General features: G+C 71.8%; 51 protein-coding genes and 1 pseudogene (1 of these 52 running past the window's edge). 29 read left to right on the top strand and 23 right to left on the bottom strand.

The window, feature by feature from the left end; all coding sequences use genetic code 11:
• Window positions 1-1,443, bottom strand: the 5' portion of a protein-coding gene (locus JXZ78_RS18810; RefSeq protein ID WP_030024151.1) for an FAD-dependent monooxygenase. The gene continues 75 nt to the left of window position 1, outside the view; only the first 1,443 of its 1,518 coding nucleotides appear in the window; it begins with the start codon at window positions 1,441-1,443; its stop codon lies off the left edge, out of view.
• Window positions 1,444-1,511: 68 nt separating this feature from the next.
• On the opposite strand from JXZ78_RS18810, the gene JXZ78_RS18805 reads away from it, so the two are divergent.
• Complete coding sequence (locus tag JXZ78_RS18805; RefSeq protein ID WP_030024152.1) at window positions 1,512-2,174, top strand: TetR/AcrR family transcriptional regulator C-terminal domain-containing protein; 663 nt, start codon at window positions 1,512-1,514, stop codon at window positions 2,172-2,174.
• Between the two features lie 39 nt (window positions 2,175-2,213).
• Here the strand turns inward: JXZ78_RS18805 and JXZ78_RS18800 are convergent, their stop codons facing one another.
• The 3 genes from JXZ78_RS18800 to JXZ78_RS18790 are packed head-to-tail and all read right to left on the bottom strand — an operon-like array spanning window position 2,214 to window position 5,802.
• Complete coding sequence (locus JXZ78_RS18800) at window positions 2,214-3,446, bottom strand: acyltransferase family protein (protein WP_030024153.1); 1,233 nt, start codon at window positions 3,444-3,446, stop codon at window positions 2,214-2,216.
• Entirely contained in the window at window positions 3,443-4,825 is a 1,383-nt protein-coding gene (locus JXZ78_RS18795; RefSeq protein ID WP_030024154.1) for an alpha-2,8-polysialyltransferase family protein, read from the bottom strand. Before JXZ78_RS18795 ends, JXZ78_RS18800 begins: the two co-directional genes overlap by 4 nt.
• The gene (locus tag JXZ78_RS18790; RefSeq protein ID WP_030024156.1) at window positions 4,825-5,802 is read right to left on the bottom strand and encodes a glycosyltransferase family 2 protein; all 978 of its coding nucleotides are present in this window, start codon (window positions 5,800-5,802) and stop codon (window positions 4,825-4,827) included. The genes JXZ78_RS18795 and JXZ78_RS18790 overlap by 1 nt, the downstream gene beginning before the upstream one ends.
• A gap of 187 nt (window positions 5,803-5,989) precedes the next feature.
• Between JXZ78_RS18790 and JXZ78_RS18785 the strand changes: the two genes are divergently transcribed.
• The 16 genes from JXZ78_RS18785 (at window position 5,990) to JXZ78_RS18710 (ending at window position 27,084) form a co-directional block, all read left to right on the top strand.
• On the top strand, window positions 5,990-7,315 hold the full coding sequence (locus JXZ78_RS18785) for a DUF6716 putative glycosyltransferase (RefSeq protein WP_033039750.1): 1,326 nt from the start codon (window positions 5,990-5,992) through the stop codon (window positions 7,313-7,315).
• Between the two features lie 52 nt (window positions 7,316-7,367).
• Window positions 7,368-8,603, top strand: a complete 1,236-nt coding sequence (locus JXZ78_RS18780; protein ID WP_030024160.1) for an acylneuraminate cytidylyltransferase — start codon at window positions 7,368-7,370, stop codon at window positions 8,601-8,603.
• A gap of 21 nt (window positions 8,604-8,624) precedes the next feature.
• On the top strand, window positions 8,625-9,557 hold the full coding sequence (locus JXZ78_RS18775; protein WP_030024161.1) for an N-acetylneuraminate synthase family protein: 933 nt from the start codon (window positions 8,625-8,627) through the stop codon (window positions 9,555-9,557).
• A 94-nt stretch (window positions 9,558-9,651) separates the two neighbouring features.
• Window positions 9,652-10,956, top strand: coding sequence for a hypothetical protein (locus JXZ78_RS18770; protein ID WP_372498430.1), 1,305 nt, complete (start codon window positions 9,652-9,654; stop codon window positions 10,954-10,956).
• A 127-nt stretch (window positions 10,957-11,083) separates the two neighbouring features.
• The gene (locus JXZ78_RS18765; RefSeq protein WP_030024163.1) at window positions 11,084-12,307 is read left to right on the top strand and encodes an amidohydrolase; all 1,224 of its coding nucleotides are present in this window, start codon (window positions 11,084-11,086) and stop codon (window positions 12,305-12,307) included.
• Window positions 12,308-13,020: 713 nt separating this feature from the next.
• Entirely contained in the window at window positions 13,021-14,052 is a 1,032-nt protein-coding gene (locus tag JXZ78_RS18760) for a BMP family lipoprotein (protein WP_030017512.1), read from the top strand.
• 189 nt (window positions 14,053-14,241) lie between these two features.
• A complete protein-coding gene (locus tag JXZ78_RS18755; protein ID WP_033037010.1) occupies window positions 14,242-15,879 on the top strand; it encodes an ABC transporter ATP-binding protein in 1,638 nt (545 codons plus the stop codon).
• The gene (locus tag JXZ78_RS18750; RefSeq protein WP_050502000.1) at window positions 15,876-17,006 is read left to right on the top strand and encodes an ABC transporter permease; all 1,131 of its coding nucleotides are present in this window, start codon (window positions 15,876-15,878) and stop codon (window positions 17,004-17,006) included. Before JXZ78_RS18755 ends, JXZ78_RS18750 begins: the two co-directional genes overlap by 4 nt.
• Window positions 17,003-18,286: an ABC transporter permease gene (locus tag JXZ78_RS18745; RefSeq protein WP_030017509.1), complete on the top strand. Its 1,284-nt coding sequence runs from the start codon at window positions 17,003-17,005 to the stop codon at window positions 18,284-18,286. The genes JXZ78_RS18750 and JXZ78_RS18745 overlap by 4 nt, the downstream gene beginning before the upstream one ends.
• Before the next feature lie 14 nt (window positions 18,287-18,300).
• Window positions 18,301-18,723 (top strand): cytidine deaminase, encoded by a 423-nt coding sequence (locus tag JXZ78_RS18740; RefSeq protein WP_030017508.1) that lies wholly within the window; start codon window positions 18,301-18,303, stop codon window positions 18,721-18,723.
• Window positions 18,724-18,869: 146 nt separating this feature from the next.
• Window positions 18,870-20,147 (top strand): thymidine phosphorylase, encoded by a 1,278-nt coding sequence (locus JXZ78_RS18735; RefSeq protein WP_030017507.1) that lies wholly within the window; start codon window positions 18,870-18,872, stop codon window positions 20,145-20,147.
• Between the two features lie 109 nt (window positions 20,148-20,256).
• The gene (locus JXZ78_RS18730; protein WP_030017506.1) at window positions 20,257-20,481 is read left to right on the top strand and encodes a hypervirulence associated TUDOR domain-containing protein; all 225 of its coding nucleotides are present in this window, start codon (window positions 20,257-20,259) and stop codon (window positions 20,479-20,481) included.
• A gap of 4 nt (window positions 20,482-20,485) precedes the next feature.
• Entirely contained in the window at window positions 20,486-20,827 is a 342-nt protein-coding gene (locus tag JXZ78_RS18725) for a DUF3140 domain-containing protein (RefSeq protein WP_030017505.1), read from the top strand.
• 217 nt (window positions 20,828-21,044) lie between these two features.
• The gene (locus tag JXZ78_RS18720) at window positions 21,045-25,643 is read left to right on the top strand and encodes a DUF6531 domain-containing protein (RefSeq protein WP_443735640.1); all 4,599 of its coding nucleotides are present in this window, start codon (window positions 21,045-21,047) and stop codon (window positions 25,641-25,643) included.
• 58 nt (window positions 25,644-25,701) lie between these two features.
• Entirely contained in the window at window positions 25,702-26,289 is a 588-nt protein-coding gene (locus JXZ78_RS18715) for a hypothetical protein (RefSeq protein ID WP_030017503.1), read from the top strand.
• A 201-nt stretch (window positions 26,290-26,490) separates the two neighbouring features.
• Window positions 26,491-27,084, top strand: a complete 594-nt coding sequence (locus tag JXZ78_RS18710; RefSeq protein ID WP_030017502.1) for a Uma2 family endonuclease — start codon at window positions 26,491-26,493, stop codon at window positions 27,082-27,084.
• A 72-nt stretch (window positions 27,085-27,156) separates the two neighbouring features.
• Here the strand turns inward: JXZ78_RS18710 and JXZ78_RS18705 are convergent, their stop codons facing one another.
• Window positions 27,157-28,491: an MFS transporter gene (locus tag JXZ78_RS18705; RefSeq protein WP_030017501.1), complete on the bottom strand. Its 1,335-nt coding sequence runs from the start codon at window positions 28,489-28,491 to the stop codon at window positions 27,157-27,159.
• Between the two features lie 62 nt (window positions 28,492-28,553).
• On the opposite strand from JXZ78_RS18705, the gene JXZ78_RS18700 reads away from it, so the two are divergent.
• Window positions 28,554-29,561 (top strand): LysR family transcriptional regulator, encoded by a 1,008-nt coding sequence (locus JXZ78_RS18700; protein WP_106968661.1) that lies wholly within the window; start codon window positions 28,554-28,556, stop codon window positions 29,559-29,561.
• A gap of 21 nt (window positions 29,562-29,582) precedes the next feature.
• Here the strand turns inward: JXZ78_RS18700 and JXZ78_RS18695 are convergent, their stop codons facing one another.
• Window positions 29,583-29,993 (bottom strand): VOC family protein, encoded by a 411-nt coding sequence (locus tag JXZ78_RS18695; RefSeq protein WP_030017499.1) that lies wholly within the window; start codon window positions 29,991-29,993, stop codon window positions 29,583-29,585.
• A gap of 94 nt (window positions 29,994-30,087) precedes the next feature.
• Window positions 30,088-30,855: an alpha/beta hydrolase gene (locus tag JXZ78_RS18690; protein ID WP_030017498.1), complete on the bottom strand. Its 768-nt coding sequence runs from the start codon at window positions 30,853-30,855 to the stop codon at window positions 30,088-30,090.
• 103 nt (window positions 30,856-30,958) lie between these two features.
• On the opposite strand from JXZ78_RS18690, the gene JXZ78_RS18685 reads away from it, so the two are divergent.
• Window positions 30,959-32,119 carry an adenosine deaminase gene (locus tag JXZ78_RS18685; protein ID WP_033037008.1) on the top strand — a complete coding sequence of 387 codons (1,161 nt, stop codon included), beginning with the start codon at window positions 30,959-30,961 and terminating at the stop codon, window positions 32,117-32,119.
• Window positions 32,120-32,257: 138 nt separating this feature from the next.
• Window positions 32,258-32,527 (top strand): hypothetical protein, encoded by a 270-nt coding sequence (locus JXZ78_RS18680; protein WP_030017496.1) that lies wholly within the window; start codon window positions 32,258-32,260, stop codon window positions 32,525-32,527.
• A 149-nt stretch (window positions 32,528-32,676) separates the two neighbouring features.
• On the opposite strand, the gene JXZ78_RS18675 is transcribed toward JXZ78_RS18680, so the two are convergent.
• From JXZ78_RS18675 to afsQ1, 5 genes are all read right to left on the bottom strand, one after another.
• A complete protein-coding gene (locus tag JXZ78_RS18675) occupies window positions 32,677-32,883 on the bottom strand; it encodes a PspC domain-containing protein (RefSeq protein WP_030017495.1) in 207 nt (68 codons plus the stop codon).
• Window positions 32,884-32,932: 49 nt separating this feature from the next.
• Window positions 32,933-33,445 carry a VanZ family protein gene (locus JXZ78_RS18670; protein ID WP_208870093.1) on the bottom strand — a complete coding sequence of 171 codons (513 nt, stop codon included), beginning with the start codon at window positions 33,443-33,445 and terminating at the stop codon, window positions 32,933-32,935.
• A gap of 173 nt (window positions 33,446-33,618) precedes the next feature.
• A complete protein-coding gene (locus JXZ78_RS18665) occupies window positions 33,619-34,302 on the bottom strand; it encodes a hypothetical protein (RefSeq protein WP_078623928.1) in 684 nt (227 codons plus the stop codon).
• Window positions 34,299-35,960, bottom strand: coding sequence for an ATP-binding protein (locus JXZ78_RS18660; protein ID WP_050502001.1), 1,662 nt, complete (start codon window positions 35,958-35,960; stop codon window positions 34,299-34,301). The genes JXZ78_RS18665 and JXZ78_RS18660 overlap by 4 nt, the downstream gene beginning before the upstream one ends.
• A 107-nt stretch (window positions 35,961-36,067) precedes the next feature.
• Window positions 36,068-36,745 (bottom strand): two-component system response regulator AfsQ1, encoded by a 678-nt coding sequence (gene afsQ1, locus JXZ78_RS18655; RefSeq protein WP_004571966.1) that lies wholly within the window; start codon window positions 36,743-36,745, stop codon window positions 36,068-36,070.
• A gap of 219 nt (window positions 36,746-36,964) precedes the next feature.
• Here afsQ1 and JXZ78_RS18650 point away from each other — a divergent pair, with 219 nt between their 5' ends.
• Complete coding sequence (locus tag JXZ78_RS18650; protein WP_030017490.1) at window positions 36,965-37,765, top strand: SigE family RNA polymerase sigma factor; 801 nt, start codon at window positions 36,965-36,967, stop codon at window positions 37,763-37,765.
• A gap of 193 nt (window positions 37,766-37,958) precedes the next feature.
• Here JXZ78_RS18650 and JXZ78_RS18645 read toward each other — a convergent pair whose 3' ends face one another.
• Complete coding sequence (locus tag JXZ78_RS18645) at window positions 37,959-38,699, bottom strand: uridine kinase family protein (RefSeq protein WP_238783212.1); 741 nt, start codon at window positions 38,697-38,699, stop codon at window positions 37,959-37,961.
• A gap of 137 nt (window positions 38,700-38,836) precedes the next feature.
• Between JXZ78_RS18645 and JXZ78_RS18640 the strand changes: the two genes are divergently transcribed.
• Window positions 38,837-39,244 (top strand): hypothetical protein, encoded by a 408-nt coding sequence (locus JXZ78_RS18640; RefSeq protein WP_030017488.1) that lies wholly within the window; start codon window positions 38,837-38,839, stop codon window positions 39,242-39,244.
• 76 nt (window positions 39,245-39,320) lie between these two features.
• Here JXZ78_RS18640 and JXZ78_RS18635 read toward each other — a convergent pair whose 3' ends face one another.
• From JXZ78_RS18635 to deoC, 3 genes are read right to left on the bottom strand one after another with little or no spacing between them, the layout of a single operon-like run.
• A complete protein-coding gene (locus tag JXZ78_RS18635) occupies window positions 39,321-40,202 on the bottom strand; it encodes an aldehyde dehydrogenase family protein (protein ID WP_030017487.1) in 882 nt (293 codons plus the stop codon).
• A complete protein-coding gene (locus JXZ78_RS18630; RefSeq protein WP_030017486.1) occupies window positions 40,195-41,631 on the bottom strand; it encodes an aldehyde dehydrogenase family protein in 1,437 nt (478 codons plus the stop codon). The genes JXZ78_RS18635 and JXZ78_RS18630 overlap by 8 nt, the downstream gene beginning before the upstream one ends.
• A 4-nt stretch (window positions 41,632-41,635) precedes the next feature.
• Window positions 41,636-42,631: a deoxyribose-phosphate aldolase gene (deoC, locus tag JXZ78_RS18625; protein WP_030017485.1), complete on the bottom strand. Its 996-nt coding sequence runs from the start codon at window positions 42,629-42,631 to the stop codon at window positions 41,636-41,638.
• A 522-nt stretch (window positions 42,632-43,153) separates the two neighbouring features.
• On the opposite strand from deoC, the gene JXZ78_RS18620 reads away from it, so the two are divergent.
• The 4 genes and pseudogenes from JXZ78_RS18620 to JXZ78_RS41070 all read left to right on the top strand — a co-directional run.
• Entirely contained in the window at window positions 43,154-44,296 is a 1,143-nt protein-coding gene (locus JXZ78_RS18620) for a hypothetical protein (RefSeq protein WP_238783211.1), read from the top strand.
• A complete protein-coding gene (locus JXZ78_RS18615) occupies window positions 44,293-44,940 on the top strand; it encodes a class F sortase (RefSeq protein WP_030017483.1) in 648 nt (215 codons plus the stop codon). Before JXZ78_RS18620 ends, JXZ78_RS18615 begins: the two co-directional genes overlap by 4 nt.
• A 121-nt stretch (window positions 44,941-45,061) precedes the next feature.
• Window positions 45,062-45,706 carry a PH domain-containing protein gene (locus JXZ78_RS18610; protein ID WP_030017482.1) on the top strand — a complete coding sequence of 215 codons (645 nt, stop codon included), beginning with the start codon at window positions 45,062-45,064 and terminating at the stop codon, window positions 45,704-45,706.
• Window positions 45,707-45,783: 77 nt separating this feature from the next.
• Window positions 45,784-45,981 (top strand): annotated as a pseudogene (locus JXZ78_RS41070) (dihydrofolate reductase family protein); the annotation flags it as partial.
• Window positions 45,982-46,273: 292 nt separating this feature from the next.
• Here JXZ78_RS41070 and JXZ78_RS18605 read toward each other — a convergent pair.
• The 4 genes from JXZ78_RS18605 to JXZ78_RS18590 all read right to left on the bottom strand — a co-directional run bounded on the left by JXZ78_RS18605 (window position 46,274) and on the right by JXZ78_RS18590 (window position 51,307).
• A complete protein-coding gene (locus JXZ78_RS18605; RefSeq protein ID WP_030017481.1) occupies window positions 46,274-47,713 on the bottom strand; it encodes a putative hexosyltransferase in 1,440 nt (479 codons plus the stop codon).
• Window positions 47,714-47,911: 198 nt separating this feature from the next.
• Window positions 47,912-49,585 carry a phospho-sugar mutase gene (locus JXZ78_RS18600; RefSeq protein WP_030017480.1) on the bottom strand — a complete coding sequence of 558 codons (1,674 nt, stop codon included), beginning with the start codon at window positions 49,583-49,585 and terminating at the stop codon, window positions 47,912-47,914.
• A gap of 348 nt (window positions 49,586-49,933) precedes the next feature.
• Window positions 49,934-50,755, bottom strand: coding sequence for a purine-nucleoside phosphorylase (locus JXZ78_RS18595; RefSeq protein ID WP_030017479.1), 822 nt, complete (start codon window positions 50,753-50,755; stop codon window positions 49,934-49,936).
• 114 nt (window positions 50,756-50,869) lie between these two features.
• A complete protein-coding gene (locus JXZ78_RS18590) occupies window positions 50,870-51,307 on the bottom strand; it encodes a gamma-glutamylcyclotransferase family protein (protein ID WP_030017478.1) in 438 nt (145 codons plus the stop codon).
• A 96-nt stretch (window positions 51,308-51,403) separates the two neighbouring features.
• Between JXZ78_RS18590 and JXZ78_RS18585 the strand changes: the two genes are divergently transcribed.
• Together JXZ78_RS18585 and JXZ78_RS18580 are read left to right on the top strand one after the other, a co-directional pair.
• Window positions 51,404-52,849 carry an NAD(P)H-quinone dehydrogenase gene (locus tag JXZ78_RS18585; RefSeq protein WP_030017477.1) on the top strand — a complete coding sequence of 482 codons (1,446 nt, stop codon included), beginning with the start codon at window positions 51,404-51,406 and terminating at the stop codon, window positions 52,847-52,849.
• Between the two features lie 284 nt (window positions 52,850-53,133).
• Window positions 53,134-54,114 carry a DeoR/GlpR family DNA-binding transcription regulator gene (locus JXZ78_RS18580; protein ID WP_078623926.1) on the top strand — a complete coding sequence of 327 codons (981 nt, stop codon included), beginning with the start codon at window positions 53,134-53,136 and terminating at the stop codon, window positions 54,112-54,114.
• A 189-nt stretch (window positions 54,115-54,303) separates the two neighbouring features.
• On the opposite strand, the gene JXZ78_RS18575 is transcribed toward JXZ78_RS18580, so the two are convergent.
• A complete protein-coding gene (locus JXZ78_RS18575) occupies window positions 54,304-54,858 on the bottom strand; it encodes a TetR/AcrR family transcriptional regulator (RefSeq protein WP_208870091.1) in 555 nt (184 codons plus the stop codon).
• Window positions 54,859-55,193: 335 nt separating this feature from the next.
• Between JXZ78_RS18575 and JXZ78_RS18570 the strand changes: the two genes are divergently transcribed.
• Window positions 55,194-56,375, top strand: a complete 1,182-nt coding sequence (locus tag JXZ78_RS18570) for an alpha/beta hydrolase (RefSeq protein ID WP_030017474.1) — start codon at window positions 55,194-55,196, stop codon at window positions 56,373-56,375.
• 27 nt (window positions 56,376-56,402) lie between these two features.
• Here the strand turns inward: JXZ78_RS18570 and JXZ78_RS18565 are convergent, their stop codons facing one another.
• Together JXZ78_RS18565 and JXZ78_RS18560 are read right to left on the bottom strand one after the other, a co-directional pair.
• Window positions 56,403-56,738: a hypothetical protein gene (locus JXZ78_RS18565; RefSeq protein WP_050501997.1), complete on the bottom strand. Its 336-nt coding sequence runs from the start codon at window positions 56,736-56,738 to the stop codon at window positions 56,403-56,405.
• Window positions 56,739-56,835: 97 nt separating this feature from the next.
• Window positions 56,836-57,671 (bottom strand): biotin/lipoyl-containing protein (locus tag JXZ78_RS18560; protein WP_238783210.1); only part of this gene is annotated, 836 nt, incomplete at its 5' end.

Raw genomic sequence — 57,671 nt, 5'->3', positions numbered from 1 at the left:
CCCCACGTAGCCGTCGGGACGGATCAGGAAGACGCCTTCGCCGTACGCGTCGCGGACGTGCCCCTCGGAGTCCAGCAGGTCGGGGGCCGGGCCGCCGACGCGGCAGGTACGGACCAGCTCGCCGTCGAGCGCCGCGACCTCGGCGTCCCCGACGGCCAGCAGCGTGAAGTGCGGGCCGCGGAAGACGTCGAAGAGGCGGCGCGGGGTGCCGTCGGGGGTGATGCAGGGCGCGTCGGGGGCCCGGTTGCCGGCGCGCAGCCCGCCGTCGGCGGGGCCGGTGCGCCGCTCGGTGGCGAGCGGCCCGTCCGGGTAGCCGACGTCGATCTGGTGCAGGTCGCTGCCGCGCCGCATGTCGCCCGACCGGTGCAGCCGGGTGCTGGTGGCCAGGATGCTCGCGGCGACCGGCAGCCGCTCGGCCTCGTAAGTGTCGAGGAGGGAGTCCGGCGCGCCGTGCCGGATGACCTGGCCCAGCTTCCAGCCGAGGTTGTAGGCGTCCTGCACGCTGGTGTTCAGGCCCTGGCCGCCCGCGGGGGAGTGCACGTGCGCCGCGTCGCCCGCGAGGAAGACCCGGCCCGCCCGGATCCGGTCCGCCATGGCGGCGTTCGGCCGGAAGGAGGAGGACCACAGCACCTCGCCCAGCTGGTCGGGGGTCAGGTGGGTGCGCTCGGCGATGAGCTCGCGCACGCCGTCGGGGGAGGTGTCGGGCACGGTGCCGGGGTCCATGAAGCCCGCCATGAGCAGGAAGTAGTCGTACTTCGCCGGCGCGAGCAGCGAGACGAAGTCGGTGGCCCGGAACTCGCCCCACATGTGCCAGTGGTTCCGGTCCAGCCCGTCGAGCCGGATGTCGGCGAGGAGCATCGGGTACGGCGCGACGGACTGGCCGGTCATGGTGACGCCGAGCGCCTTGCGGACCGGGCTGCGCCCGCCGTCGGCCGCGACGAGGTAGGAGGCGCGCACCGTACGGGCGGTGCCGTCGGCGCGTACGACGCGGGCCTCGACGCCGTCCGCGTCCTGGGTGAAGGACTCCAGGCCGGTGCCGAACGCCACCGTGCCGCCCAGTTCGGTCAGCCGCGCGTACTGGATCTCCAGATTGCGCCACTGCGGGAGCATCAGCATGGTGCCGTACGGAGTGGCCGGCGTCGGGTCGGAGGACTCGACCATCACCTGCTCGTCGACCATGCGGCCGTTTTTCCAGTTCCCCCGCGGCGGGTACGTCCCGCCGGACTCCCGGACGGCGTCGAGCACCCCGAAGTCCTCGTACACCTCCTGGGTGCGGGGCTGGATGCCGCTGCCGCGGGTGCCGGGCGCCAGCCGGTCCTGGCGCTCCAGGACGAGGGCGCGCACGCCGCGCCGGGCGAGGTCGAGGCCGAGGGCCAGGCCGGTGGGGCCGGCGCCGGAGATCAGTACGTCCACGTGTCCGGGCAGGGTGTCGGTGCTGGCCATGAGTGTCTCCTTAACGTCGTTAAGTTACCTGCTTCCGAGGATGCGCTTAACGGTGTTAAATTGTCAACGTGGCTACGAGACTCGACCGGAAACTGGTGGCGGAGACCGCCCTGGGCCTGCTGAACGACGTCGGCCTCGAAGGGCTCACCCTGCGCCGTATCGCCAAGGAACTGGACGTCAAGGCACCCGCGCTCTACTGGCACTTCAAGAACAAGCAGGAACTGCTGGACGAGATGGCCACCGTGCTGCTCCGGCAGATGACCGCGCCGCTCGCGGAGGCCGGCGACGGCTCCGGGGACGGCGACTGGCGGGCCATGCTCACCGAGGCGTGCCGCCAGACCCGGCACACGCTGCTCGGCTACCGCGACGGCGGCAAGGTCTTCGGCGGCACCCGGCTGCGCGACCAGGCGCTGCTGCGGCCGATGGAGTCCCTGCTGGCCGCCATGCGGAGCGCCGGGTTCACGACGGAGCGGGCCGCGCGCGCCTGGTTCACCACGTACGCCTACACCATCGGCTACGTGATCGAGGAGCAGTCCGTCTTCCCGGTGCCCGGCGACTCGCACCGCGACCCGGCGTACGACCAGCGGGAACGGGAGCGGAGCGTGGGCGCCGACTACCCGCTCACGGCCGCGGCCGGCCTGGAGATGTTCGGCGACACCGCCCGCGGCTTCGAGGACGGCCTGCGGGCCATCGTGGCGGGGATCGAGGCCGCGCTGCTGCACGGCGCGTGAGGGGAGGCGCCGGGGGAGTCGTCCCCGGCGCCCCGGTTCCTAGCGGCGCGGCCGCGGGTCGATCGCCTGTCGCAGTACGGGCGTGAGCGGCCGCTCCACCCACCGGTGCAGCACCCACGCCAGCGCCAGCATCAGCGCCACCGTCAGGGCGAGCGTCACGTACGAGGGCAGCCGCAGGCCGCCGTGCAGGCCCTGCACGGCCACCCAGCCCAGGTGCTCGTGGACGAGGTAGAACGGGTACGTCAGCGCCCCGGCCACGGTCAGCCAGCGCCAGTTCGCCCACTTCATCCGGCCCAGCGCGATCGCCACCACCAGCGCGAAGCCCACCGTGACGATCGCGATGACGACCACCGTCGAGCGGTAGGAGAAGGCGTGGGCGGACGGCGGGTGCCAGAGCCCGGCCACCGCGTGGTGCTGGCCGGTCAGCCAGCTGACGCCGACCACCGCCCACGCCACCGGGTCGCGCCGGCCGTAGCGGTGCAGCAGGTAGCAGCCGATGCCGCCGATGAAGAACGGCGCGTACTGCGGCATCAGGACGACATCCAGCGCGGGGACGTGCGCGGCCTGGGCCAGTGCCGCCGCCAGCGTCCATCTGGCGCAGAACAGCACCACCCGGCGGCGGGTGGCGCCCGGCAGCACGACGCACAGCGCGAACAGCGCGTAGAACCGCATCTCCGCCCAGAGCGTCCAGCACACGCCCAGCACCCGCTTCGCGCCCAGCGGCTGCTGGAGCATCGTCAGGTTCGTCAGCACCTCGCTCGGTCCCAGCGCCTCGAACGCCACCCACGGCAGCGCGAAGACGGCCGTCACCAGCAGGATGGCCACCCAGTACGCCGGATACAGCCGCGCGACGCGGGAAGCGACGAAGGAACGCAGCGAACGCCCCCAGCCGCTCATGCAGATGACGAAACCGCTGATCACGAAGAAGATCTGGACGCCGAGACAGCCGTACGCGAACGCGCTGTGCAGCGTGGGGAACTGGTGTGCCGGGGAGCTGCCCCACGCCTTGGCTATCTCACCGCCCCGGCCGCCGAGGTGGTAGGCGGCGACCATCAGAGCGGCGCACAGCCGCAGCCCGTCGAGGGCGCGCAGGCGGGGCACGCCACGGGGTTTCTTGGCGGGCGGGGGCGCTGCGCCGTTCCCCGTGTCCGGCACGGCGGGCGCGGCCCGGGTGACCACCGTGGGCCCGGCCGGCGCGGACGCGGATATGGACGACGACGGGACCGGGGCCGCCGCAGGCATCGGCGCCTCGGCCGGGAGCTGCGCGGTCATCCGAACGCGGCCCGTTTTTTCAGGCGCCGCTGCATCGCCCGCGCGCGCCGCGCGACCCTGCGGACGGCCGCGTTGCGCGGGATGAACGCCAGCTGGGACGGCAGCGCGCCGGGGAGCGCGAGCGCGGTCAGGCGGCGGCGCTTGAAGTAGCGCCAGGTGCGCTCGTTCAGGTGGGCGGCGAGGTAGCGCTCGGCGACCGGGCGCAGGTCCGGGTAGATCTGGTTCTGCATCGCGTAACCGACCGCGCTGATCAGCCCGTTGATGTGGGTCGGCGCCGGTTTGGCACCCGGCTCGTCCGCCAGGTCGGGCACCAGCGCGTCCACGAGCGTGACCGGCACGCGGTTACTGTTCTGGTACGGGGTCAGGCGCTCCAGCAGCAGATCGGTGCCGACGCGGGCGGTCGGCACGTCGTAGAAGGCGGCCGCCGTCAGCAGCGCGGTGGAGAAGCAACCGACCACGAGCGCGGGCCGTTTGCGCTGGTAGAGCACTTCGGCGAGGACCGGCGTCTCCAGTACGGTCAGCTCGGCGCCGAGCCGTTCCGCCTCCCGCTCCAGCGCCCGGGACCAGCGGGCCGGCGCCGACGGGTGCGGCTTGAACACCACCTCGCGGTGCCCGCGCCGGACCACGCCGCGCAACATCCGGACGTGCAGCTCCTCCTCTTCCTCGGGCGTGAGGATGCCCAGCGCCGACAGGTACTGCCCGAGGAGCAGCGCGGCGCCGTCCGGTACGGCGTGCAGCGCCGGGGCGTCGCAGTCCGCGGCCAGCTCGGTGAGCACCGCGCGGAACGCGTCGGTCGGTACGGTCTCCGCGCCCACCCCGAACTCGGTGAGCAGCAGCGGCTTCAGGCCGGGCACGAGGTCCAGGTGCAGCAGGCGGCGGACCCGGGTGCCGACCAACGGGTCCAGCTTGTTGCGGGTCGGGCCGTAGCTCATCAGCCCGTCCGCGTACACGTCGACCGGCGCGTCCGGGAAGAGCTGCGCCAGCGCGAGCGCCGGGTGGACCTGGATGGACTCCACGACCAGCTCGACCTCGTCCTCACCCAGCTCCCACAGCAGCCGCAGATGCCGCTCCCACAGCGGGACGTCGTCCGGGCGCGGGGACCAGCCGCCGGGGTGGAACGGGCTGATCGTCTCGTTCCACGACAGGACCCGGTCGAAGCGGCCGCGCAGCCGCTCGAAACCGGGCATCCGGTCCACCGGCGTGGCGGTCTCCGGGGTCGCCGCGTTGTTGCTGACCAGCAGCATCCGCCGGGCGGCCGGTGCGAAGCGGTCCGTGTCCAGCGCGGCGGCCAGCGTCGCGGCGCCGTACAGGGTGGACGCCAGGAAGATCTGCGTACGCGGCCGGTCCGGCCGGTGCCCGGCGTCGGTACGGGGGGCCATCAGGCGGCCACCTCCGCCGGAACCGGGCGCCGGCGCAGCCGTCGCAGACGGGAGGCGCGCTGCGTGTCCATCGAATTCAGTGCTTCCTTCAGTACGTCCTGCGGCATTCTTCTCAGCGCCGCCGCGCTCAGCGCGCGCAATTGACGGGCGACCTGCGGTTCGAATCGTTCGATCGAACCGAGGTGGTGGGCAATGATGGCGCAATACGTACGGACGGCTTTCGGCAGCAGCCGGTCCGCTTCCCGGTCCTGCGCCGTTTCTTCGATGACTTGATCGAACGCGCGGAGGAAATCGAGCTGCCGCACATCGCCGATCTGGGTGAGGGAGGACGCCACCCCGCGCCGGTAGAAGACGCCGAGCAGTCCGGACACCGCCATCGACCGGGCCTCGCGGTGCAGCCGCCAGATCCACGGCCGGTCCTCCGCGGTGCGCAGGCCGTGCCGGAAGTGCAGCAGCCCGTCGTCCAGCAGCCGCCGGTGGTAGATGCCGGCCCAGGCGAAGGCGTAGTCCACGGAGGTGGAGCGGTCGGCGGGCAGGATCAGCGCGCGCGGGTCCAGCACGGTGTTCCGGCGGCCGTGCGGCACGCGGTACACGGAACGGGCGCGCGCGGTGCACTGCACATGGTCCGTACGGACGAAGTCGCACCCCAACCCCTCGATGGCGGCCAGCAGTTGCCCGTAGTACCCGGGCGCCAGCCAGTCGTCACCGTCCAGGAAGGTCACATACTCGCCGTTGGCCGCGTCCAGGCCGGTGTTGCGGGCGGTGGCCAGGCCGCCGTTCTGTTCGTGCCGCAGCACCCGGGCGCCGGGCAGCTCGCCCTCGGCGCGCGCCAGGATCTGCGGCGTCTCGTCCCGCGAGCAGTCGTCCACCAGCAGGAATTCGAAGTCCTCGCGGGCATTGGCCGCCAGGCTTCGCAGGGTGTCGGGCGCATATGTCTGCACGTTGTAGAACGGCACGACGACGGAGAGCTTAACCACCCGGGTGACGTTAGGCGCGGCCCCGGCATTCGTCTTGACGGGCCGCGGACTCCGGGGTGAACGAAGAATGGCGGGATGGTTAACCGGGCAATGCGGCCCGCCGGTTCGCTGTCCCGCGTCGCGCTGTTAACCCGTTGTTGCGGCACAGTTGGCCCGCCGAACGGAACGCCTTCCTAGCGTTTTCGTCGTGCCCACTCGTACCACTTCCCCGCCGCGTGTCGCGGTGCTCGCGGATTCGGACACCCGATGGAAATGGGGCGCTTCGACAGCGCACCGTATGCAATCGGACATCCGTCTGGACGGATATCTGCTCCGCGGCCGCGCCACCCCCACGGTCCGCCAGCTCGACGAGGTCGGCGCCCGTGCGGAGACGCTGCGCGAAATCCGCGGCGCGGACTTCCTGGAGCTGATGAAGGACACCACGCGGTACGACGTGGTCGTCCTCGCCTGCGTCGGCGGCGCCGTACAGGCGATGCTGCACGGCCTCGCCCGCGCCTGGCGCGGCGCGGCCCGGCGGCCCGTCGTCGTCACCGGCTACGTCGGCGTCGTCTACGAGAAGCTGGCCGACGGCCTGCTGCTGCGCCACGGAGCGGACGTCGTCCTCGCCAACTCACGCCACGACGCGGAACGTTTCCGCGCGGTGTACGAGGGTGTCGGCGCGGACAGTGGCAGCGTCGTCGAGTGTGCTCTGCCCTTCCTGGGCGGCGCCCCGTACGCGCCCGCCGCCGACCGCCCGTACACGGTCGTCTTCGCCGCCCAGCCCTCCGTACCGGACCGCCGCGAGGACCGTACGTACCTCCTGCGCCGCGCCGCCGCACACGCCCGGCGCCACCCCGGCCGCGAGGTGCTGATCAAGCTGCGCAGCAAACCCGGCGAACACACCACGCACATCGAGGAACTCCCGTACCAGAAACTGGCCGCCCGCCTCCCCGGCGGGCTGCCGCCCAACTGCCGCCTGGCGTACGGCAACATGGGCGACGTCCTGGACCGCACCGACCTCCTGGTGACCGTCAGCTCGACCGCCGCGCTGGAATCCCTGCACCGCGGCATCCCCACCGCCGTCCTCACCGACCTCGGCATCCGCGAAGTCCTCGGCAACCACCACTTCCTCGGCTCCGGCTGCCTCGCCTCCTGGGACGAACTCGACGCCGGACACCGCCCCGAACCCGACCCGGACTGGCTGGACCGCCAGGGCGTGGCCCCCGGCTCCCGCTACGCGACCGCCTTCGACGCCGCCCGCGCCCGCGTCACCGCCCTGCGCACCGCCGACCGCCTGCCGCCCCTCACCCCGTACTACACACCCCGCACCGCCCCCGGCTACCTCCCCGGCATCCTCGCCCGCCACGGCCTCGGCCCCGAGGGCGAACCCCTGCCCGGACAGACCGCCGAACCCGCGGAGACCGGCGGCCTGCGACGGCTCGCCCGCGACACCGTGCGCGACGCCGCCCGCGGCGCCTACCGCCACGGCGTCCAGCGCGTCGCGCCCGCCATCCGCCGCTGGGGACAGCTGTGAGTGCCCACCCGCCCGCTCCCGGAGCCCGCACGGCCCCCGGAAGGAGCCCGCAATGCCGACCACCCCGAGCCGTACGGCCGCACCCACCGTCGTGGCCGTCATACCCGCCCGCGGCGGCTCCAAGGGCGTACCCGCCAAGAACCTCGCCGCCGTCGGCGGCGTCCCGCTGATCGCCCGCGCGGTCCGCGAATGCCGCGCGGCCCGCCTGGTCACCGACGTCGTGGTCTCCACGGACGACGCGGCGATCGCCGGTGCGGCACGCGGCGCGGGCGCCGTCGTCGTCCGCCGCCCCGGCACCATCGCGGGCGACACGGCCACCAGCGAGGCCGCGGTCCTGCACGCCATGGACGCCTACGAGGCCGAGCACGGCAGGCCCGTCGACGCGGTGCTGCTCGTCCAGTGCACCAGCCCCTTCCTGATCAGCGAGGACATCGACGCGGTCGCCGCCGCGGTCGTCGAGACCGGCGCGGACAGCGCGCTGACCGTGGCACCGTTCCACGGCTTCGTATGGCGGGAAGGAGCCGACGCGGCGGTCGAAGCGGAGGCCGCCCCCACCGTCCCCGGCGGCACCGGCGTCAACCACGACAAGTCCTTCCGCCCCCGCCGCCAGGACCGCCCCCAGGACTTCCTGGAGACCGGCGCCGCCTACGCCATGGACGCCGCCGGCTTCCGCGCCGCCGGCCACCGCTTCTTCGGCCGTACGGAACTGGTCCGCACCGACCCGGCCCGCGTGCTGGAGGTCGACGACCCGCACGACCTGGCGCGCGCCCGCGCCCTCGCGCCCCTGCTGGACACCGCGCGCCCCGGCGCGCTCCCGACCCGCGACGACATCGACGCGGTCGTACTCGACTTCGACGGCACCCAGACCGACGACCGGGTGCTCGTCGACTCCGACGGACGCGAGATGGTCGCCGTGCACCGCGGCGACGGCCTCGGCATCGCCGCCCTGCGCAAGGCGGAGCTGAAGCTGCTCGTCCTGTCCACGGAAGTGAACCCGGTCGTCGCCGCACGGGCGGACAAACTGCGCCTGCCCGTGCTCCACGGCATCGACCGCAAGGACCTCGCCCTCAAGCAGTGGTGCGAGGAACAGGGCATCGCGCCCGAGCGCGTGCTCTACGTCGGCAACGACGTCAACGACCTCCCGTGCTTCGGCCTCGTCGGCTGGCCCGTGGCGGTCGCCGGCGCCCACGACGTCGTACGCGGCGCCGCCCGCGCCGTCACCTCCACCCCCGGAGGCAGCGGCGCGATCCGTGAGATCGCCTCGTGGATCCTCGGCCCGACCCTCTGACCAGGTAAGGAACTCACCCAGATGACCAGCAACCCCCGCCTTCGCACCCTCGGCGACCGCCTCGTCGGCCCCGGCCGCCCCGTCTACGTCACCGGTGAGATCGGCATCAACCACAACGGCGACCTGGAGAACGCCTTCGCGCTCATCGACGCCGCCGCGGACGCCGGCTGCGACGCCGTGAAGTTCCAGAAGCGCACCCCCGAGATCTGCACCCCGCGCGACCAGTGGGACATCGAGCGGGACACCCCCTGGGGCCGGATGACCTACATCGACTACCGCCACCGCGTGGAGTTCGACGAGGACGGCTACCGCGCCATCGACGAGTACGCCAAGAAGCGCGGCATCGCCTGGTTCGCCTCCCCCTGGGACGTCGAGTCCGTCGCCTTCCTGGAGAAGTTCGACGTCCCCGCCTACAAGGTGGCCTCCGCCTCCCTCACCGACGACGAACTGCTGCGGGCCATGCGCGCCACCGGCCGCACCGTCATCCTCTCCACCGGCATGTCCACCCCCCGGCAGATCCGGCACGCCGTCGAGGTCCTGGGCAGCGACAACATCGTCCTGTGCCACGCCACTTCGACCTACCCTGCCAAGGCCGAAGAGCTGAACCTCCGCATGATCCACACCCTCCAGGCCGAGTACCCCAACGTCCCGATCGGCTACAGCGGCCACGAGACCGGCCTGCAGACCACCCTCGCCGCCGTCGCCCTCGGCGCCGCCTTCGTAGAACGCCACATCACCCTCGACCGCGCCATGTGGGGCTCCGACCAGGCCGCCTCCGTCGAGCCCCAGGGCCTGACCCGCCTGGTCCGCGACATCCGCACCATCGAGGACTCCCTCGGCGACGGCGTCAAGAAGGTCTACGACAGCGAACTCGGCCCGATGAAGAAGCTGCGCCGCGTCCCCGGCGTGGTCGCCGACGCCGAGGCCGCCGACCGCGAGCCGATCTCGGCCTGACCCGTCCCCGTACTCACCCCCGTACCCACCCCGTACGACCGCACCCGCCCGCGCCCGACAGCTCCAGACGCCTGACGAACGGGACGTACACACCGTGAGCTCACCAGACGGGGCCTGTGGCCCGCCCCAGGAGGCGGCGGGTACTCCCGCCCGCCGCCTCCTGGGGGTACCCCGGCAGCGCCGCAGACCCGCCGCGCACCACGTGGAGGCCGGGGAGACGGCCCAGCACACCCGTGCGGCCGGGCGCGCGGCCCGACGGGACGCCCGGCGCGCGGCCGCGGGCACCCTCGCCTTCGTCGAGAGCCCCGTACAGCTGTTGAACGTCCTGGAATGGGCCTACCGCGAACAGGCCACGGACCTCACGGTCGTCGTCCTCGCCCCGCACGATCCGATGACCCGCGGCCAGCTCCGCCGGATGGCCGAACTCGCCCGCGAAGAAGGCTTCTCCGTACGATGGGAAGAGGCGCGCGGCGGAGCGAGCGCCCCCCTGCGGACCATCGGCGGCCTCACGCCCCGGCTGCGCCGCGCCGGCCGCGTCGTCATCGGCGACCCCTTCTCCCGCTACGTCCAGCTCCTGCTCACCCTCACCGGCGCCCGCGACCTCGTCGTGGTCGACGACGGCACCGCCACGATGGAGTTCATCACCCAACTGGCCAACGGCGAACGCCTCGTACGCTGGCACCGCCACGGCGGACGCGGCCCGCGCGACCTGCTCTTCGCACCGTGCGCGGCCGCCGCCCGCCGACGGCTCACCCCCGGCGGCCGCCGCACCGTGGCCCTCTTCACCTCCATGCCCGTCGGACCACCACCGGGCATCACGCTCCTGTCGAACGAATTCGCCTGGACCACACGGCGGTTCGGGCCGCCACGGCTGACCCGCGGCGCGGACATCGTCGGCACCTCCCTCGTCGAGACCGGCGTCGTGGACCCCGACCGCTACCTGGCGGCCGTCGCCGCACTCGCCCGTGACCACGGCGCCACCCGCTACTTCGCCCACCGGCGTGAATCCGCCACCAAACTCCACCGCATCGCCACCGAGACCGGCCTCGAAGTGGTCCGCCCCGACCTGCCCCTGGAACTCATCGCCCGACGCGGCCCCGTAGGCCGCCTCGTCCTCAGCTTCCCGTCCACCGTGGTCCACACCTTGCCGCTCGCGCTGGCCGGTACCGGGGTCGGCGTCGCCGTCTGCGACATCGACCCGACCTGGCTGACCAGCAAGGCGTCCCCGCGCGCCGAGAGTTTCCTGTCCGGCGTGACCGGCACGGCACGGGGCGTGCGACGCCTCCCGGCAGCCCCGGCGCCGCCTTCGGCGCCGGGAACTCCGGGGGCGGAACCGCCGCACGTGACGCCCGAGGCGACCGGCACCCCTGATTCCGGAAACAAGCGGAACCGGTACTGATACCCCCGTGATGACTGCTCCATGCGCCGGGCGGCCTAGATTTCCTTCCCCTAACGGGCTGAACTTTTGTTGATCGAGGGACAGTTGCCCCAGCCGCCCCCGTAACCTTCAACGGGTGAACCACTTGATGTCCCGCGAGGCCGCAACCGAAGACGCCCCTGCCGGGGAACCGCTGCCCGGCGCGCTGCCGGAAGAGCTGTGCGCCGAACTGGTCGCGTTCCGCCGCGACTTGCACATGCACCCCGAGCTCGGCAACCAGGAGTTCCGCACCACCGCCGCGCTCAAGGCGCGCCTTGAGCGGGCCGGCCTCACACCACGCGTCCTGTCCATCGGCACCGGCCTGATCTGTGACATCACGCCCGGTCTCACCCCTTGGGACGGCGGGCAGCCGCTGCTCGCCCTGCGCGCCGACATCGACGCGCTGCCGATTCCCGACGTGAAGACGGTGCCCTACCGCTCGACCGTCCCCAACCGCGCCCACGCCTGCGGCCACGACGTGCACACCACCGTCGTCCTCGGCGCCGGCCTCCTCCTCGCCGAACTGGCACGCGAAGGGCGGCTGCCGCGCCCCGTACGCCTGCTCTTCCAGCCCGCCGAGGAAGCGCTGCCCGGCGGCGCCACCGACGTGATCGGCACCGGGGCGCTGGACGGGGTCGGACGCATCCTCGCCGTGCACTGCGACCCCCGCGTCGACGCCGGCCGCATCGGGCTGCGCACCGGAGCGATCACTTCCGCCTGCGACCGCCTGGAAGTCACCCTCGACGGCCCCGGCGGCCACACGGCCCGCCCCCACCTGACCACCGACCTCGTCACGGCCGCCGCCCGCATCGTCGTCGACGTCCCCGCACTCCTCTCCCGGCGCGTCGACACCCGCGCCGGCCTCGCGGTGACCTGGGGCCGCCTGGACGTGGGCCACGCCTGCAACGTCATCCCCCAGCACGCGGAACTGGCCGGCACGGTGCGCTGCCTGGACCTGGACGCGTGGCGCGGCGCACCCGACATGGTGCACGCGGCGATCGACGAGGTCGCTGCGCTGTACGGGGCGAAGTGCCAGGTGACGTACGTACGGGGAGTCCCACCGGTGGTGAACGAACCGGTCTCCACCCAACTCCTGCACGACGCGATGGCCGCCCGCCGCGGCTCGCACGCCGTCGAAGGCACCGAGCAGTCCCTGGGCGGCGAGGACTTCTCCTGGTACCTGGAACACGTCCCCGGCGCGATGGCCCGCCTGGGGGTGCGGCCACCGGGCAGTACGGCCCGCTTCGACCTGCACCGCGGCGATTTCGACGTGGACGAGAGTTCGATTCGCGCCGGGGTGGAACTGTTCACGGCGGCGGCGTTGCTGGGGTAGTACGACCTGGGATGCGCGCGTTGCGCGCGATGGGGTCGATGGTGTGCGCGCGTCGTGCGCAATAGGTCCGGTGGGTGGGGGCTCGGGGGCACTCCGGGGTCACTCTCCCCCAGCCTCCGGCCGGGGGCGCCCCCACAGCATCCTTTAGCTGCGGTGAATCGGATACATGGGCCAGCGTGCGGACTGCCTGCGGGGAGACCCCTGCGTACCCCCGAGCCCTGGCCGTCCGGCGACTATCGGAGCGATCGGGCTGGGCTTTTCACAAGCCAAGCCCAAGCCCGAGCCGCCCCTGGCATATGGCCAGGCCAGCCCAGCAGCCTTACCGCCATCCACCCCGTGCGCCTCACCCTCAGGTGGGCGGGCACCAGGGCGATCGTTCTTTTTCTCCCCCCACCGACCTCGGCTCGCCAATCCGGCCGGAGGGGGCGTGTAGGGGGCCATCCCCGCAGGCAGCCGGGAGCCCTCGTTCACCAACACACCCTGGGCGACGTACACGGTGCAGAGGAGTTGGCCCCCTGCGCGCCCCCGCCCCCACCACCCAAGCAATGCGAGCCGTGCGTCAGCACAACCCCCGCTTGAAGCGCGCACCCCCACGACGGGGAGGAACAATCAGATAACGGCCACGCAGTGAAGGGTTTTGCGCCAGGTCTACGCGCGTTAATCTCCCGTCAAGCCAGCGCCACCGTGGGCGCTGTGAGCGAAGGGAAGGCCCCGTGCGTCGGGTCACCAGGTTTGCCGCCGCGGCCAGCGCCTCCGCGCTTCTCGCGGTCACCGCCACCGCTTGCGGTCAGAGCTTCGCCGAGGCGAACCGGGCCAGCCACGCCGGAGTCGGACTCGCGTTCGACATCGGCGGGCGGGACGACCACTCCTTCAACGAGGCGGCCGCCCGCGGCACCATGAACGCCAAGGAAAAGCTGGGCGTCAACGTCAAGATGCTGACCGCGAAGAACGGCGAGACGGAGGCGGACCGCGAGCAGCGGCTCACGTCGTTCGCCGAGGCCGGTTACAACCCGGTCATAGGTGTAGGTTTCGCCTACAGCCGGTCCATCGAGAACGTCGCCAAGGACTTCCCGGAGACGACGTTCGGCGTCGTGGACGCGGTGCCGCAGGGCAAGAACGTGGACGCGATGGTGTTCGCGGAGCACGAGGGCTCGTACCTGGCGGGCGTCGCCGCCGCGCTGAAGAGCAAGAACCACAAGGTCGGCTTCATCGGCGGCGTGAACAACGCGCTGATCCAGAAGTTCCAGGCCGGCTTCGAGCAAGGTGTACGGGACACCGACCCGAACACCGAGGTCACGTCGCAGTACCTGTACCCCAACAACGACAAGGGGTTCAACGACCCGGCCGCCGCGAAGGCCAAGGCCGGCGGCATGCTGGACAGCGGCATCGACGTGATCTACTCCGCGGCCGGCCAGTCGGGCGCGGGCGCCATCGAGGCGATCAGCAAGCGCAAGGGCGCCTGGGCGATCGGCGTGGACTCCGACCAGTACCTTCAGCCGGGCCTGGCGAAGTACAAGGACTGCATCCTGACGTCGGTGGTCAAGAACGTGGACGTGGCGGTGTTCGACCTGATCAAGAGCGTCGAGGACGGCAAGCCGTTGACGGGCGTGCACGCGTACGACATGAAGAAGAAGGGCGTCACGCTCGCCACGTCGGGCGGCTTCATCAAGGACATCCAGCCGCAGATCGACGCCGCCCGGCAGAAGATCGTCGAGGGCAAGGTGAAGGTCAAGGAGACGCCGTAGCAGGGCGCCGGACGGTGTCCCGCCGCATCGCGGCCCCGATACCGTGCGCCCCATCGCGGCCGCGGAGACACCCCGGCCGGACCACCGTCCGGCCGCGGACAGACCCCGGCCGAATCACCACGCGGCCGCGGACCCACCCACGCCCGCGCCCCCGACGGCCGGTACTCGCTGCCGCCGTCCGCCCAGGACATGGCCAAGGACAACCACCCCCGAGGGGAGTGCGCCATCAACGCAGCACCCACGATCAGCCGCCCGGCGAAGCCGGGCCCCGCAGCCGTCGAACTCCGCGGTATCACCAAGCGTTTCCCCGGTGTCGTGGCCAACCACGACATCGACCTGACCGTGCGCCGCGGCACCGTGCACGCCCTGTGCGGCGAGAACGGCGCGGGCAAGTCGACGCTGATGAAGATCCTTTACGGGATGCAGAAGCCGGACGAGGGCACCATCACGCTCGACGGCGAGCAGGCCGCGCTGGGCACCCCCGCGGACGCCATCGCCCGCGGCATCGGCATGGTGCACCAGCACTTCATGCTGGCCGACAACCTCACCGTCCTGGAGAACGTGGTCCTGGGCGCGGAAAAGCTGCACGGCATCGCCGGCAAGGCCCGCGCCAAGATCATGGAGATCTCGGACGCGTACGGGCTGAGCATCCGGCCCGACGTCCTCGTGGAGGACCTCGGCGTCGCGGACCGGCAGCGGGTGGAGATCCTCAAGGTCCTCTACCGCGGCGCCCGTACGCTCATCCTCGACGAGCCGACCGCGGTCCTGGTCCCGCAGGAGGTCGACGCGCTCTTCGACAACCTGCGGGAGCTGAAGTCCGAGGGCCTGACCGTCATCTTCATCTCGCACAAGCTGGGCGAGGTGCTGTCCGTCGCGGACGACATCACCGTCATCCGCCGGGGCACCACCGTCGCCTCGGTGGAGCCGTCGAAGACCACGCCCAAGCAGCTCGCCGAGCTGATGGTGGGCAGCGAGCTGCCGTCGCCGGAGACACGGGAGTCGACGGTGACGGACACCCCGATGCTGGGCGTCGCGGACCTCCGGCTGAGCGCCACCGACTCCGACGGCGTCGTCCGGACCGTGCTGGACGGCATCACCTTCACCATCCACAAGGGCGAGGTGCTCGGCGTCGCCGGCGTGGAGGGCAACGGACAGGCCGAACTCGTCGAGGCGATCATCGGCACGCGCACCCTGGACGCCGGCACCGTGACGCTGGACGGGCAGGACCTGTCCGGCGCCAGCACGCGCAAGCGCCGCGAGGACGGCATCGGCTACGTACCCGAGGACCGCCACCGGCACGGCCTGCTCCTGGAAGCACCCCTGTGGGAGAACCGCATCCTGGGGCACGTCACCGAGCGCCCCAACAGCAAGGGCCGGCTGCTCGACCTGGCCGGGGCCCGTAAGGACACCGAGCGGATCGTCGCCGAGTACGACGTACGGACGCCCGGTATCGAGGTGACGGCGGCCTCGCTGTCCGGCGGCAACCAGCAGAAGCTGATCGTCGGCCGGGAGATGAGCCATCACCCCAAGCTGCTGATCGCCGCCCACCCCACGCGGGGCGTGGACGTCGGCGCACAGGCGCAGATCTGGGAGCAGATCCGCGCCGCGCGCCGGGAGGGCCTGGCGGTCCTGCTGATCTCTGCCGACCTGGACGAGCTGATCGGGCTCTCCGACACCCTGCGGGTGATGTACCGGGGCCGGCTGGTCGCGGACGCCGACCCCGCGACCATCACCCCGGAGGAGTTGGGCTCGGCCATGACCGGTGCCGCCAGCGGTCACCTCACCGCTGAAGACGCTGACACCCGCGAGGGCGGTGACCGGGAGTGAAGACGCTGACCAGGTCGCTCACCAAGGACAAGGTGCTGCTGGCGCTCGCGGCGCCGCTGCTGGCCGTCGCCGCCGCGTTCGTCATCAGTTCGCTGGTCTTCCTGGCGTCGGGCGAGAACCCGCTGCGCGCCTACTGGATCATGGTCGATTACGGCCACTACAGCGACAGCCAGGTCTGGATCATCAACAAGGCGGTGCCGTACTACCTGTCGGCACTGGCGGTGGCCATCGGCTTCCGGATGAACCTGTTCAACATCGGTGTGGACGGGCAGTACCGGCTGGCGGCCTTCGCGGCCGCCGCGGTCGGCGGCGCGATCGCGCTGCCCGGCGCGCTCCAGATCATCCTGCTCATCGTGATCGCCATGCTGGTGGGCGCGGTGTGGGCGGGCATCGCGGGCGTACTGAAGACCTCGCGCGGCGTCAGCGAGGTGATCACCACGATCATGCTGAACGCCATCGCCGCCTCCGTGATCGGCTACTTCCTCCAGGACGGCCGCCTCGCGATCAAGGACGGCAACCTGCTGCACACCAAATTCCTGCCGGAGTCGAGCCACTTCTTCAGCTTCCCGACCGACCCCAAGCCGGTCTACGGCTTCGTGGTGATCGCGGCGCTGGCCGGCTTCGTCTACTGGTTCGTGCTCAACCGCACCCGCTTCGGCTTCGACCTGCGCGCGGTCGGCACCTCCGAGCCGGCCGCCGAGGCGAGCGGCGTCAGCGTCAAGCGCATGGTGGTCATCTCCATGCTGCTCTCGGGCGCCGCGGCGGGCCTGGTGGGCATGCCGACGCTGCTCAACGAGTCCTTCAACTACGGCACCGACTTCCCGGCCGGCATCGGCTTCACCGGCATCGCCATCGCGCTGCTGGGCCGCAACCACCCGGTGGGCATGGCGTGCGGCGCGCTGCTGTGGGCGTTCCTCGACCGCACCGGCTCCCGCCTGGAGTTCGAGGGGTACGCGCAGGAGATCGTCGGCGTGATCCAGGGCGTGATCGTGCTGTGCGTGGTCATCGCGTACGAGATCGTGCGCCGGTACGGGCTGCGCGCCCAGCAGCGCAAGGTCGGCGAGGAACTGGCCGCCCAGGCCCGTACGAACCCAGGTGAGAACGACAAGGCGGAGGCGACCGCGTGAGTACGGAACTCAAGCCCGCGGCCCGGCCCGGCGCCAGCGCGCGGGGTGGCGGTCGCCGCAAGCTGACCTACCCGGTCATCCTGCTGATCATCGCCGGGGCGATCGTCGCGGTGTCCCTGCTGCGCGTGGTCACCGGCACCAACGACCTGACCTCCGCCGGACAGTTCGGCGCGGCTCTCGCCGCCGCCACCTCGATCGGCCTGGCCGGCCTCGGCGGTCTGTGGGCCGAGCGGGCCGGCGTGGTCAACATCGGCCTCGAAGGCATGATGATGCTCGGCTCGTTCGCGGCCGGCTGGATCGGCTGGCAGCACGGCCCGTGGGCCGCCGCGGCCATCGGCATCCTGGGCGGCGCGCTCGGCGGGCTGGTGCACGCCATCGCCACCGTCAGCTTCGGTGTCGACCACATCGTCTCCGGTGTCGCGATCAACATCCTGGCGCTGGGCGCGACGCAGTACCTGGCCACGCTGTGGTTCGGCGCGGAGGGCAGCGCGGCCATGCAGGCGGGCGGCAACGACAAGCAGTCGCCGCCGATGGCCGACATGCCGACGTTCACCGTCCCGGGCCTCTCGGACGCGTTGCAGTCCCTCGAAAACCACCACTGGTTCCTGGTCTCCGACGTGGCCGGCATCCTCGGCGGCCTGGTCACCAACGTCTCCTGGCTCACCGTGCTGGCCGCCCTGCTCTTCGTCGGGACCTTCTACCTGCTGTGGCGCTCCTCCTTCGGCCTGCGGCTGCGGTCCTGCGGCGAGGCGCCGGTCTCGGCGGAGTCGCTGGGTGTCAACGTCTACACGTACAAGTACGCGGCGGTGCTGGTCTCCGGCGCGCTGGCCGGGCTCGGCGGCGCGTTCCTGTCCATCAGCACGCACTTCTTCCAGGACGGACAGACCGGCGGCCGCGGCTACATCGGCCTGGCCACGATGATCTTCGGCAACTGGCGGCCCGGCGGCGTCGCGATGGGCGCGGGCCTGTTCGGTTTCATGGACGCCATGCAGCTGCGCAGCGGCGGCCCGACCGTGCACGCGCTGCTGCTGGGCCTGGCGGCACTGCTCGCCGTCCTGGCACTGTTCCGGCTGCGCGCCGCCAAGCGCGCCCAGGCGGCGGTCGCGGGCGTCGCGGCGGTGCTCCTCGTCCTCTGGTACTTCCTCACCGACGTGGTGCCGCTGGAGCTGGTCGAGGCCAGCCCGTACATCGCCACGCTGCTGGTGCTGGCACTGTTCGCACAGCGGCTGCGGCCCCCGAAGGCCAACGGCAAGCCGTACCGGCGGGGGCAGGGCACATGACGCACGATGGCCGGATGAACGAAGGCCGGAGCGGCGACGGCCAGGTGCCGGTCGACTGGGAGCAGCTGCGCGAGGCGGCCCGGGACGCGATGTCCCGGGCGTACGCTCCGTACTCCGGCTACCCGGTCGGCGCCGCGGCCCTGGTGGACGACGGCCGTACGGTCGTCGGCTGCAACGTGGAGAACGCCTCGTACGGACTGGGCCTGTGCGCCGAATGCGGCCTGGTCTCCGCGCTGGCCGCCACCGGCGGCGGCCGGCTGACCGCGTTCACCTGCGTGGACGGCCAGGGCGAACTGCTCGTCCCGTGCGGCCGCTGCCGCCAGCTGCTGTACGAGCACGGCGGCCCCGGCCTGCTGATCGACAGCGGGGAGGCGGGCGTCCGACGCCTGGACGACCTCCTCCCCGACGCGTTCGGCCCCCAGCACCTGGCCCGCTGACGGCCCACCGGCCCGCACCGCACCCCAGCGGTGCGGGCCCCTCGATCTCCCGGCTCTATGCGTGTAGAACTGAACACGCCCGCTCGCCGCGTCGTTCCCGGGTACAGGGACGGGCTGAGCCGGCCGTTCCACGAAAGGAAGCCCAGATGGACGTCATCTCGGTCATCCGCGCCAAGCGCGACAAGCAGGAGCTGACCCCCGAGCAGATCGACTGGGTCATCGACGCCTACACGCGCGGCGAGGTCGCCCACGAGCAGATGTCGGCCCTGGCGATGGCCGTCTTCCTCAACGGCATGAACCGTACGGAGATCGCCCGCTGGACCGCCGCCATGATCGCCTCCGGCGAGCGGATGGACTTCGCCGGCCTGTCCCGCCCGACCGCCGACAAGCACTCCACCGGCGGCGTCGGCGACAAGATCACCCTGCCGCTCGCGCCCCTCGTCGCCGCCTGCGGCGCGGTCGTGCCGCAGCTCTCCGGCCGCGGCCTCGGCCACACCGGCGGCACCCTCGACAAGCTGGAGGCCATCCCCGGCTGGCGCGCGCTGCTGTCCAACGCCGAGATGATGGACGTACTGGACAGCGTCGGCTCGGTCATCTGCGCCGCGGGCGACGGCCTGGCCCCCGCCGACAAGAAGCTGTACGCGCTGCGCGACGTCACCGGCACCGTCGAGGCCATCCCGCTCATCGCCTCCTCGATCATGTCCAAGAAGATCGCCGAGGGCACCGGCTCGCTCGTCCTGGACGTCAAGGTCGGCTCCGGCGCCTTCATGAAGAACATCGAGGACGCCCGCGAACTGGCCACCACCATGGTCGAACTCGGCACCGACCACGGCGTACGCACCTCCGCGCTGCTCACCGACATGTCCACCCCGCTCGGCCTGACCGCCGGCAACGCCCTCGAAGTCCGCGAATCGGTGGAGGTCCTGGCGGGCGGCGGCCCGGCCGACGTCGTCGAACTCACCCTCGCGCTGGCCCGCGAGATGCTCGACGCGGCCGGTCTGAAGGACGCCGACCCGGCCAAGGCCCTCGCCGACGGCTCCGCCATGGACCACTGGCGCCGCATGATCCAGGCCCAGGGCGGCGACCCCGACGCCCCGCTCCCGGTCGCCCGCGAACAGCACACCGTCAACGCCTCCGCCTCCGGCGTCCTGACCACCCTCGACGCGTACGCGGTGGGCGTCTCCGCCTGGCGCCTGGGCGCCGGCCGCGCCCGCAAGGAGGACCCGGTCCAGGCCGGCGCGGGCATCGAACTCCACGCCAAGCCCGGCGACGAGGTCAAGGAGGGCCAGCCCCTCCTCACCCTCCACACCGACACCCCCGAAAAGCTCCCCTACGCCCTCGAAGCCCTCGACGGCGGCGTCCTCATCGCCCCGCCCGGCACCGACTTCACCCCGAACCCGGTGATCCTGGACCGCATCGGCTGACCCTTCCCCCTTCACGGCCGCCGGGCGCGCTCCCCTCGGAGCGCGCCCGACGCGCGCCGCGCCCCGACCGGTGCTGTCCTGGAAGGACCTGACCGCGAGGAGACCGGCGATGGCGAAGAAGAAGGACGACCTCAGCAAGGGCGACAAGGTCACCTGGAAGAGCCACGGCAGCAAGGCCGCCGGCAAGGTGGAGAAGAAGATCACGGAGCGTACGGAGGAGGCCGGGCGCACGGTGGACGCCTCACCGGACGACCCGCAGTACAAGGTCCGCAGCGACAAGTCCGGCGGCTCGGCCGTGCACAAGCCCGGGGCCCTGAAGAAGAAGCGGTCCTGAGCCCATGGCGAAGACGGAGGACGACCAGGACACCGTCTGGCAGGACTTCAAGGACGCGGTGAACATGTCCCCGTCCGAGCTGGAGTCCTGGCTGAAGAAGGACGAGTCCAAGGAGTCGGGGCAGCACAAGGGCGGCGGCGAGTCGGTGGGCCACGAGTCCGGCCGCCGGATCGTTTCACTGCTGCGCACCAAGCGCGCGGATCTCTCGGACGACGATTACGCCCACATGCGCAAGGTGACGGGGTACGTGCACCGCCATCTCGCGCAGCAGCCGTCGGGGGACGTGAAGGAGACGACGTGGCGGTATTCGTTGATGAACTGGGGGCATGATCCGTTGAAAGGGTGACGGGTGGGGCCCCGGTCCGCGGATCTCTGTGCGAGTGACCTTGCGGCCATCCCGCAGGCCCTCGCGGCGGCAGGGCCTGTTGACACGCAAGTTTCACCGGTGCGGGGGAACCGCTGGCCCGGATGAGAGCGTCTGGTGGCTCGACTGCCGGTTCTGAGGGGGGCGGAAGTTTCGTATGGGTGTGGTGCTGCCTGGCTGAGCGGATGAGGTTCTCGACATCATCGGGGTGTCGTGGCCGAATGTGGACGAGGACGACTACCGCGAGATGGCGAACGCCATGCGGGAGTTCGCCGGCGACATCGACGAGGGCGCGAACGAGGCGCACACCGCGGTCCAGGGCTTGGTGGGGGCGTCCGGCGGCTCCACGGCTGTGGAGGCGTTGAACGCTCGCTGGGGCAAGATCAACGGCACACATCTGAAGAACCTGGGCGAGTGCGGCCGGATGGCGGCGACGGCCATGGACGGTGTCGCGGTGCTCATCGAGGGCGCGAAGGCCGGCGCGATCGTCCAGCTGGGCATCCTCGCGGCGGAGGTGGTCGCCGCGCAGGTTGCGGCGCCCTTCACCTTGGGACTGTCCGAGGTGGGTGCGCTGGCGGCCACCCAGGCGACCCGTGTGATCGTCAGACGGCTGTTCAAGGAGGCCTGTCAGCAGGTCGCCGAACAGGTCGTCAGCATGGCCCTGACCCCCGTCGAGGAGGCGCTTGGGGCAATGGTCGGCGACCTCGTCGTCCAGCTCGGCGCCAACGCGCTGGGAGTGCAGGACGGCGTCGACCTGGGCCGCACTGCCAAGGCGGGCAAAGAGGGCTTCGGACAAGGCGTGCAGCATGCCAAGGGCACCGCCAAGTCGGCTGCCGACACCCCGATGCAGCTGCTGAGCGCCGGCGGCAGCGGCTCAGGGGGAGGCGGGGGCGGCAGCGGCGGCTTCAGTTTCGACAAGGCCGAGCACGACAAGCTGGTCACGAGTCTGCTGAGCGCGGGCAGCATGTTCCGCGACAAGGCCGGCGGGAAGATCGGCAAAGCCAAGGGACACCACGGCCGAACCCGGGGCAAGGACGCCATCGCCAACGCCGCGAACGCGATGCTGGACAAGGTCGTCGACGGCATCGAGGACGGCGTCAAGAAGGCTGCCAAGCACCTCGACGACAACATGACCCGTGGCGTCAAGCAGATGGCCAAGAACCACCAAGAGAACGACAAAGGGCTGGCTGACCACTTCACGGGCCTCGGCAAGGGTGCCCCGAAGGACCTCAAGGGGCCGAAGAGCGGTAGTGGCGCCTCGTCGCACTCGTCGGGTACCGGGTCCATAAGACCGTCGAAGAGCGCAGAGCAGGCCGACGCCGACCACCCTCACGACAAGACCCGCAGGGACGAGGGCAAGAGCACGGACGGTACCGACCCGGTCGACCTGGCCACGGGCAGGGTGTTCCTGAACCAGACCGACATCGCGTTGCCCGGTGCTCTCCCGCTGCTGTTCACCCGTAGGTACGAGTCCTCCACCCGCATCGGACGGCACATCGGGCCTTCGTGGTATTCCACGGTCGACCAACGCCTGGAGGCCGACGACGAGGGCGTCGTCTTCGTCACCGAGGCCGGGATGCTGCTGCGCTACCCGCTTCCCGCAGCCGGTGAGCGGGTTCTGCCGAAGAGCGGTCCGCGCTGGCCCCTGATACGTACGCCGCAAGGCGACTGGGCCGTAGACGACCTGCAGAGCGGCCAGACACTGTACTTCAGTGACGCGTCGCATGCCCCAGGTCTGGCCCTACCCGACGAGATCGCGGACCGTAACGGGCATCGGATCACCTTCGACTACGCGGATGAGACCGGCAACCCGTACGCGGTTCGGCACAGTGCCGGGTACGAGCTGAAGCTGACCTGCGACGATCAGGGCCACCTCACCGCGTTGCACCTGTCGGGTGCGGCCGACAACGGCTCGGATCAGTTGCTGATGTCCTACGGGCACGACGAGGCCGGCAACCTCACCTCTGCCGCCGACTCCACCGGAGCGACGACCCGCTTCGAGTACGACGCCGAGCACCGTATGACCGCCTGGGTGGACTCCAACGGCTCCCGCTACGAGTACACCTACGACGATCGGCATCGCTGTACCGCCCAGTCCGGCGCCGAGGGCCACTTGGCCAACCGGTTCACCTACGAAGGGGCCGACGCAGCCGACGGTCACCGAGTCACCACGCATACCGACGGACAGGGCGGCGAGACCCGGTACCTCGTCAACGGAGACCTTCAGGTCATCGCCGTCACCGATCCGCTCGGCCACACCACCCGCACCGTCTACGACACACACGACCGGCCCGTTCAGATCACCGACCCGATGGGCGCCGTCACGCGGATCACCTATGACGAGGACGGGAACCCGGTGTCCGTCGTCCACCCCGACGGCTCCTCCACCACCACCGTCTACACCGACCTGGGCCTGGCAGCGGAGATCACCGGCCCAGAAAGCAGAACCGTCCGGTACGAGTACGACGCCAGGGGCAACCGGACAGCCGTCACGGATTCCGCCGGCCGCACCAGCCGCTTCACCCACGACCGGCTCGGCCACCACACCTCGGTCACAGACCCCCTGGGCAACGTCACCCGTGTCGCGTGTGATGCCAACGGACTCCCGCTTACCGTCACTGACGCCCTTGGTGCCACCACAACCTTCCACCGAGACGCATTCGGCCGTACCACCGCCCTGATCGATCCCCTCGGCAACACCACGCGCTATCGGTGGACCCCCGAAGGACGCCTCGTATCCCGGATCCACCCCGACACCGCCCAGGAGAGCTGGTCCTACGACGGAGAGGGCAACTGCACCACTCACACCGATCCCCTCGGCCACGTCACCGTATTCGAGTACGGACATTTCGACCAGCTCACGGTGCGCACCGGTCCGGACGGTGCCCGCTACGAATTCGTCCATGACGCCGGGCTACGGCTCACGAAGGTCACCAACCCGCAGGGTTTGACCTGGCACTACGAGTATGACCGCGCAGGTCGCCTGATATCCGAAACGGATTTCGACAGCCGAAGTCAAACTTATGCCTATGACGCGGTCGGGCGTCTGACTTCCCGCACGACTCCGCTGAACCACACCATTCGCTACCGATACGACATCCTCGGCCGTGTCCTCACCAAAGACGTGGCCGGGAAACTCACTACCTTCACCTACGATGCGGCCGGTCAGCCACTGCGGATCGCGGATCCGGACAGTGAACTGCTGTATACCCGGGATGAGTTCGGCAGGGTCGTCGGTGAGATGGTGAACGGCCGGTCCACCACCTACAGTTATGACGCCATGGGGCGTCGTACGTCCCGCACCACCCCTGCCGGGGCGGTCAGCACCTGGACCTATGACGCGGCAGGGCGACGCGACGGCCTGGAGATCTCCGGGCGGACACTGACCTTCACGCGCGACGCACTTGGCCGGGAGCTTGCGCGCACTCTCGGAAGCCTCACCTTCGCGCACAATTTTGACGCCCGCGGCCGCCTCACCGGCCAACATGTCGCCTCGGACGCCGAAACCATCCAGCGTCGCGCATATACCTACCGCTCGGACGGGCACCTCACCGAAGTGGACGACCACCTCAACGGTCGCCGTCGCTTCGGGCTCGACTCCGCCGGCCGGGTGATCACTGTGTCGGCCCGCAACTGGACGGAGGCTTACGCCTACGACGCGGCTGGAAACCAGAGTCACGCAGCCTGGCCCGACTGCCACCCGGCCGCCGAGGCCCGAGGCGACCGCCTGTACACGGGCACCCGCCTCCAACGCGCCGGAAGCATCCGTTACACATACGACGCGGCCGGCCGTGCCTCTCTGCGCCAACGGAACCGCCTGTCGCGAAAGCCGGACACCTGGCGTTACACCTGGGACGCCGAAGACCGCCTGGTCTCCTGCATCACACCCGACGGCACCACCTGGCGCTACACCTACGACCCTCTCGGCCGGCGCATCACCAAACAGCGTCTGACCGGTGACGAGCAGGACATCGCCGAGCAGGTGGACTTCACCTGGGACGGCGCCACCCTGTGCGAGCAGATCACATCGGTGCGGAAGCACGGGACGCAGGTCACGCTCACATGGGATCACCACGGCTCGAAACCGTTGACCCAGCGTGAACGCCTTACCCGTGCCGACGACACCGAAGTCGCAGAGCGTTTTTTCGCGATCGTGACCGATCTCGTCGGCGCGCCCGCCGAACTGGTCGACGAAAGCGGACATGTCTCGTGGCGAAGCCGCAGCGCACTGTGGGGGCTTACCACCTGGACATCGGCCAGTACCGCCTGCACGCCACTTCGGTTTCCGGGCCAGTACTTCGACCCGGAAACATCGCTGCATTACAACTTCCATCGCTACTACGACCCCGAAGTCGCTCGATATGTCAGCCCCGACCCCCTGGGGCTGCATCCGGCACCCAATCCTGTCGCGTATGTCCACAACCCGCACACCTGGAGCGATCCGCTCGGTCTCGCGCCGTACAAGTGGGATCCGAGGGAGGTGGATGCGCATTACGACAAGCACGCATATGGGGAGGGTGCCAGGGACGGCAAGGCTGATATGCCAGAATATCAGGATCAGCATGATGACGATGACGGATTTGCGCGTTACGTGGCGGACTCCGAAGGATTGTTCCGTACATCTGAAGTGCCCTCAGGAGTCCGCGAGGTGATCCGTTCATCCGATGGGGCCGTACTGCGCATGGACCCGGAAGGCAGATTGGCCATCGCGCAGAATGGCAGGGTAACCAGCTACGTCCGGCCCGGCGAAACCATCATGGACGCACACAAATATATGGACAATGAGAGCAAGAGGTAGGCTGAATGGTGGTTTTGTGCATGATGCAGGATCATTTCAGCCTCCGGAGGGTGTACTCGTGGATCCCGCAGAAAAACTCGCTCGTTGGCGCGCTTTTGCCGAGGATTGTACTGACGGCTACCCGTGGGACCTGGAGGACTATCTCGTGGAGGTCAGTTCGCGGAGCGTTCTCCACGAGATGATCACTGATTCCCGCGGGTCGGGCTTCGCCGGTCAGCGCGAGGCAGATTTGCTTCGGGTCGTCGCAGAGATCGAGGCGATCGACGTGTCGCTGCGACCGGTCTTCGGAATCGAAGCGTTCTCCAGGATGCCGAAAGAGGAATGGTGGCTCCGTTGCGTGCCGTCCTATGCCGCTCGTGACATCTGCCGAGAGTTCGCAGAGACGTACGGGGTCTCTCCCGCTGCTCGGTCGAAATTCGACGTCGACGCCGACGCGATGGCGAAGCTCTTCACCGAAGGCGCGCTGCCTGCGGACATCTGCCTGAAGGCTGCGGGTGAAGGATGGTACGTGGCCGGACAGCCGGCCCTGATGTACCGCGCTTGTCGGCGTGCGCTTCCCGTGGACCGGGCTGCCCGGCGGCTGATCTGGGCCTGGGCGAACGGCAAGGCATCGGAATCGGATCTCCGGTCGGGCTTGGCCGGCTGAGCGGCCCAGCGTTGGCCGGGGCCGCTCCCCGCAAGAGGGGCCGTACCGCCAGGACGGTTGGACACTCGTTGATGAACCGGGGGCATGATCCGTTGAAGGGGTGAGGGGCGGGTGAATCGTTCGGGTGAACGGGATCGGTGGACCGGTTCCGGTCCCGTTCGCCATGCTGGGATCAGTGCCACGACACGTAAGGAGACCGCCGTGAGTGCACTCCCCGCCGACCCCGCTCCGGGGCAGTACTGGGATGAGCTGCTCCGCTTCTGGCAGGAAGCGGACTGGCCCGAGGGCAGCAAGGTGGAGATCATTGATGGAGTCATCGTTGTGTCACCACCCCCGGCCGCCCCTCACAACCGCATCGCTGAAAAGGTGCACCGCCGGCTCTACGCGGTGCTGCCCGAGGAGTGGGGGGTGTACCAGACTCTCGGAGTCACCCACCCCATGCGTGGACGGCTCTTCATCCCGGACCTCGTCGTGGTCCCGGACGACGTTCTCGACCGCATCGAAGGGAGCGAGGACGTCCCGCTCACGGCCGCGGAGCTGGTCGTCGAGATCACCTCGCCGAGCAACGCGGGCTACGACCGGCTGAACAAGGCAGCCGCGTACGCGGAGGCGGGCGTTCCGCTCTACCTCCTCATTGATCGCTTCGCTCCTCCCGGACCCACGGTCACGCTGTTCGGGGAGCCGGAAGACGCCGTCTACCAGGAACTCCAGGCGGTGAAGTTCGGGGAGGACATTCACCTCCCGGAGCCCTTCGGCCTTACCATCGACACCAGCGTGTTTCCCTTCGGTCCCTGAGACGGACGAAAGGCCCACCCCACCAGGACAGGTGGCGGAGTGGGCCTTCCGGGTTCCGGGCGGCGGAGCCGCCTACGCGGCCTGTTGTACGTGCAGGACGCGCCGTTCCGCCATCGCCTTCCGCGTCGCGTACAGCGTGATCGACGCGGCGCCGGCCATCGCGGCCAGGGCCAGGGCGACGGTGGCCTCCCAGCCGCCCGCGTGGAACGCTGCCGCGCCGAGTGCGCCGCCGATGCTGCTGCCGATGTAGTACGCGCACTGGTACAGCGCCGACGCCTGGGCGCGGGCCGTCTTCGCGGTGCGGCTGACGGAGGACGACGCCACCGCGTGGCCCGCGAAGAAGCCCGCGGTGATCAGGACCAGGCCCAGCAGGACGGCGGCGAGCGACGTGGTGAGGGTGAGCAGCAGGCCCGCCGCCGTGGTGCCGACCGCGAGGTAGAGGGCCCCGCGGCGGCCGACGCGGCCTACCAGGCGGCCTGCCGCGGCGGAGGAGACCGTGCCGACGAGGTAGATGAGGAAGATCGAGCCGACGATGCCCTGGGGGAGGTTGAAGGGCTCGTCGACCAGGCGGTAGCCGATGACGGTGTAGACGGCGCCGAAGACGGTCATGAACAGGGCGCCGATGCCGTACAGGCGGCGCAGCAGCGGGTCGGAGAGGTGGCCGCCGAGGGTGCGGGCCAGGGCGCGCGGGCCGACCTTGCGGGGGGAGAAGTGCCGGGCCTTGGGGACCAGGAGGCGGAAGGCCACCGCGCAGAGCACGGCCAGCAGTCCGACGGCGCCGAGCGCGGCGCGCCATCCCCAGGCCTGGGCCACCCAGCCGGTGACGATCCGGCCCGACATGCCGCCGATGCTGTTGCCCGCCACGAACAGGCCGATCGCGGCGACCAGCGCCTTGGCCCGTACCTCTTCGGCGAGGAACGCCATCGCGGAGGCCGGCAGCCCGGCCAGCGCCACGCCCTGGACGGTGCGCAGCGCGACCAGCCAGCCCAGGTCGGGGGCGAACGGCACCAGCATCGCGATCAGCGCGGCGACCGACAGGGAGGCGGTCATCATCGTGCGGCGGCCGAAGCGTTCGGACAGCGCGCTCAGCGGGATGACGGCCAGGGCCAGGCCGAAGGTGGCGGCCGACACGGTCCAGCTGGCCTGGTCGGGTGCCACGGCGAGGTCGACGGAGATCGCGGGGAGCAGCGCCTGGGTGGAGTACAGGAGCGCGAAGGTGGCGACGCCTGCCGCGAAGAGGGCGAAGCTCATCCGGCGGTAACCGGGGCCGCCCGGGTGCAGCTTGGCGGCCTCGGGGTCGGGCGCCGGGGGCGCGTCGGCGGCGGGCGCGGAGGAGGTGACGGGGGACGACTGCGCACAGGCGTCGGCGCGCGCGGCGGCCGACGCCCCGGTATCGGCGGGAGGCATGATCCGAACGTATGCCTGCCGGTTTCATGCGTCCAATGCATAGAAACGCCATAATCGATGCTGTGGCGCATAACAGCAGCTCAGGGCGGCCTCTGTCGCACCCTGGCAACACGAAAGACATCCGGACGCGGGCGGGCGAACCGGCGGAGACCGCGGACCTCGGGGTGGACTCGTGGGCGCTGGCCCTGACGCCCCGGCTCGCGCAGTTCGCCGCTGTCGCGCGCCATGAGCACGTCACGCGCGCCGCGCACGAGCTGGGCATGCCGCAGTCCACCCTCAGCCGTGCCATCGTCCGGCTGGAGGCCGACCTCGGGGTCGCGCTCTTCGCCCGCCGCGGCCGGACCCTTTCGCTGACTCCGGCCGGTCGCGCTTTTCTCGCTTCCACCGAGCGCGCGCTGCTGGACGTCGAGCGCGCCACGGAGTCCGTACGGGCCGACACCGACCCCACCGCGGGCAAGGTCGCCTTCGGCTTTCTGCACACCATGGGCTCGGAGACCGTACCGGGCCTGATCCGCACCTTCCGCGCCGACCACCCGCGGGTGCGTTTCCAGCTCGTCCAGAACTACGGCGAGGCGATGATCGAGCGGCTGCGCGCCGGTGACCTGGATCTCTGTCTGACCTCGCCGGTGCCGGACTACCCGGACCTGGTCGCGCGCCGCCTGGACGAGCAGAAGCTGCGGCTGGTGGTGCCGGACGACCATCCGCTGGCGGCCCGTAAGCGGGTCCGGCTGGCGGAGGCGGCGGGGGAGCTGTTCGTGACCCTGGAGCCGGGGTACGGGCTGCGCCGGATCACCGACGCGCTGTGCGCCGAGGCGGGCTTCACGCCGCGGATCGCGTTCGAGGGGGAGGAGGCCGAGACGCTGCGCGGCCTGGTCGCCGCCGGTCTCGGGGTGGCGCTGCTGCCGCCGCCGGCCGTGCCGCGCCCGGGCGTCGCCGAGCTGACGGTCACGGCCCCGCGTGCGGTCCGCGAGATCGGGCTGGCCTGGATGGACGGCCATCCCGACACGCCACCGGTGGCGGCGTTCAAGAAGTTCCTGCTGGGGCGGAGGGGGAAGCTGATTCCCCGGTGAGACGCGGACGACCCGCCGGCGTCACTCCGTGCCCATGTCCTCCAGGGCCCCGTAGGTCACGGTCATGAACTCGATGGCGACCGTGCCGCCCGGGTCGAGGACGTAGAGCCCGCGGCCGCCCCAGTGGTGGTTGATCTCGTTCTCCTTCGCGCGGAACGGGTCGGCCCAGTAGCGCACCGACTGCTTCCGGATGCGGTCGAAGATCGCGTCGAACTCCGTGTCCGTGACCAGGAAGGCGACGTGGCTGCCGTTGATCGCGTCCGGCGCCACCTGGCTGTCGAGGAAGTCGATGCCGACCCCGTTGGCGGTCTTCACCTGGGTGAACGGGCCCCAGTCGGCGGGTGCGGGGGCGTCCATGAGGTCGCTCAGGAAGGCGGCGGTGGCCTTCTGGTCGTGGCAGTGGACGATCACGTGGTCGAGCGTGTTCGGCACGGGAGCCTCCCTGGCGGTCGAGACGGTCGAGACGGTCGAGACGGAGCTGACGGTGGCCGGAAAGCCACGGAACGGTGCTGCCGCGCGCCCCTTCCTAGTGCTTCAGCGACTCCCCGAAGCCCGACGCCAACGGCATCCGCAGGCCCAGCGGCGGCGGTGCCGCCAGCGCGTCCGCGACCGGGCGGGCGTAGTCGTGGGAGAAGAGCGAGCCCAGGACGAAGTCGGTGGCCAGCGCCAGGACTTCGGAACGGTGCTGGTGCAGGGAGTGGCCGTCGGAGTGGACCTCGAAGCGGCAGACGTCGCGGTTGATCTTCTTGGCGCGCTCGGCGTAGCGGTAGGACAGGTCCGGGTCGGTCCGCTCGTCGTTCGTGCCGTGGACGAGCAGCACCTGCCGGCCGGCGAGCTGTTTCACGGGAACGGAGTCGGCGCCCTCCGGGCCCAGGTCGGGTATCCACGGGGCCAGCGCCAGCACGGAGTTGACCGCCGGGTGGCCCGCCGCGTGCAGGGCGGCGCGGGCGCCCATGCCCGTACCGGCCAGACAGACCGGTACGTCCCCGTAGCGCCGCACCACCTCCTCCAGTGCCCAGGAGGCGTCCGCCGCCGGATGGGCCGACGGGCCGTTCCAGCCGCGGCAGCGGTAGTGCACGACGTGGGCCACCAGACCCTCCGTACGTCCCGCCCGGGCCAGCCGGGCGGCCAGCGGACGGGCCGCCAGGGTGGACAAGGGGGAGGGCCGCCGGGTGCCCGAAGGGCCGCCCTCCGGCAGTAACAGCGCGACGCCGCACACCGCCCGTCCCGCTCCGTCCGTTCCCCGCGGTTTCCCCAGCCGGGCACCGCGCACCGGCAACGCTTGCTGAGCCATGACCGAAACGATGGCAGAAGGCGGCGCGCGGGCCACCCCGTGTACGGGTCACCGTTGCGTATCGTTCGTGAAGTTCTACGCGCGTAGGCGCTACAGTGCCGAGATGACGAGCGAGACCACCACTCTTCCGACCGTCGACCAGATCCGCCGCGCGCCCAAGGTGCTGCTGCACGATCACCTCGACGGCGGCCTGCGCCCCGCCACCATCGTCGAGCTGGCCCGCGAGACGGGCTACGACGGCCTGCCCGAGACGGACCCCGAGAAGCTCGGCGTCTGGTTCCGCGAGGCCGCCGACTCCGGTTCGCTGGAACGCTATCTGGAGACCTTCGCGCACACCTGTGCCGTCATGCAGACCCGCGAGGCCCTGACGCGGGTGGCGGCCGAGTGCGCCGAGGACCTGGCCGCGGACGGTGTCGTGTACGCCGAGGTCCGGTACGCGCCCGAGCAGCACCTGGAGAAGGGCCTCACCCTCGAAGAGGTCGTCGAGGCGGTCAACGAAGGCTTCCGCGAGGGCGAGCGGCGGGCCCGCGCGGCCGGCCACCGCATCCGCGTCGGCGCCCTGCTGACCGCCATGCGGCACGCGGCCCGGGCCCTGGAGATCGCCGAACTGGCCAACCGCTACCGCGACCTGGGTGTCGCCGGGTTCGACATCGCGGGCGCCGAGGCCGGCTTCCCGCCCACCCGCCACCTCGACGCGTTCGAGTACCTCAAGCGGGAGAACAACCACTTCACGATCCACGCGGGCGAGGCGTTCGGCCTGCCGTCGATCTGGCAGGCGCTCCAGTGGTGCGGCGCGGACCGGCTCGGCCACGGCGTCCGCATCACCGACGACATGGAGGTCGCCGACGACGGCTCGGTCAAGCTGGGCCGGCTCGCCTCGTACGTACGGGACAAGCGCGTCCCGCTGGAGATGTGCCCCACCTCCAACCTCCAGACCGGCGCCGCCACCTCGTACGCGGAGCACCCGATCGGCCTGCTGCGCCGGCTCCAGTTCCGTCTGACGGTCAACACCGACAACCGGCTGATGAGCGGTACGAGCATGTCCCGGGAATTCGAGCACCTGGTCTCGACATTTCGATACACGCTCGACGACATGCAGTGGTTCACCGTCAATGCGATGAAGAGCGCGTTCATTCCTTTCGATGAACGCCTGGCGATGATCAACGATGTCATCAAGCCCGGCTACGCCGAACTGCGGTCCGAATGGCTGTTCCGCCAGGTGGATGCCGAGCCCGCGGTGATCAGCGAGTATCGCTCCGAGTAAGCGCCGCGGTGAGGGAAAAAGGGAACGACCGGTGTGTCAAGCGCCGGTCGTTTTCCGTTCCGGGCGGGTGTTTGCGGCGTGTCGGCGGCGTCACTAGATTCCGGTCCGGTCGAACTCCCATCACAAGGATGTATTTCCATGAAGCAGGGAACCATCAGGACCCTCGGTGCCGCCGCGCTCGGCGTCGCCTTCGCCGCCGCGGCGGCCGGTACGGCTTCCGCCGCCGAGGTGACCGGCGCCAACGTACCGGGTGACGTCGCGGACACACTCCAGAACAGCCTGCCCGTCCAGGAGACCGCCAAGAGCGTCACCGGCGACCACGGCCCCGAGCACGCCCTGAAGACCAACAACAAGGGCAACCTGCTGGGCGGCCTGCCTGCCGGGGGCCTCACCAAGGCGCTCGGCTGAGGCTCCGGGACGCGTCCTGGAGCGGACACGGCCGTGCCCCGGCCCGTACTTCGTGTACGGGCCGGGGCACGGCCGTGTGAGGACTGTCCAGGCGTCCGTGTGAGGGACGATCCAGGCGTCCGTATGACTGCCAGGCGCCCGTATGACGACTACCAGGCGCTCCGGTGGGCCTTGTCCTCGGAGGGCAGGAACAGCCACAGGGCCAGGTAGATCAGGAACTGCGGGCCCGGGAGCAGGCACGAGAGAAGGAAGAGCACGCGCATCGTGCCGGGCGTGGTGCCGAAGCGCCGCGCCAGGCCCGCGCACACTCCGGCGATCATCCTGTTGTTGCGGGGACGGACCAGTGCGGCGGCCATGGTTCTCGACTCCTTTTCGACCGGGTACGGGACTGTCTGCCCCGATGTCTCAAAGGTAGGTCCGGGAGCCCGACAGGGCGTCGGCCTGCGGTGCGATGTGAACCCTGGTCCGCGTGGGGGTCGGCCGTGCGGGCCGGTCCTCCTTGCGGCGTAGCCGGTACCGGACCCCTGGTACGACCAGCAGGTGCGCCAGTACGACCCCGGTCGTGTTGAGCAGCACCATGTCCACGTCCGGCACCCGGCCGGGTATGCCGGCCTGCAGCAGTCCGATCGCCAGCGAGACCATCGCGCCGGTGAAGACCGTACGCGTCAGGGAGCCCAGCGGAGAAACGTTCAAGCGGCCGGCTGCCATCGGCAGCAGAATGCCCAGCGGCGCCAGCAGCAGCACCGCGCCCCCGAGGCTCTGCACGGCCTCCCACGGCCCGTGCGCCAGCTCCGCGCGGATCGTCGCCAGCGGCCGGAGGTTCGCGGCGGGCACCCAGGGAACCGTACGGGGGCGCAGCGACAGCCAGCCGACGATCAGCAGATGCGCCACGAGGAGGACGGCTCCCGCGGCGCGCATACGGAGGGCGGCGGTACCGCCGCGGCCATGACCCTGCACACAGGCCAGGACGCGCCTACCGGCGGCCGCGGTTCCGTAAGGGGCGGGCCGTGGTCGCCGTGGCCGTCCCGGCATGTTCTCTCGGTCTCTTCAGTCCGGCGCCTCGGGCGTCTCAGTCCGGCGCCCCGGCCGTCTCAGCCCGACGCCCCCGGAGCGTCCGACCCCGCGCCCAGCACGCTGTCCGGGTGCGTGCGCACCTCGTCCGAGCACGGGTACCGCTGCGGATGTCCGTCGCCGGGGCCGCCCAGCACCGCCGCGTGCGTACGGCCCAGAGCAGCGCTCTCGCCGAACGTGCACACGATCTGGGCGAGCGCGAAGGACGGCAGGTCCTCCGGCCGCGCGCTCAGCCGCAGCGTGCCCGCGGGATCGCCCGCGCGCGGCCCGGACACCTCCAGGTTCTCCGGCACCGCCGTGATGAACCCGGCCTCCTCCTCGACGGGCCCCGGCTGCTCCTGGAGCTCGTCCAGCAGCGCGCGGGCCGACCGGAGACGGTCGGTGGGCTGCTGCTTGGGGTTGGACACGGTCCGCTCCACCGGTGCCAGCGCCGAGCTGCACTCCAGGTAGACGGTGACCCGCGAGCTGTCGGGCGGGACCGGGGGGACCGAGTCCGCAGGAACCTTGCAGCTGACGCGGGAGGGCGCGCCCCCGGCGTCGACCGGCACGGACGTACCGCGGATGCCGCAGCTCGCCAGGGCCGGTACGAGGGCGCCGAGGGCCACGGCGGTCAGCACCGCGGTCCGGGGGAGGGGCGACGGCCGCGTACGGGGAGCAAGCCGGGGGCCGGGCCCGGACGACGGCTCACGGGTGCGCCATGTCATCGGCCGTCACCGCCTTCCGTGCCGCGGGACTCGGTGCCGCGCCGCTCCGTGCCTTCAGGACCCGCGTCCGCGTCCGGACCCGTGTCGGGACCCGCGTTCTTACGGCCGCGCCCGTCGGTACGGGTGCCCGTCTCCGTACCGGTCCCCACGGCCGTACCGCCGCCCCCGTCCCCGTCCGTATCGCTGTCCGTCTCCGTGGCCGCTCCGGCGGCCGAGGTGCCCACCGGCAGTCGCAGGGTGAAGACCGCGCCGCCCTCCGGCGAGTTCGCGGCCGTGATCTCGCCGCCGTGGATGTGGGCGTTCTCCAGCGCGATCGACAGGCCCAGGCCGCTGCCCTCCGACCGCGGCCGGGACGCGCTCGCCTTGTAGAAGCGGTCGAAGACGTGCGGCAGGACCTCCTGGGGGATGCCGGGCCCGTGGTCCCGTACCCGGATCACCAGGTCCTCGCCGTCCGGCGTGGCCTCGGTGCGTACCGAGACCCGGACCGGCGAGCCGCCGTGCTTGAGCGCGTTGCCGATGAGGTTGGCCAGGATGACGTCGAGGCGGCGCGGGTCCAGCCGGGCCACGATGCCGCGCTCGGCGTCCAGCTCGACCGCGTCCAGCCAGGCCCGCGCGTCGATGCACGCGGTCACCTGGTCCGCGACGTCCACCTCGTCCTGCACCAGCCGCGCCGTCCCCGCGTCGAAGCGGGTGACCTCCATCAGGTTCTCCACCAGGTCGTTCAGCCGCCGGGTCTCGCTGACCACCAGCTTCACCGCGGGCGCGATCATCGGGTCGAGGGAGTCCTCCTCTTCCTCCAGCACCTCGGTGACCGCCGTGATCGCCGTCAGCGGCGTGCGCAGCTCGTGCGACATGTCGGCGACGAAGCGGCGGGAGGACGCCTCGCGGCCGCTCAGCTCCTCGACCCGCTGCTCCAGGCGTTCGGCCGTACGGTTGAAGGTGCGCGAGAGGTCGGCGAGTTCGTCGGTGCCGGTCACCCGCAGCCGGGTGTCCAGCCGGCCCTCGCCCAGCTGCCGGGCCGCGTGGCCCAGGCGCTGCACGGGCCGCAGCACGGTCGTCGCGGCGGCCTGCGCCAGCAGCGCCGAGCCGACCAGGGCCAGCGCGGTGGCGATCCCCAGCGACCAGGCCAGCGAGTTGAGGTCCTGGCGCTCGGTGGCCAGCGACTTGAGCATGTAGCCGGTCGGGCCGCCGCCGTTCATCCGGGCCCCGGCGACGAGGTACGGGGTGTCCCGCAGTTCCTTGCGCTGCCAGTACATGTGGTACGGCACGCGGTTGCCGTCGTCCAGCGCGCGCTTCTCGTTGACCGCCGTCCGCAGCGGCCTGGGCACCGTCTCGAGCGTGAACAGGTCCTTGTCCGTGGACGCCACGCACTGCTTGCCGTCGCTGCCCTGCGCGACCAGCAGGACGGCGTAGTTCTGCGGCCCGCCCGCCATCTGCCGTGCCGCGTCGTCCAGCTCCGCGCACCGCGGCCGCAGCGACAGCGAACGGGTGCTGTCCTCCAGCGACTTGCGGAAGTCGTTGAGCGCGGAGTTCTGGGTACGGTCCAGCACGGTGTTGCGGTTGAGCCAGTACGCGATGCCGGAGGCGGAGACCGCCGCGGTCAGCGCGACGAGCGCGAAGACGAACACCAGCCGCAGCCGCAGGCTGGTCCAGCGCAGCAGGCCGAGCGCCCGTACGCACCGCCGGAGGAAGCCGGGCGGCTCCGGCGCGCCCTCGCCCTCGGCGGCCGCCTCGGCATCCGTACGGCTCTCGGACGAGCGCTCCGTCACTGCGGGGTGTCCAGCCGGTAGCCGACACCGCGCACCGTACGGATCAGGGTCGGCGAGGACGGTACGTCCTCCACCTTCGCCCGGAGGCGCTGCACGCACGCGTCCACCAGCCGCGAGTCACCGAGATAGTCGTGCTCCCACACCAGCCGCAGCAGCTGCTGCCGGGACAGCGCCTGCCCGGGGCGGCGGCTCAGCTCCAGCAGCAGGCGCAGTTCGGTGGGGGTCAGCTGGAGGTCCTCGCCGTTCTTGGTGACCGTCATGGCCGAGCGGTCGATGACCAGGGAACCGAACGTCGCCGCGTCGTTGGACTCCCGCTCCCCGCGCCGCAGCACGGCCCGGATCCGGGCGTCCAGCACCCGCCCCTGCACCGGCTTGACCACATAGTCGTCCGCGCCGGACTCCAGCCCGACCACCACGTCGATGTCGTCGTTGCGCGCGGTCAGCAGGATGATGGGCAGCTGGTCCGTACGCCTGATCCGCCGGCACACCTCGAAACCGTCGATGCCCGGCAGCATCACGTCCAGCACGATCAGGTCCGGGCGCTGCTCGCGCAGCAGCTTCAGGCCGTCCTCGCCCGTCGCCGCGGTCACCACACGGTGACCCTGGCGCGACAGGGAGAGTTCGAGGGCCGTGCGGATGGCGTCGTCGTCCTCGATCAGCAACAGGAAAGGCACACCGGCCATTCTGGCCCATGGGGGACCAGGACTTCGACCTGCACGGTGTCCGGCGGTGCCCGTGCCCCGGCCCGCCCCGCGTCCGAACGGTGTCCCGGCCGCGACCCTCCCGCTGTGACAGGGCTGTGACAGACGGCAGACAGCGTCATGAAACTGCTTCGGCAGAGTTTTCCCCATCACGAACCGAAGCAAGCAGGGTCTACCGACGGGGGGCGCGCGATGAACACACTGCACAGCACCACGACCAGCGCAGTCATCACGCGTCTGCACGATGTCGGCCGGGCCACCGAGAAGTCCGGTGCCGTGGGCGGGCGGGGGTGCGCTCGCGGCACCGGGCGTCATCGCATTCCGTACATGGTCGCGATCGACGCGATGACACAGCGCGACGGGGGACACGGGGGGACCGACGGGGGCACCACCGGTTCCGCCGCGGGACCGGCGTACAGGGAAGGCACGGGGGAACGGCGCACCGCGTCGCAGGCGGAGGAAACGGGGGACGCCGCCGCGGCGTTCACCGCCTACGTCCAGGAGCGCCGCGCTTCCCTGTACGCCACCGCGTACCACCTGACGGGCGACCGCTTCGAGGCCGAGGACCTGCTGCAGAGCGCGCTGTTCTCGACCTACCGGGCGTGGGACCGGATCAGCGACAAGGCGGCGCTGGGCGGCTACCTGCGCCGCACGATGACCAACCTGCACATCAGCGCGTGGCGCCGCCGCAAGCTGAACGAGTACCCGACCGAGGAGCTGCCGGAGACGGCCGGTGACACGGACGCGATGCGCGGCACGGAGCTGCGCGCGGTGCTCTGGCAGGCGCTGGCCCGGCTGCCCGAGACGCAGCGCACCATGCTGGTGCTGCGCTACTACGAGGGCCGTACTGACCCGGAGATCGCGGACATTCTCAACATCAGTGTCGGCACGGTGAAGTCCAGCATCTGGCGCTCCCTGCGCCGGCTGCGCGAGGACGACGTCCTCAGCTTCGGCCGTGACGAGCAGGAGTCCTTCGGCGAGCTGGTGGCCTGAGGGCGGGGAAGACGGGGGGACCACGGGGGAGCGAGGAAGAGGGGGGAACGGGGGATCCCGAGGGGGGACCACGGGGGACACGGGGGGATGAGGAGCGGGTTCGGCCGGCCGGGGGGTACGGCGCGAATCCGCTCCTTCGCCGTTCGGGCGCCGTTCGGGTCTGCGGCATGCGGCCCGTGCGGCGCCCGGCCGTTCAGGCGTTGACGGTCGCAGTCGCAGTCGCAGTCGCAGTCGCAGTCGCAGTCGCGGGATTCGCGGGGTCCGCGGGATTCGCGGGGTCCGCGGGGTCCGCGGGGTCCGCGGGGTCCGCGGTGATGTGCCCCGCCCCGTCCACGGCGTTCCGGGCCGCCGCTATCCGCGCCAGCGCCTCCGGCTTCGCGCACGGGTGGGCGCCCAGCGCGGTGTGCCGGGCGACGATCGCGCGCTCGGCGCGCAGCAGGCGCAGCCCGCGGCGCAGCAGGACCGGCACCGGCTTGCGGGCTTCGCGCAGGTCACGGGCGAGCCGCCGCCGGAAGGTCGTGGTGGGGCGGCCGCGCAGGCACAGCGCGTCGGCAAGCAGGCCCGCCGTACGGCAGCGCTCGACGATGTCCGCCGCGAAGATGCCCTCGGCGAGGAACAGCGGCGCGTCGCCCCGCTCCAGAACCGTTTCACCGACCCGTGTGCTGGTGGAGATGTCGTACACCGGCACGGCCGTACGTCCCGTACGGCACAGCGCCTCGATCGCGGCCACGGCGGCGCCGGCGTCCCACGACAACGGCGAGTCCCAGTCGGTGCCGCCGCCGTCGGCCAGCGACGGCAGCGTCGGGTCCGTGCCCTCCTTGTAGAAGTCGTCGAGGTTGAGCACGGGCAGGCCACTGCGGGCGGCGAGGGACGACTTGCCGGAGCCGGAGGGGCCGGTCAGCAGGACGACCCGGGCGGCGGTGTGGGAGCTCACGGGGAGCCATTGTCGCGCATTGGGCCGTGCGGGTTACCCGGAGCGCGGTCGCTGGAACGGCCCGGCACGCCTCAACTACGCTTCGTAATCGTTCGATTACTCAATCATTTACTTGGCGACGCACAGGCAGGTGGCACATGGCCTCACATGCACGAACCCGACATCGGCACCGGCGCCGCGTACCGCGCGGCCTGACGCGCGCGGGGCTGGCGCTCACGGTGGCCGGTGCGGCGCTCGCGGCGGCCGGTGCGGCACCGGCGGGCGCGGCGCGCGGCCATGAGAGTGAGCTGGACGTCCAGGCGGCCGGCAAGGCGTTGGGCGACGCGTTGCAGCACTCCCTCGCGGGCGGCGTCGGACCGGTCAAGAGTCTCAAACTGGACCCGCTGGCGGGCACCTCCGCCGATCCGCTGACCAACAAGATCGGTACCCAGGTCGCCGACTTCAAGCCGCTGACCACCGGCATCGTGACGGATCCGATCGCCCGGGGAGGCGCGCTGGAGGATCTGCCGCTGACGGGCACGGCGGTGGGGCTGCTGCCCGGCTGAGGCCGCCGGTCACGTGGCGGAACGCGGACCGCCCGCCCCCATGGACGGATGAGGGCGGGCGGCGGCGTGCGGGGGCTCAGACCCCCATCGGGTGCCAGACGGTCTTCGTCTCCAGGAAGGCCAGCATCCGTTCCGTACCGGGACCGGCGCTCCAGTCGACGGCGGAACCGTCCACAGCCTGTGGACGCAGCACGCGCTTGAGGTTGTCGGCCGCGGCCGTCTCCAGCGCCTTGACCAGCTCCGCGTCGCCCGCGGCGCCCGCCAGGTCGATCGCGTTGACGTCCTGGTGCGCGGCCAGCGGCCCGCCCAGCTCGTTGACGCGCCCGGACAGTACGTTGACCACACCGCCCGGCAGGTCGGAGGTGGCCAGCACCTCGCCCAGCGACAGCGCGGGCAGCGGCGACTTCTCGCTCGTGACGACCACGACCGTGTTGCCCGTGACGATCGCCGGGGCGATCACCGAGACCAGGCCGAGGAACGACGACTCCTGCGGCGCCAGCACGGCGACGACGCCGGTCGGCTCCGGGGAGGACAGGTTGAAGTACGGCCCGGCGACCGGGTTCGCGGAGCCCGCGATCTGGGCGACCTTGTCGGACCAGCCCGCGTACCAGACCCAGCGGTCGATCGCCGCGTCCACCTGCGCCGCGGCCTTGGCCTTGGACAGGCCCTCGGCCTCGGCGACCTCCGCGGCGAACTGCTCGCGGCGGCCCTCCAGCATCTCCGCGACGCGGTAGAGGATCTGGCCGCGGTTGTACGCGGTCGCGCCGGACCAGCCGCCGAACGCCTTACGGGCCGCGACCACCGCGTCCCGGGCGTCCTTACGGGACGACAGGGGCGCGTTGGCGAGCCAGTTGCCCTTCGAGTCGGTCACCTCGTACACCCGCCCGCTCTCGGACCGGGGGAACTTGCCCCCGACGTACAGCTTGTAGGTCTTGAGAACGCTCAAGCGATCAGACATCGAGGTACGCCTCCAGACCGTGCCGGCCGCCCTCGCGGCCGAAGCCCGACTCCTTGTAGCCGCCGAACGGCGAGGCCGGGTCGAACTTGTTGAACGTGTTGGACCAGACGATGCCCGCCCGGAGCTGGTTCGCCATCCACAGGATGCGCGAGCCCTTCTCCGTCCAGACGCCCGCCGACAGCCCGTACGGGGTGTTGTTGGCCTTGGCGACGGCCTCTTCCGGCGTACGGAAGGTGAGCACCGACAGCACCGGCCCGAAGATCTCCTCCTGGGCGATGCGGTGGGCCTGGGTGACGCCGGTGAACAGTGTCGGCGCGAACCAGTACCCCGCGTCGGGCAGTTCGCAGGCCGGGGCCCAGCGCTCGGCGCCCTCGGCCTCGCCCGCGTCGGCCAGCTCCGTGATACGGGCCAGCTGCTCGGCGGAGTTGATCGCGCCGATGTCGGTGTTCTTGTCCAGCGGGTCGCCGACGCGCAGCGTGCTCATCCGGCGCTTGAGCGCCGCCAGCAGCTCGTCCTGCACGGACTCCTGCACCAGCAGGCGCGAGCCCGCGCAGCAGACGTGGCCCTGGTTGAAGAAGATGCCGTTGACGATGCCCTCGACGGCCTGGTCGATCGGCGCGTCGTCGAAGACGATGTTCGCGGCCTTGCCGCCCAGCTCCAGGGTGAGCTTCTTGTCCGTACCGGCGACGGTACGGGCGATGGCCTTGCCGACCTCGGTCGAGCCGGTGAACGCCACCTTGTTGACGTCCGGGTGCGCGACCAGCGCGGCACCGGCCGAACCGTCACCGGTCAGGATGTTGACGACGCCCTTGGGCAGGCCCGCCTGGCGGCAGATGTCCGCGAAGAACAGCGCGGACAGCGGCGTGGTCTCGGCGGGCTTGAGGACGACGGTGTTGCCGCAGGCCAGCGCCGGGGCGATCTTCCACGCCAGCATCAGCAGCGGGAAGTTCCACGGGATGACCTGGCCGGCCACGCCCAGCGGCTTCGGGTCGGCGCCGTAGCCCGCGTGGCCCAGCTTGTCGGCCCAGCCGGCGTAGTAGAAGAAGTGCGCGGCGACCAGCGGCAGGTCCGAGTCGCGGGACTCGCGGATCGGCTTGCCGTTGTCCAGCGACTCCAGGACGGCCAGCTCGCGGGAGCGCTCCTGGATCAGACGGGCGATACGGAAGAGGTACTTGGCGCGCTCGGCGCCGGGCAGCGCCGACCACTTCTCGAACGCCTTGCGGGCGGCCTTGACGGCGCGCTCCACGTCCTCGGAGCCGGCCTGCGTGACCTCGGAGAGGACCTCCTCGTTCGCGGGCGAGACGGTCTTGAAGACCTTGCCGCCGGCCGCCTCGGTGAACTCACCGTCGATGAACAGGCCGTAGGACGGCGCGATGTCGACGACGGCGCGCGACTCGGGCGCCGGTGCGTATTCAAATGCTGAGCTCATCGGTTCAGTCCACCGTGACGTAGTCGGGGCCGGAGTAGCGGCCGGTGCTGAGCTTCTGGCGCTGCATCAGCAGGTCGTTGAGCAGGCTGGAGGCGCCGAAGCGGAACCAGTCCGCGGTCAGCCACTCCTCACCCAGCGTCTCGTTGACCATGACCAGGTACTTCATCGCGTCCTTGGTCGTACGGATGCCGCCGGCCGGCTTCACGCCGACCTGCACGCCGGTCGTGGCGTGGAAGTCGCGGACGGCCTCCAGCATCAGCAGGGTCACCGGCGGGGTGGCGTTGACCGCGACCTTGCCGGTCGAGGTCTTGATGAAGTCGGCGCCCGCCAGCATCGCGAGCCAGGAGACCCGGCGCACGTTGTCGTACGTCTGGAGTTCGCCGGTCTCGAAGATGACCTTCAGGTGCGCGTACGAGCCGTCCTCGCGGCGGCACGCCTCCTTGACCTGCTTGATCTCCTCGAAGACGGACAGGTAGCGGCCGGACAGGAACGCGCCGCGGTCGATCACCATGTCGATCTCGTCGGCGCCGGCCGCGACCGCGTCACGGGTGTCGGCCAGCTTGACGGGCAGCGCGGCCCGTCCCGCCGGGAAGGCGGTGGCGACGGAGGCGACGTGGATGCCGGAGCCGGTCAGGGCCTCCTTGGCGGTCGCCACCATGTCGGGGTACACGCAGATCGCGGCGACCCTGGGGGTGCCGCGGTCGGTGGGATCGGGGTTGATCCCCTTGGCGCACAGGGCCCGGACCTTGCCCGGGGTGTCCGCTCCTTCGAGCGTCGTCAGGTCGATCATCGAGATGGCGAGATCGATGGCGTACGCCTTCGCCGTGGTCTTGATCGAGCGGGTGCCGAGGGTCGCGGCGCGGGCCTGGAGGCCGACCGCGTCGACGCCCGGGAGGCCGTGCAGGAAGCGGCGCAGCGCACCGTCGGAAGCGGTCACGTCCGCCATCGACGCCAGACGCCCCGCGGCTTCCTTGCCGTATGCGGGAACAGTGGTGGGCATGGTCACGAGGGGAGCATATCTACGCGCGTAGCTGCATGTCACCCCCTGCGGACGGATACGGGCGCGGCGGGCGTACGAACGGATGCGCGGGCGCCGTACGCGACGGGGTGCACGGGGCCGTCGTGGCGGGGGGCACGGGAGGCCGGTGCGGCGTGCGTACGGCCGGGTGCGCGGATGCCGTACGCGACGGGGGGACGCGGGGTGGCGTGGCGGCCGTCCGGCCGGGGCGCCGGTGCTGTTCACGACGGGGTCGCGGGGGCGCGAGCGGCCGTTTCGCGCGAGTGCTCTGTAACAACGTGCGCAGGGGCTCCACAACCGCTCTGCGCAGGCGTTCTGTAACAGGCGCACGGGGGAGTGATGGGCTTCTGTGCGGCGACCGTTACACAACAGCGGACGGGTCGTCACGGCAGTCCCCTACCTTCATTAGTGCCGCACCGCACCGCAGCACTTTCCGGCCTTCCGCACGAAGGGCGGCGGATGTGGTCACGTCGCCGAACGACCGACCATCCCCCGGGGGTCCGCATGACCGCTCAGTCCGCCCGCCGCACGCTGCGTGCCGCCGTCGCTTCCGCCGCCCTGGGGGCCGCCGTCCTCGGCTCCGCCGCCGGTGCCTTCGCCGCCACGCCCGCGACAACCGCCACACCCGTCACGGCTGTCGCTGCCGCACCGTCCGCCGCCGACCCCACCGCCCGCTACGAGGGCAAGCCGGTCGCCATCGGCAACGGCATGGTGGCCGTGCTGCGCAACGTGCCCGCCGCGGGCGGCCCGGAGGCGTGGATCCGTTACGTCGGTCCGCAGTGGAAGCCGGGCGACTGGTACCTGGTCCGGGTGCTCGGCCTGCTCGACCGCGAGCACCCGAGCGCGCAGCTCAAGGGCCTGTCCCTGCGGCTGACCGGCCTCTCGGGCACGTCGCCGAAGCTGCACGTCAGCGGTGGCCCCGGTGGTACGAAGAGCTTCGCGCTGCCGACGTCGGCGGCGCCCGCCGCGGGTGGCAGGCCGACGGGCGGCAAGCCGGCCGACGAGGCCGGCAGACACCAGGCGGGCCAGGCCACCGCGCACCAGCAGAGCCGGCCCACCGCGCACCGGACCGGCAGCGGCACGGCCCCCGGCGACCGCAAGAGCTGCACCGTCACCCGCCGGGTGGCCATCGGCGGCGGCACTCTCGCCGTCCTGACCCGCGGCCCGCAGGGGCCCTCGGCGACGTTCGAGGACGGTCCGGGCAACGCCGTACCGGGCGCCCACCTCGACCGCGCTCACCCGACCCTCGCCCGCTTCGGCGCGAAGATCATCGACCCGTACGGCGCCCGTCCCAAGCTCCGCTTCAAGATGCAGGGCGCGGACTACCCGACCGGCACCGCCAACTTCCCCGCCCTGCCCCAGGGCTGCGCTTCGGCCGCAAAGCCCGCCGAGCCCGCCAAGAGCAGCGCGCCCGGCGCCAAGCCCGCGGGCAGCAAGAACCCGGGCGCGGTCGGCGCCCAGGCCACGCCGACCGGCAGCCAGACCAAGGTGCTGCCCAAGGGCGCCGTGGCCGCCGGGTACGAGGACCTGGAGCAGCCGGACACCACCCCGCTGTTCGCCGCGGGCGGCCTGTTCGCCGCGGCCGGTGCCGCGGGCGTCGTCTTCGCGGTGCGCCGCCGCCGTCAGTCCGAGGGAACGGGGTGCTGAGCCGGGGCCCTGACCGGCGCCTGCCGGGCCGTCTGCTGACGGCGGCCAGTCTGCTCCTCCTGGTGGCGGGCGGCGTACTGATCGCCCGGGGCGTCCTGGACGGCGGCGCCTCCGGCGCGGCGCCGCCCGTGCACGTCGCGAACGTCGGCGCCCCCGCCGCGGCCCCGCGCGCCGCGGCACCGGCCGCCCTGCCCGCCTCCCGGCCCGTACGCGTCCGTATACCGGCCGCCGGGGTGAACACCGGCCCGGTCCTCGGCCTGGGACTCGCGGCCGACGGCACGGTGCAGGTGCCGCCCGTGGCGCAGGCCGACCGGATCGGCTGGTACGACCAGGGCGTCACCCCCGGCGAGACCGGACCCGCCGTCCTCATAGGCCACTACGACACCGTCGACGGCCCCGCCGTCCTGCGGAACGTCGGCCGCATCGGGCCCGGCGACAAGATCTACGTCGACCGGGCGGACGGGCGCACCGCGGTCTTCGCCGTCCGGGCGCTCCAGCAGGTCGACAAGAAGGCTTTCCCCACCCGGCAGGTCTACGGCGACACCGACCGGCCCGAGCTGCGCCTGGTGACCTGCGGCGGCGGCCTGGTGGACGGCCACCGGCCGGACAACATCGTGGTCTACGCGGATCTGGTGGCGGACTGAGGGCGGACCGCGGCGACGGGCTGCGTCGACGGGCTGCGGCAGCGACCCGCGGTCTCGGCGGCGTACGAATGATGCCGTACCGCAATGTCCGGGTTCCGGACGCTCAGGCAGAATCGCAGGCATGACGAGCCCGGAACAGTCCTCCACGCCGCAGGAGCAGTACGCGGACCGCAGCTACCGCTCGCCCGCGGCCCTCGTCGGCGGGGTGCTGCTGCTCGCGCTGGCCGCCTGGCTGGGCGGTGACGCGCTGGTGCGCGGCGCGGCGCACACCAGGCTGACGGCGGTGGCCGGACTGCTGTTCGTGGTGCCGCTGGTGGTCGCGTTCACGCTGCGCCCGCTGGTACGGGCCGGCGCGGACCGGCTGCTGGTGCGCAACCCCTTCCGTACGATCACGCTGCCCTGGGCGGCGGTCGCGGACCTGCGGGCGTCGTTCTCCAGCGAGGTCTTCACCGCGGACGGTACGAAGTACCAGCTCTGGTCGATCCCGGTGTCACTGCGGCAGCGCAAGAAGGCGAACCGGCAGGCGCAGCGCGCCGCGGCCGGGCGCCCGGTGCGCGGCGGCCGCGACGCGCACCTCGCCCCCGGCACGGAGGCCGGTGTGCCGCGGGCCACCGCCGACCGGTCGCTCGACGAACTGCGGGAGCTCCAGGAACGGGGCGCTGCGCGGGAGGGCGCGCAGGGCGCTCCGGTGGTGAAGTGGGCGTACGAGATCCTGGCGCCGTGCGTGGTGGGCGCGGTGGCACTGGTGGTGCTCGTCGTCGTGTAGGCGCGGCGCCGGGGCGCCGCGTGCGGCGGGCTCGGGCGGTACGGGCGTAGTCCCGGGCGGGGCTCCGGCGGTACGGCGTGCGGGCAGGCTGCGGGCGGCGGGAGGAGACCGCGGTGCGCAAGCTGATTTGCTCGGCCGTCGCGTCGCTCGACGGGTACGTGGCGGACGCGCACGGTTCGTTCGCCTGGACCGTCCCGGACGAGGAGGCGCACGGCTTCGTCAACGAGCTGACGCGCTCGTGCGGCACGTACCTCTTCGGCCGTCGGATGTACGAGACGACGGCCGCCTGGGAGGCCGTGGACGTCCGTGAGGAGCTGTCACCGGCCGTGCGGGACTTCGCGGAGCTGTGGCGCGGCGCGGACACGATCGTCTCCTCCACGACGCCGGAGTCGGTGACGACCGCCAGGACCCTCCTGGAGCGCGGCCCGCCGGGGCCCGGCTGGACCTCGAACTGCTCGGAGAACGCCGCTTCGGCAACGGCATGGTCCACCTCCGCCATCGCCCGGCCGCCTGAGCGGTCCGGGTGCGCGCGGTTCGGACGCGCCCGGGCGGGCGCTCGGAAAAACGTCACGGCGGGCCGCCGTACACCAGCGACATGTACGCCCCGAAGTACGCCGAGCCCAGCGCCGCCGCCGACAGTGCCAGTACGGCGACGCGGCGGTGTGCCCGGGCGATCGCCAGGGCCAGGGGGAGCAGCAGCGGGAAACCGGGCAGCAGGAAGCGGGCCCGGGGGAAGAAGACGCCGCCGCTGCCCAGGACGATCAGCAGCAGGACGGCGCTGAAGACCAGCAGCGGCAGCGGCTGCCGGTCGCCCACGCACAGGACGAACAGCGCCACCGACGCGATCAGCACCAGCGCCACCACGACCAGGAAGAACTCCGGGTGCGACGGGTAGATCAGGAGGTCGCGCAGCATACGCAGCGTCACCGCGCCGCCGTCCCACTCGTTCTCCCACTGCCGCTGGACCGCGAAATAGCCGTCGGCGCGCCCCAGCCGCAGGCCCACCCACCCGACGTACGCGAGCCAGCCGAGCGGCGCCAGCAGCGCGCCGAGGACGATCCGGCGCACCCGGGCGCGGTCCGCGGCGGCGAGGGGCGGCGCGGGGTCCGGGACGAACTCCGGCGCAGGCTCCGGCGCAGGCTCCGGACTGCACTCCGGCAGGAACTCCGGCACGGGCTCCGGCGTGCGCTCCGGCACGGGCTCCCGCACGAACTCCGGCGTGCGCTCCGGTGCGGGTGTCACCCCGGGCGCGGGCGCGGGCGCGGGCGCGGGCGTGGGCTCCGGCACGGTGGTGGCCCGGCGCCGGCGCCACAGGGCGACGGCGGCGCTGACGCAGACCGCCGCGACCAGCGCGAGACCGGTGGGGCGGGTGAGACCGGCGAGCAGGCAGAGCACGCCGGCCGCGACCCAGCGGCCGGTCAGCACGGCGTACAGGGACCACGCCACCAGCGCCGTGAACAGCGACTCCGTATAGCCCGTCCACTGGATGGCGGCGACCGGCGTGGCTCCCCACAGCACGGCCAGCACGGTGCCCACCCGGGCCCCGTACAGCCGGTCGCCCACCGAGAAGATCCCCCAGGCGGCCAGCAGCGCACAGCCGACCGCGACGGCCACCCCGACCGAGGCGCGCGAGCCGGGCGTCACCCCCGCGACGGCCTTCACCACCACCGGGTACAGCGGGAAGAACGCGAGATTGCTCTCGTTGCGGCCGCTCTCGTCGAACGCGTACGCGTAACCGTGGTCCGCGATGCCCAGGTACCAGCGGGAATCCCACCGGTCGGCCAGCAGCGGCCACAGACCGCGGTGCTGGAGGTGCGCCCACTTCATCAGGACGAGGGTGCCCAGCAGCCGTACGGCGGTGTAGCCGAGCAGCGCGGGCCCGGCGCGGCGCAGAAGGTTTCCGGCCGCCCGCGCGGCGGGGCCGCGGGGAGCGGCGCCCGCCACCGGAGCGGAGGGGCCCGCCACCGGTGCGGAGACGCCGGCCGGGCCGGACGCGGTCGGGAGCACTGCGGCAACTCCTGGATGGGCCGGGCAGGTTGTCGGACCAGACCAGGGTGTCCCGGAGCGCCGCACGCCGGACGGGCGCGCTGCGGCAGGTGCAGTACGGCTGTCACCTGTACGGGGGAAACGGAACGGGCCCCGGAACGCTGCGGTCCCGGGGCCCGTCCTACGCGACAGCCGTGTGCGCGGTCAGGCGCGGTCAGCTCAGATGCCGGCTGCCGCCGACAGGTCCGCCTTGATCGCGCCGAGCACCGCGTCGGCCTTGGCGCGCGCCGCGCCCAGCCCCTGGGCGTCCGCGACCGGCACCACGACCTCCAGGTAGCACTTCAGCTTGGGCTCGGTACCGCTGGGCCGGACCACCACCCGGCCGGCCTCCACGCCGTCCTGCACCGACCCCGCGAGGTAGTAGCGCAGGCCGTCGGTGGGCGGCAGGGTGTCCGTCCCCCGGGAGAGGTCGTCGGAGGACGACACGGCCAGGCCCGCCAGCGCGGCCGGCGGCTGCTCGCGCAGCCGGCGCATGGCCGCGGCGATCAGCGACAGGTCCTCGACGCGGACCGACAGCTGGTCGGTGGCGTGCAGGCCGAACTCCAGCGCCAGGTCGTCCAGCAGGTCCGTCAGCGTGCGGCCGGACTGCTTCAGCTCGGCCGCCAGCTCGGTGATCAGCAGGGCGGCGGTGATGCCGTCCTTGTCCCGTACGCCCTCGGGATCGACGCAGTAGCCCAGCGCCTCCTCGTAGGCGTACCGCAGGCCGTCCACCCGGGCCAGCCACTTGAAGCCGGTCAGCGTCTCCTCGTACGGCAGCGAGGCCGCCGCGGCGATCCGCGACATCAGCGAGGACGACACGATCGTGGTGGCGAAGCTGCCCGACGCCTGCTTGCTGACCAGGTGCGCGGCCAGCAGCGCGCCCACCTCGTCACCGCGCAGCATGCGCCACCCGTCCTCGGTACCGGGGGCCGGTACGGCGACGGCGCAGCGGTCCGCGTCCGGGTCGTTGGCGATGACGATGTCCGGGCCGACGGAGCGCGCGGTCGCGAAGGACAGGTCCATCGCGCCCGGCTCCTCCGGGTTGGGGAAGGCCACGGTCGGGAAGTCCGGGTCCGGCTCGGCCTGCTCGGTGACCACGGTGGGCGCCGGGAAACCGGCCCGCGCGAAGGCGGCCACCAGCACGTCACGGCCGACGCCGTGCATCGGCGTGTAGACCACGTGGGTGTCGCGCGGCGAGCCCGGCGTGAGCACCGCGTCCGTGCGCTCCAGGTAGGCCTGGAGCACGTCCTCGCCCAGCACCTCCCAGCCTTCCTCCGGCCGCGGTACGTCGTCCAGCGACGCCACCGCCGCGATCCGCTCCGCGATCAGCCCGTCGGCGGGCGGCACGATCTGCGAGCCGTCGCCCAGGTAGACCTTGTAGCCGTTGTCGCGCGGCGGGTTGTGGCTGGCGGTGACCTCGACGCCCGCGACGGCGCCCAGGTGCCGTATGGCGAAGGCGAGCACGGGGGTGGGCAGCGGGCGCGGCAGCACCGCGGCGCGCAGCCCGGCACCCACCATCACGGCCGCGGTGTCCCGCGCGAAGTCCGCGCTCTTGTAGCGGGCGTCGTACCCGACGACGACCAGGCCCCCGGCCTGGCCCTGGTCCTTGAGGTACGCGGCCAGGCCGGCCGCCGCGCGGATGACGACGGCGCGGTTCATCCGCATCGGGCCGGCGCCCAGCTCACCGCGGAGCCCGGCGGTGCCGAACTGCAAGGTGCCCGCGAACCGGGCCGCCAGTTCGTCCAGGTCCTCGGCGTCGATCAGCTTGCCCAGCTCTTCGCGGGTTTCGAGGTCGGGGTCCTCGGCCAGCCATGCCTTCGCCCGGCTGATCAGCTCCGCGGAATCGGTTGCCACGTGATGCTCCTGCCTCTGGTTGCGGTGGTGGGGGAAGCGCTCGGCGCGTTAACGCTTACCCACTCCGCGCGATGGTTCGACCGGCGGGCGCACGGACACCGGCCGCGCGCGCCGCGCCACCGGGACACCCCGGCTCCTTGCCGGCTTCTTGCCACGGGGTGCCCGGGCACCCCGAACGCCGTACGGAACGCCCCTGGCACTCCGAACGCGTACGGAACGCCCCTGGCACCCCGAACGCCGTACGGAACGCCCCTGGCACTCCGAACGCGCACGGAGCACCCGCGGGCACCCCGAACGCCGTACGGGGCGTCCGAGAACGCCCCGTACCGCTGCTCTGCCGCGCGCTGCTCAGAGCTTGCCGAGCACCTGCGCGAGCAGGCTGCCCATGCGGGTCGCGGAGTCGCGCCCGGCCTGAAGGACCTCTTCGTGGTTGAGCGGCTCGCCGGTCATGCCCGCGGCGAGGTTCGTCACCAGCGACAGCCCGAGCACCTCGGCACCGGCCTCGCGGGCGGCGATGGCCTCCAGGACGGTGGACATGCCGACCAGGTCCGCGCCCAGGGTGCGGAGCATCTTGATCTCGGCCGGGGTCTCGTAGTGCGGGCCGGGGAGCTGGGCGTACACGCCCTCCTCCAGCGTCGCGTCGACCTCCTTGCACAGCGCGCGCAGCCGCTGCGAGTAGAGGTCCGTCAGGTCGACGAAGCGCGCGCCGACGATCGGGGAGGTGGCGGTCATGTTCAGGTGGTCGCTGATGAGGACCGGCTGGCCGGGGCGCATGCCGTCGCGCAGACCGCCGCACCCGTTGGTGAGCACCACGGTCTTGCAGCCGGCGGCGACGGCGGTCCGCACACCGTGCGCGACGGGGGCCACACCGCGGCCCTCGTAGTAGTGCGTACGGCCCAGGAAGACCAGGGCCCGCTTCTCGCCGATCTTGTACGAGCGGATCTTGCCGCCGTGGCCCTCGACGGCCGGCGCCGGGAAGCCGGGCAGCTCGGTGACCGGGAATTCGTGCTCGGGCGCGCCCAGCTCCTCGGCGGCCGGGGCCCATCCGGAGCCCATCACCAGGGCGACGTCGTGGGTCTCGGCGCCGGTCAGCTCGCGCAGGCGGGCGGCGGCGTCGGCAGCGGCGCCCTGCGGGTCGCGCGCGATGTCCGGGGTAACAGATGCGTTCACGCGGACGAGGGTAGCCGGTAAATGCCTACGCGCGTAGATGTCCCGGCCGACGGCATCCGGGGGATCTGTTCGTAGATCTCTACGAAGGACCGCGCACGGCGGACGGGCGCCCCTTCAGCAGGGACGCTTCCGCAGCTCCATCACATAGTCGTGCGGCGCCCCGGCCGACTCCGCCGCGTCGGCGATCTCACCGAGGTAGCGGGCCGCGGGCAGACCGCCCTCGTAGCCGTTGAGGACGTACAGCCAGGCGGCCTCGTCGCCGTCCAGGGTGTGGACCCGTACGCGCATCCGGCGGTAGATGTCCATGCCCACGCCCTCCCAGCGGTCCATGGACTCCTCGTCCATGGGGGCGATGTCGTAGAGGGCGACGAAGACCTGCGAGCGGGGGGCCTCGACGATCGTCGGGAGCGCTCCCTCCCAGCCCATCTGTTCCCCGCCGAACGTGAGCCGCCAGCCGTTGAGCCAGCCGGTGCCGCGCAGCGGCGAGTGCGGAGCGCGGCGGGTCATCAGCCGCGCGTCGAGGTTGCCGGCGTACGCGGCGTAGAGCGACATGGTTCCGAGGGTACGGGAGGTCAGGGGGTGCGCTCGTGGTACGTGAGGTTCGAACGGCGGCCCCCGGGGGGTAACCCGGCGCGGGCGTACGGGACAATGGAGTACGTGACTCGGATCGTGATCATCGGTGGCGGACCCGGCGGATACGAGGCGGCCCTGGTGGGCGCCTCTCTCGGCGCGGAGGTGACCGTCGTCGACTGCGACGGACTGGGCGGGGCGTCGGTGCTGACCGACTGCGTCCCGTCCAAGACCCTCATCGCGACGGCCGAGGTGATGACCACCTTCGACTCGTCGTACGACGAGCTGGGCATCATCGTCGCGGACGACACGCCGCCGGTCGACCGTCCCGCGCGCGTCGTCGGGGTGGACCTCGGCAAGGTCAACCGCCGGGTGAAGCGCCTCGCGCTCGCCCAGTCGCACGACATCACCGCCTCCGTCACCCGCGCGGGTGGCCGGGTGATGCGCGGCCGCGGCCGTCTGGAGCCGGGGCAGTCGCCGGACGGCTCGCGCACGGTCACGGTCACCGCCGCGGACGGTACGGAGGAGACGCTGACCGCCGACGCGGTCCTCGTCTCGACCGGCGCCCACCCGCGCGAGATCCCGGACGCGCAGCCCGACGGCGAGCGCATCCTGAACTGGACGCAGGTCTACGACCTGGACGAGCTGCCGGAAGAGCTGATCGTGGTCGGCTCCGGCGTCACCGGCGCCGAGTTCGCGGGCGCGTACCAGGCGCTCGGCTCCCGCGTCACCCTCGTCTCCTCCCGCGACCGGGTGCTCCCCGGCGAGGACCCGGACGCCGCCGCCGTCCTGGAGGACGTCTTCCGCCGCCGCGGCATGAACGTGATGGCGCGCTCGCGGGCCGCTTCCGCCAAGAGGGTGGGCGACCGCGTCGAGGTCACCCTGTCGGACGGTCGTACGATCACCGGCACGCACTGCCTGATGGCGGTGGGCTCCATCCCGAACACCGCGGGCATCGGGCTCGAAGAGGCCGGCGTACGGCTGAAGGAGTCCGGCCACATCTGGACGGACAAGGTCTCGCGCACCTCGGCCCCCGGCGTCTACGCGGCGGGCGACTGCACCGGCGTGTTCGCGCTGGCCTCGGTCGCCGCGATGCAGGGCCGGATCGCGATGTACCACTTCCTGGGTGACGCGGTGACGCCGCTCAACCTCAAGACCGTCTCCGCGAACGTCTTCACCGATCCGGAGATCGCCACCGTCGGTTACAGCCAGGCCGACGTGGACGCGGGCCGGATAGACGCCCGGGTCGTCAAGCTGCCGCTGCTGCGCAACCCGCGCGCGAAGATGCAGGGCATCCGGGACGGTTTCGTGAAGCTGTTCTGCCGCCCCGGCACGGGCATCGTGGTGGGCGGTGTGGTCGTCTCGCCCCGCGCCAGCGAGCTGATCCACCCGATCTCGATCGCGGTGGACAACAACCTCACGGTGGAGCAGATCGCCAGCGCGTTCACGGTCTACCCGTCGCTGTCCGGCTCGATCGCCGAGGTGGCGCGGCAGCTGCACACGCGCAAGATGTCCAGCGAATAGACCGCGGCCAGCCGGATGAACGGTCCGCCCGGCGCGCGGTGCGGCGCCCCGTGGGACGGGGTGCGCCCGCCCGCGCGGCGGGCCGTTCCCCGTACGTCCCCCGTACCGCTTCCGGTGCCGTCCTGCCGCGGAAGGCAGGCGGCGGGGGTCGGTTCGTGGCAGGCTGGTGCCCCTGAGTGACCGGCCAGCGGCATATACCACGTGCGAGGGTCGGGAACGAACAACTTCCGTTAATTGGTGCAACCTGCTGAAAGCAGACGGTCGTTGGCGTTACTGTCAGTTTCGTGTTCGCTGCAGAACGTCGCCAACTGATCCTCGAAATGGTGCGAGCGAACGGAGCGGTGTCGCTCCGTGAGCTCGCCCGCGTCGTCCAGACCTCCGAAGTAACCGTACGGCGGGACGTGCGGGCGCTGGAGGCAGAAGGACTGCTCGACCGCCGGCACGGCGGTGCGGTCTTGCCGGGCGGTTTCGCCCGGGAGTCCGGCTTCCCTCAGAAATCCCATCTAGCGACCGCGGAGAAGACGGCCATCGCCGATCTCGCCGCCGGCTTCGTCGAAGAAGGCGAGGCCATCGTGGTCGGCGCCGGGACCACCACGCAGGAGCTGGCCCGCCGGCTCGCGCGGGTGCCCGGTCTGACCGTGGTCACCAACTCCCTCCTGGTCGCCCAGGCATTGGCCCACGCCAATCGTGTCGAGGTCGTGATGACCGGCGGCACCCTGCGCGGGTCGAACTACGCACTGGTCGGCAGCGGGGCCGAACAGTCGCTCCAGGGGCTGCGGGTCTCCCGCGCCTTCCTCTCGGGCAGCGGCCTGACCGCCGAGCGCGGCCTGTCCACGTCCAACATGCTCTCCGCGAGCGTGGACCGGGCGCTGGTGCAGGCGGCGGCGGAGGTCGTGGTCCTCGCCGACCACACCAAGCTCGGTACGGACACCATGTTCCAGACGGTGCCCACCGACGTGATCACCCGGCTGGTGACCGACGAGCCGCCGGGCCACGACGACCGGGCCGCGACCGAGCTGCAGGCCCTGGCCGACCAGGGTGTGCAGATCGCGGTGGCCGGCGGGCCCGGGGCGGGCGCCGCCCAGCAGGCACCGGAGGTGGTGGCGGCCGACCGCCGCGGTCCACGCCGGGACGTGCCGCTGCCCGGCCAGCGGCGCAATCTGGCACCGGGCGGCGGCGGTTCCGGGCCCCAGCTGCGTACGGCCGCTCCGCTCGCGGAGCCGCCGGGCGGCCGGGTCGCCGATCTGGCGCCGCGCCGCCGCTGAGCGGGTGCCGGCGTGCGTACGGCCGCGCCGGCACCGCACGGTGAACGGCCGGCCGGACGGCGTCGCCCGGCTCCGTACGCCGCGTCGGGCGGACGGCAGCGCCCGGCCCCGTACGCCGCACGACTGGCCGGACGGAGGCGCCCGGCCCGTACGGCGCGTGGCCGGACGGACGGCGGCGCCCGGCCCCGCTCACCCCTGCTCGGCGCGCAGCCCGGTCAGCGTCAGCGTGAGCAGCCGGTCGGCCAGCCGGGGGTCGTCCGGTGACTCCTCCGCGGCCAGGGCGATGCCGTTGGTCAGCTGCATCAGATCACCGATGCTCACATCGGACCGTACGGCACCGGCCCGCTGCGCGCGGCTGAGCAGTTCGCCGCCCGCCTCGCGCATCGGGACGCTGCACCGGGACAGCCCCGAACTGGCGTCGCCGGGCGCGGCCATCAGCGCCCGCGACAGCCCGCGGTAGGTGCTGGCGTGCGCGATGATCGCCCGCAGCCACTCCACGAGCGCCGCACACGGCTGCGGCGCGTCGCTCAGCTCCCGGGCGTGCGCCAGCAGCGCGTCCACCTCGCCCTGGAACACGGCGCCCATCAGAGCCGTCCGGTTGGGGAAGTGCCGGTAGAGCGTGCCGATCCCCACGCCCGCGCGCCGTGCGATGTCCTCCAGCGAGGTGTCGGTCCCGTGGTCCGTGAAGGCCGTACGGGCCACCGCCAGCAGCCGCTCGTAGTTGCGGCGCGCGTCGGCACGCATGGGTCGTACGGATTCCTGCCCTGCCGTCTCGGTCACCATCGCCGTCCTCGCCGTCCTCCCTGAGCGCGGCCCTCCAGCGGACCGGTGCCCCCAGGATGCCACTGCCCCCGGCGCACCAGCCCTCGGACCGGGGCGGCGCCCCACCCGTCCTGGGGCCGCCCGGCGCGCGGGGTGGACGGCAGGCGGACCGCGGGTGACGGGGAGGGAAGGCGGCGCGGGCGCCTCGGCGAACAAGTGGCGAAGGTGGCAACGGAGCGCTTCCGGGAGGCATCAAACCTGGCGCAATGGGGTCGGCAGAGGCCGTCCGGACGCGTGCGGGAACACCTGGGGAAGCAATGGAACTGACCAGCCGATCGCTGCTGTACACCATGATCGCGGTCGCCGTGGTGTGCGTGGGACTCACGCTCTGGCAGTGGCCGCGCTTCGCCAGGCGCGGCCCGCTGGCCTGGCTGGGCCGCATCGGATCCGTCCTCGCCACCCAGCTGTCCATCGTCGCCGCGCTCGGCCTCGTGGTGAACGCCAACTTCCAGTTCTACGGTTCCTGGCACGAACTGCTCGGCCTGTACGACGACGCCCCGGGCGCGGTCGCCAAGTGGGGCGACGGAGGAGCGGGCCCGGCCGGCGACCCGTCGAAGGGCCTGGTGCAGCCCGCCGGCGCGGAGGACCTGGACAAGGTGCACGGCCTGCCCAAGGGCCCGCCCGACAAGGTGGGCCGGGTGGAGTCCGTACGGATCGTCGGCAAGCGCACCAAGGCCGTCGACCCCGCGTTCGTCTACCTGCCGCCGCAGTACTTCCAGAAGCAGTACGAACGCCAGCGCTTCCCCGTCATCGTCGCCATCAGCGGCTACCCCGGCGGCCACTTCCTGCTCGGCCAGCACCTGCGGGTGCCGCAGACCGCGGGCGGTCTGATCGGCAAGGGGAAGATGCAGCCCACCGTCATCGTCATGCTGCGGCCCACCATCGCGCCGCCGCGCGACACCCAGTGCGTGGACGTGCCGGGCGGCCCGCAGGCGGATACGTTCTTCGCGAGCGACCTGCCCACCGCGCTGAAGGAGCACTACCGGGTCGGGCACGCCGCCAGCGGCTGGGGGCTGCTCGGCTACTCGTCCGGCGGCAGCTGCGCCCTCCAGCTGACCATGCGGCACCCCCGTACGTACACCTCGGCGGCGGCCCTCTCGCCCGACTACAAGGTCACCAGCGACCCCACCACCGGCGACCTCTTCGGCGACGGCAAGGAGCGCGTCGCGCGAAAGCGGGAGCACGACCTGATGTGGCGGCTGGCGCACCTGCCCGCGCCACAGGTCTCGGTACTGATCGGCACGAGCCGGGAGGGCGAGAAGAACTACCCGGCGGCGAAGGAGTTCCTGAACGCGGTCAAGCCGCCGATGAAGGCCGAGTCGATCATCCTCGACCAGGGCAGCCACAACTTCGCGACCTGGCGGCGCGAACTGCCCGCCGCGCTCCAGTGGATGAGCCGGCAGCTGACGTTCCCGGAGGACGTGGTCAACGCCTCCTGACGCCGGGCCGGGGACGACGGACGACCATCAATACCGTTCGTCCGCCGCGCCCCAACGGGCCAGCAGGTCCCGCAACGGGCCCGCCAGGGCGGGCGACGCGCGCAGCAGGCGGCGCAGCCGCGCCCGCCACCCGGCCGCCACGTCGGCGGCCGCCGCGGGATCACCTTCCAGCCAGGCGGTCAGGAACTCCTCCCGGGAGTCCTCCAGTTCGTCGGTGAGCGCCTCGCGGTCGACGCCGCCGGGACTGAACCGGGCGAGCAGACCGGTCAGTTCGTCCCGCGACCGGTGCCACCGGTCCGTCCGCGCCCGGGCGAACAGCTGCTGGGCGGCGGTCGCCGCGAGGGCCGCGAGGTGCGCATCCATGCGTCCCATGAAAAGCGCGGGGGCCCGGGGCACTCAAGTGCCCCGGGCCCCCGCGCGGGCGGGCCGGGCGGCCGTAGCGACCGTCCCGTACCGGCCGTCAGTCCTTGATCTCGCAGATCACCGCGCCGGACGAGAGCGAGGCGCCGACCTCGGCGGTCAGGCCCTTGACGGTGCCGGAACGGTGCGCGTTCAGCGGCTGTTCCATCTTCATGGCCTCCAGGACGACGACCAGGTCTCCCTCGGCGACCTGCTGGCCTTCTTCGACGGCGACCTTGACGATGGTGCCCTGCATGGGGGAGGCGAGGGTGTCGCCGGAGGCGGCGGAGCCGGATTTCTTGGCGGCCTTGCGTTTGGGCTTGGCGCCGCCGGCGACGGCGGCGCGGGCCAGCGGCATGCCCAGGGAGGACGGCAGGGAGACTTCCAGGCGCTTGCCGCCGACCTCGACGACGACCGTCTCGCGGGTGTCGGCCTCGGCTTCGTCGGTGCCGGGTGCGGCGAACGGCTTGATCTGGTTGACGAATTCGGTTTCGATCCAGCGGGTGTGGACCTGGAAGGGCTCGGTCGAGCCGGTCAGCTCGGGCGCGAAGGCCGGGTCCTTGACGACCGTCCGGTGGAAGGGGAGGGCGGTGGCCATGCCGTCGACGGTGAACTCGGCGAGTGCGCGGGCGGCGCGCTGGAGGGCCTGCTGGCGGGTGGTGCCGGTGATGATGAGTTTGGCGAGCAGGGAGTCCCAGGCCGGGCCGATGACCGAGCCGGATTCCACGCCGGCGTCCAGGCGCACGCCTGGGCCGGCGGGGGCTTGGAAGGTGGTGACGGTGCCGGGGGCGGGCAGGAAGTTGCGGCCGGGGTCTTCGCCGTTGATGCGGAATTCGAAGGAGTGGCCGCGTACCGGCGGGTCGTCGTAGCCGAGTTCTTCGCCGTCGGCGATGCGGA

Origin of the sequence: Streptomyces monomycini, assembly GCF_022271435.1 — a bacterium.
GTDB classification, from domain to species: domain Bacteria; phylum Actinomycetota; class Actinomycetes; order Streptomycetales; family Streptomycetaceae; genus Streptomyces; species Streptomyces monomycini.
Note: the sequence above shows the minus strand (reverse complement) of the source record. Positions and strands in the feature narration are given on the sequence as shown.

Coding starts and splice junctions, on each gene's coding strand:
- JXZ78_RS18640 (WP_030017488.1), top strand. CDS start 38,837: ATGGCCTCACATGCACGAACCCGACATCGGCACCGGCGCCGCGTACCG.
- JXZ78_RS18780 (WP_030024160.1), top strand. CDS start 7,368: ATGCCGACCACCCCGAGCCGTACGGCCGCACCCACCGTCGTGGCCGTC.
- JXZ78_RS18620 (WP_238783211.1), top strand. CDS start 43,154: ATGACCGCTCAGTCCGCCCGCCGCACGCTGCGTGCCGCCGTCGCTTCC.
- JXZ78_RS18795 (WP_030024154.1), bottom strand. CDS start 4,825: ATGGCCCCCCGTACCGACGCCGGGCACCGGCCGGACCGGCCGCGTACG.
- JXZ78_RS18575 (WP_208870091.1), bottom strand. CDS start 54,858: ATGCGTGCCGACGCGCGCCGCAACTACGAGCGGCTGCTGGCGGTGGCC.
- JXZ78_RS18725 (WP_030017505.1), top strand. CDS start 20,486: ATGGCGAAGACGGAGGACGACCAGGACACCGTCTGGCAGGACTTCAAG.
- JXZ78_RS18665 (WP_078623928.1), bottom strand. CDS start 34,302: ATGACATGGCGCACCCGTGAGCCGTCGTCCGGGCCCGGCCCCCGGCTT.
- JXZ78_RS18680 (WP_030017496.1), top strand. CDS start 32,258: ATGAAGCAGGGAACCATCAGGACCCTCGGTGCCGCCGCGCTCGGCGTC.
- JXZ78_RS18610 (WP_030017482.1), top strand. CDS start 45,062: ATGACGAGCCCGGAACAGTCCTCCACGCCGCAGGAGCAGTACGCGGAC.
- JXZ78_RS18740 (WP_030017508.1), top strand. CDS start 18,301: ATGAACGAAGGCCGGAGCGGCGACGGCCAGGTGCCGGTCGACTGGGAG.
- JXZ78_RS18775 (WP_030024161.1), top strand. CDS start 8,625: ATGACCAGCAACCCCCGCCTTCGCACCCTCGGCGACCGCCTCGTCGGC.
- JXZ78_RS18800 (WP_030024153.1), bottom strand. CDS start 3,446: ATGACCGCGCAGCTCCCGGCCGAGGCGCCGATGCCTGCGGCGGCCCCG.
- JXZ78_RS18705 (WP_030017501.1), bottom strand. CDS start 28,491: ATGCCTCCCGCCGATACCGGGGCGTCGGCCGCCGCGCGCGCCGACGCC.
- JXZ78_RS18675 (WP_030017495.1), bottom strand. CDS start 32,883: ATGGCCGCCGCACTGGTCCGTCCCCGCAACAACAGGATGATCGCCGGA.
- JXZ78_RS18590 (WP_030017478.1), bottom strand. CDS start 51,307: ATGTCGCTCTACGCCGCGTACGCCGGCAACCTCGACGCGCGGCTGATG.
- JXZ78_RS18765 (WP_030024163.1), top strand. CDS start 11,084: ATGTCCCGCGAGGCCGCAACCGAAGACGCCCCTGCCGGGGAACCGCTG.
- JXZ78_RS18690 (WP_030017498.1), bottom strand. CDS start 30,855: ATGGCTCAGCAAGCGTTGCCGGTGCGCGGTGCCCGGCTGGGGAAACCG.
- JXZ78_RS18635 (WP_030017487.1), bottom strand. CDS start 40,202: ATGTCTGATCGCTTGAGCGTTCTCAAGACCTACAAGCTGTACGTCGGG.
- JXZ78_RS18755 (WP_033037010.1), top strand. CDS start 14,242: ATGGCCAAGGACAACCACCCCCGAGGGGAGTGCGCCATCAACGCAGCA.
- JXZ78_RS18565 (WP_050501997.1), bottom strand. CDS start 56,738: ATGGATGCGCACCTCGCGGCCCTCGCGGCGACCGCCGCCCAGCAGCTG.
- JXZ78_RS18670 (WP_208870093.1), bottom strand. CDS start 33,445: ATGCGCGCCGCGGGAGCCGTCCTCCTCGTGGCGCATCTGCTGATCGTC.
- JXZ78_RS18630 (WP_030017486.1), bottom strand. CDS start 41,631: ATGAGCTCAGCATTTGAATACGCACCGGCGCCCGAGTCGCGCGCCGTC.
- JXZ78_RS18685 (WP_033037008.1), top strand. CDS start 30,959: ATGACGAGCGAGACCACCACTCTTCCGACCGTCGACCAGATCCGCCGC.
- deoC (WP_030017485.1), bottom strand. CDS start 42,631: ATGCCCACCACTGTTCCCGCATACGGCAAGGAAGCCGCGGGGCGTCTG.
- JXZ78_RS18730 (WP_030017506.1), top strand. CDS start 20,257: ATGGCGAAGAAGAAGGACGACCTCAGCAAGGGCGACAAGGTCACCTGG.
- JXZ78_RS18650 (WP_030017490.1), top strand. CDS start 36,965: ATGAACACACTGCACAGCACCACGACCAGCGCAGTCATCACGCGTCTG.
- JXZ78_RS18735 (WP_030017507.1), top strand. CDS start 18,870: ATGGACGTCATCTCGGTCATCCGCGCCAAGCGCGACAAGCAGGAGCTG.
- JXZ78_RS18570 (WP_030017474.1), top strand. CDS start 55,194: ATGGAACTGACCAGCCGATCGCTGCTGTACACCATGATCGCGGTCGCC.
- JXZ78_RS18585 (WP_030017477.1), top strand. CDS start 51,404: ATGGAGTACGTGACTCGGATCGTGATCATCGGTGGCGGACCCGGCGGA.